This window comes from Sulfobacillus sp. TH-112 (genome assembly GCF_057473405.1).
In genome coordinates this window covers 1-48,474 of the sequence record NZ_JBYCKN010000179.1, presented here as the reverse complement: position 1 = coordinate 48,474, position 48,474 = coordinate 1, and the positions used below count along the sequence as shown (strand labels likewise).

The 48,474-nt window shown below is 54.1% G+C and carries 51 protein-coding genes; 14 read left to right on the top strand and 37 right to left on the bottom strand.

All coding sequences use genetic code 11. The annotated features are described in order from the left end of the window. Positions 1-20 precede the first annotated feature (20 nt). From spoIIAB to ACOJWD_RS12975, 15 genes are all read right to left on the bottom strand, one after another. Positions 21-518, bottom strand: a complete 498-nt coding sequence (spoIIAB, locus tag ACOJWD_RS13045; protein ID WP_486993672.1) for an anti-sigma F factor — start codon at positions 516-518, stop codon at positions 21-23. Further along, on the bottom strand, positions 484-822 hold the full coding sequence (locus ACOJWD_RS13040; RefSeq protein ID WP_486993670.1) for an STAS domain-containing protein: 339 nt from the start codon (positions 820-822) through the stop codon (positions 484-486). The genes spoIIAB and ACOJWD_RS13040 overlap by 35 nt, the downstream gene beginning before the upstream one ends. A 72-nt stretch (positions 823-894) precedes the next feature. Continuing rightward, complete coding sequence (locus ACOJWD_RS13035; protein WP_486993669.1) at positions 895-1,575, bottom strand: TraR/DksA C4-type zinc finger protein; 681 nt, start codon at positions 1,573-1,575, stop codon at positions 895-897. An 11-nt stretch (positions 1,576-1,586) separates the two neighbouring features. Further along, positions 1,587-2,747: a D-alanyl-D-alanine carboxypeptidase family protein gene (locus ACOJWD_RS13030; RefSeq protein WP_486993668.1), complete on the bottom strand. Its 1,161-nt coding sequence runs from the start codon at positions 2,745-2,747 to the stop codon at positions 1,587-1,589. A 55-nt stretch (positions 2,748-2,802) separates the two neighbouring features. Further along, positions 2,803-4,083 carry a thymidine phosphorylase gene (locus ACOJWD_RS13025; protein ID WP_486993667.1) on the bottom strand — a complete coding sequence of 427 codons (1,281 nt, stop codon included), beginning with the start codon at positions 4,081-4,083 and terminating at the stop codon, positions 2,803-2,805. Next, positions 4,080-5,252, bottom strand: coding sequence for a phosphopentomutase (locus tag ACOJWD_RS13020; protein WP_486993666.1), 1,173 nt, complete (start codon positions 5,250-5,252; stop codon positions 4,080-4,082). The genes ACOJWD_RS13025 and ACOJWD_RS13020 overlap by 4 nt, the downstream gene beginning before the upstream one ends. Before the next feature lie 32 nt (positions 5,253-5,284). Continuing rightward, complete coding sequence (gene xerD / locus ACOJWD_RS13015) at positions 5,285-6,160, bottom strand: site-specific tyrosine recombinase XerD (protein WP_486993665.1); 876 nt, start codon at positions 6,158-6,160, stop codon at positions 5,285-5,287. Between the two features lie 108 nt (positions 6,161-6,268). Then, positions 6,269-7,387: an alanine dehydrogenase gene (gene ald / locus ACOJWD_RS13010; protein ID WP_486993664.1), complete on the bottom strand. Its 1,119-nt coding sequence runs from the start codon at positions 7,385-7,387 to the stop codon at positions 6,269-6,271. 94 nt (positions 7,388-7,481) lie between these two features. Continuing rightward, positions 7,482-8,081: a pyroglutamyl-peptidase I gene (locus ACOJWD_RS13005; protein WP_486993663.1), complete on the bottom strand. Its 600-nt coding sequence runs from the start codon at positions 8,079-8,081 to the stop codon at positions 7,482-7,484. Further along, the gene (locus ACOJWD_RS13000; protein ID WP_486993662.1) at positions 8,078-9,253 is read right to left on the bottom strand and encodes an NAD(P)/FAD-dependent oxidoreductase; all 1,176 of its coding nucleotides are present in this window, start codon (positions 9,251-9,253) and stop codon (positions 8,078-8,080) included. Before ACOJWD_RS13000 ends, ACOJWD_RS13005 begins: the two co-directional genes overlap by 4 nt. A gap of 25 nt (positions 9,254-9,278) precedes the next feature. Further along, positions 9,279-10,151 (bottom strand): fumarylacetoacetate hydrolase family protein, encoded by an 873-nt coding sequence (locus tag ACOJWD_RS12995; RefSeq protein ID WP_486993661.1) that lies wholly within the window; start codon positions 10,149-10,151, stop codon positions 9,279-9,281. A gap of 23 nt (positions 10,152-10,174) precedes the next feature. Further along, on the bottom strand, positions 10,175-10,900 hold the full coding sequence (locus tag ACOJWD_RS12990) for an SDR family oxidoreductase (RefSeq protein WP_486993660.1): 726 nt from the start codon (positions 10,898-10,900) through the stop codon (positions 10,175-10,177). Positions 10,901-10,929: 29 nt separating this feature from the next. After that, the gene (locus tag ACOJWD_RS12985) at positions 10,930-13,434 is read right to left on the bottom strand and encodes an FAD-binding oxidoreductase (protein ID WP_486993659.1); all 2,505 of its coding nucleotides are present in this window, start codon (positions 13,432-13,434) and stop codon (positions 10,930-10,932) included. Between the two features lie 15 nt (positions 13,435-13,449). Next, positions 13,450-14,559, bottom strand: a complete 1,110-nt coding sequence (locus tag ACOJWD_RS12980; RefSeq protein ID WP_486993658.1) for a glycerate kinase — start codon at positions 14,557-14,559, stop codon at positions 13,450-13,452. Between the two features lie 3 nt (positions 14,560-14,562). After that, positions 14,563-14,841 carry a YciI family protein gene (locus ACOJWD_RS12975; RefSeq protein ID WP_486993657.1) on the bottom strand — a complete coding sequence of 93 codons (279 nt, stop codon included), beginning with the start codon at positions 14,839-14,841 and terminating at the stop codon, positions 14,563-14,565. A gap of 160 nt (positions 14,842-15,001) precedes the next feature. Between ACOJWD_RS12975 and ACOJWD_RS12970 the strand changes: the two genes are divergently transcribed. From ACOJWD_RS12970 to ACOJWD_RS12955, 4 genes are read left to right on the top strand one after another with little or no spacing between them, the layout of a single operon-like run. Further along, positions 15,002-15,853, top strand: coding sequence for an ATP-binding cassette domain-containing protein (locus ACOJWD_RS12970; protein ID WP_486993656.1), 852 nt, complete (start codon positions 15,002-15,004; stop codon positions 15,851-15,853). Then, a complete protein-coding gene (locus ACOJWD_RS12965) occupies positions 15,853-16,704 on the top strand; it encodes an ATP-binding cassette domain-containing protein (protein WP_486993655.1) in 852 nt (283 codons plus the stop codon). Before ACOJWD_RS12970 ends, ACOJWD_RS12965 begins: the two co-directional genes overlap by 1 nt. Then, a complete protein-coding gene (locus ACOJWD_RS12960) occupies positions 16,701-18,632 on the top strand; it encodes a hypothetical protein (RefSeq protein WP_486993654.1) in 1,932 nt (643 codons plus the stop codon). Before ACOJWD_RS12965 ends, ACOJWD_RS12960 begins: the two co-directional genes overlap by 4 nt. Before the next feature lies 1 nt (position 18,633). After that, on the top strand, positions 18,634-19,305 hold the full coding sequence (locus ACOJWD_RS12955; protein ID WP_486993653.1) for a hypothetical protein: 672 nt from the start codon (positions 18,634-18,636) through the stop codon (positions 19,303-19,305). 139 nt (positions 19,306-19,444) lie between these two features. Here the strand turns inward: ACOJWD_RS12955 and ACOJWD_RS12950 are convergent, their stop codons facing one another. Genes ACOJWD_RS12950 through ACOJWD_RS12940 form a run of 3 tightly spaced genes read right to left on the bottom strand, consistent with a single transcriptional unit; the run spans position 19,445 to position 20,689 of the window. After that, positions 19,445-19,834, bottom strand: coding sequence for a hypothetical protein (locus tag ACOJWD_RS12950; RefSeq protein WP_486993652.1), 390 nt, complete (start codon positions 19,832-19,834; stop codon positions 19,445-19,447). A 23-nt stretch (positions 19,835-19,857) separates the two neighbouring features. After that, positions 19,858-20,247, bottom strand: coding sequence for a MaoC/PaaZ C-terminal domain-containing protein (locus ACOJWD_RS12945; protein WP_486993651.1), 390 nt, complete (start codon positions 20,245-20,247; stop codon positions 19,858-19,860). Beyond that, on the bottom strand, positions 20,234-20,689 hold the full coding sequence (locus tag ACOJWD_RS12940) for an FAS1-like dehydratase domain-containing protein (RefSeq protein WP_486993650.1): 456 nt from the start codon (positions 20,687-20,689) through the stop codon (positions 20,234-20,236). Before ACOJWD_RS12940 ends, ACOJWD_RS12945 begins: the two co-directional genes overlap by 14 nt. Positions 20,690-20,878: 189 nt before the next feature. Here ACOJWD_RS12940 and ACOJWD_RS12935 point away from each other — a divergent pair, with 189 nt between their 5' ends. Next, positions 20,879-21,634, top strand: coding sequence for a class II aldolase/adducin family protein (locus ACOJWD_RS12935; RefSeq protein ID WP_486993649.1), 756 nt, complete (start codon positions 20,879-20,881; stop codon positions 21,632-21,634). Here ACOJWD_RS12935 and ACOJWD_RS12930 read toward each other — a convergent pair. From ACOJWD_RS12930 to ACOJWD_RS12890, 9 genes are all read right to left on the bottom strand, one after another. Beyond that, complete coding sequence (locus ACOJWD_RS12930; protein ID WP_486993648.1) at positions 21,631-22,365, bottom strand: sulfite exporter TauE/SafE family protein; 735 nt, start codon at positions 22,363-22,365, stop codon at positions 21,631-21,633. The genes ACOJWD_RS12935 and ACOJWD_RS12930 overlap by 4 nt on opposite strands. Before the next feature lie 25 nt (positions 22,366-22,390). Continuing rightward, the gene (locus ACOJWD_RS12925; protein ID WP_486993647.1) at positions 22,391-23,242 is read right to left on the bottom strand and encodes an SDR family oxidoreductase; all 852 of its coding nucleotides are present in this window, start codon (positions 23,240-23,242) and stop codon (positions 22,391-22,393) included. Further along, positions 23,239-24,069, bottom strand: coding sequence for an MBL fold metallo-hydrolase (locus ACOJWD_RS12920; RefSeq protein WP_486993646.1), 831 nt, complete (start codon positions 24,067-24,069; stop codon positions 23,239-23,241). Before ACOJWD_RS12920 ends, ACOJWD_RS12925 begins: the two co-directional genes overlap by 4 nt. A gap of 126 nt (positions 24,070-24,195) precedes the next feature. Further along, positions 24,196-24,939 carry an SDR family NAD(P)-dependent oxidoreductase gene (locus tag ACOJWD_RS12915; protein WP_486993645.1) on the bottom strand — a complete coding sequence of 248 codons (744 nt, stop codon included), beginning with the start codon at positions 24,937-24,939 and terminating at the stop codon, positions 24,196-24,198. 4 nt (positions 24,940-24,943) lie between these two features. Then, positions 24,944-25,342, bottom strand: coding sequence for a hypothetical protein (locus ACOJWD_RS12910; RefSeq protein ID WP_486993644.1), 399 nt, complete (start codon positions 25,340-25,342; stop codon positions 24,944-24,946). 30 nt (positions 25,343-25,372) lie between these two features. After that, positions 25,373-25,804: a hypothetical protein gene (locus ACOJWD_RS12905; protein ID WP_486993643.1), complete on the bottom strand. Its 432-nt coding sequence runs from the start codon at positions 25,802-25,804 to the stop codon at positions 25,373-25,375. Between the two features lie 50 nt (positions 25,805-25,854). Further along, on the bottom strand, positions 25,855-26,718 hold the full coding sequence (locus ACOJWD_RS12900) for a CoA transferase subunit A (RefSeq protein ID WP_486993642.1): 864 nt from the start codon (positions 26,716-26,718) through the stop codon (positions 25,855-25,857). A gap of 21 nt (positions 26,719-26,739) precedes the next feature. Then, a complete protein-coding gene (locus ACOJWD_RS12895) occupies positions 26,740-27,519 on the bottom strand; it encodes an SDR family oxidoreductase (protein WP_486993671.1) in 780 nt (259 codons plus the stop codon). A gap of 56 nt (positions 27,520-27,575) precedes the next feature. Then, a complete protein-coding gene (locus ACOJWD_RS12890) occupies positions 27,576-28,370 on the bottom strand; it encodes an enoyl-CoA hydratase/isomerase family protein (RefSeq protein ID WP_486993641.1) in 795 nt (264 codons plus the stop codon). Positions 28,371-28,592: 222 nt separating this feature from the next. On the opposite strand from ACOJWD_RS12890, the gene ACOJWD_RS12885 reads away from it, so the two are divergent. Beyond that, positions 28,593-29,423 (top strand): sulfurtransferase, encoded by an 831-nt coding sequence (locus ACOJWD_RS12885; RefSeq protein ID WP_486993640.1) that lies wholly within the window; start codon positions 28,593-28,595, stop codon positions 29,421-29,423. Positions 29,424-30,052: 629 nt separating this feature from the next. Here the strand turns inward: ACOJWD_RS12885 and ACOJWD_RS12880 are convergent. The 10 genes from ACOJWD_RS12880 to ACOJWD_RS12835 all read right to left on the bottom strand — a co-directional run bounded on the left by ACOJWD_RS12880 (position 30,053) and on the right by ACOJWD_RS12835 (position 39,975). Continuing rightward, positions 30,053-30,454, bottom strand: coding sequence for a hypothetical protein (locus tag ACOJWD_RS12880; protein WP_486993639.1), 402 nt, complete (start codon positions 30,452-30,454; stop codon positions 30,053-30,055). 411 nt (positions 30,455-30,865) lie between these two features. Beyond that, positions 30,866-31,519: a phosphatase PAP2 family protein gene (locus tag ACOJWD_RS12875; protein ID WP_486993638.1), complete on the bottom strand. Its 654-nt coding sequence runs from the start codon at positions 31,517-31,519 to the stop codon at positions 30,866-30,868. Between the two features lies 1 nt (position 31,520). Further along, complete coding sequence (locus ACOJWD_RS12870) at positions 31,521-31,952, bottom strand: PaaI family thioesterase (protein ID WP_486993637.1); 432 nt, start codon at positions 31,950-31,952, stop codon at positions 31,521-31,523. A gap of 69 nt (positions 31,953-32,021) precedes the next feature. After that, a complete protein-coding gene (locus ACOJWD_RS12865; RefSeq protein ID WP_486993636.1) occupies positions 32,022-33,443 on the bottom strand; it encodes an AMP-binding protein in 1,422 nt (473 codons plus the stop codon). Positions 33,444-33,557: 114 nt separating this feature from the next. After that, positions 33,558-34,337, bottom strand: a complete 780-nt coding sequence (locus tag ACOJWD_RS12860; protein WP_486993635.1) for a 3'(2'),5'-bisphosphate nucleotidase CysQ family protein — start codon at positions 34,335-34,337, stop codon at positions 33,558-33,560. 62 nt (positions 34,338-34,399) lie between these two features. Then, positions 34,400-35,824, bottom strand: a complete 1,425-nt coding sequence (lpdA, locus tag ACOJWD_RS12855; RefSeq protein WP_486993634.1) for a dihydrolipoyl dehydrogenase — start codon at positions 35,822-35,824, stop codon at positions 34,400-34,402. A gap of 1 nt (position 35,825) precedes the next feature. Further along, entirely contained in the window at positions 35,826-37,097 is a 1,272-nt protein-coding gene (locus ACOJWD_RS12850) for a dihydrolipoamide acetyltransferase family protein (protein WP_486993633.1), read from the bottom strand. Between the two features lie 17 nt (positions 37,098-37,114). Further along, the gene (locus tag ACOJWD_RS12845) at positions 37,115-38,089 is read right to left on the bottom strand and encodes an alpha-ketoacid dehydrogenase subunit beta (protein WP_486993632.1); all 975 of its coding nucleotides are present in this window, start codon (positions 38,087-38,089) and stop codon (positions 37,115-37,117) included. After that, positions 38,082-39,158, bottom strand: coding sequence for a pyruvate dehydrogenase (acetyl-transferring) E1 component subunit alpha (pdhA, locus tag ACOJWD_RS12840; protein WP_486993631.1), 1,077 nt, complete (start codon positions 39,156-39,158; stop codon positions 38,082-38,084). The genes ACOJWD_RS12845 and pdhA overlap by 8 nt, the downstream gene beginning before the upstream one ends. A gap of 34 nt (positions 39,159-39,192) precedes the next feature. Further along, the gene (locus tag ACOJWD_RS12835; protein ID WP_486993630.1) at positions 39,193-39,975 is read right to left on the bottom strand and encodes an SDR family oxidoreductase; all 783 of its coding nucleotides are present in this window, start codon (positions 39,973-39,975) and stop codon (positions 39,193-39,195) included. A gap of 193 nt (positions 39,976-40,168) precedes the next feature. On the opposite strand from ACOJWD_RS12835, the gene ACOJWD_RS12830 reads away from it, so the two are divergent. From ACOJWD_RS12830 to ACOJWD_RS12795, 8 genes are all read left to right on the top strand, one after another. Continuing rightward, entirely contained in the window at positions 40,169-40,342 is a 174-nt protein-coding gene (locus ACOJWD_RS12830) for a hypothetical protein (RefSeq protein WP_486993629.1), read from the top strand. A gap of 369 nt (positions 40,343-40,711) precedes the next feature. Further along, on the top strand, positions 40,712-41,116 hold the full coding sequence (locus ACOJWD_RS12825) for a hypothetical protein (protein ID WP_486993628.1): 405 nt from the start codon (positions 40,712-40,714) through the stop codon (positions 41,114-41,116). 244 nt (positions 41,117-41,360) lie between these two features. Next, positions 41,361-42,242 (top strand): carbohydrate ABC transporter permease, encoded by an 882-nt coding sequence (locus tag ACOJWD_RS12820; RefSeq protein ID WP_486993627.1) that lies wholly within the window; start codon positions 41,361-41,363, stop codon positions 42,240-42,242. Between the two features lie 57 nt (positions 42,243-42,299). Further along, positions 42,300-43,616, top strand: coding sequence for an ABC transporter substrate-binding protein (locus ACOJWD_RS12815; protein WP_486993626.1), 1,317 nt, complete (start codon positions 42,300-42,302; stop codon positions 43,614-43,616). Between the two features lie 21 nt (positions 43,617-43,637). After that, complete coding sequence (locus ACOJWD_RS12810; protein ID WP_486993625.1) at positions 43,638-44,510, top strand: carbohydrate ABC transporter permease; 873 nt, start codon at positions 43,638-43,640, stop codon at positions 44,508-44,510. A 33-nt stretch (positions 44,511-44,543) separates the two neighbouring features. Beyond that, a complete protein-coding gene (locus ACOJWD_RS12805) occupies positions 44,544-45,230 on the top strand; it encodes an HAD family hydrolase (RefSeq protein ID WP_486993624.1) in 687 nt (228 codons plus the stop codon). Positions 45,231-45,254: 24 nt separating this feature from the next. Beyond that, a complete protein-coding gene (locus ACOJWD_RS12800) occupies positions 45,255-46,511 on the top strand; it encodes an MBL fold metallo-hydrolase (RefSeq protein ID WP_486993623.1) in 1,257 nt (418 codons plus the stop codon). A 152-nt stretch (positions 46,512-46,663) separates the two neighbouring features. Beyond that, positions 46,664-48,430: a glycoside hydrolase family 15 protein gene (locus tag ACOJWD_RS12795; RefSeq protein ID WP_486993622.1), complete on the top strand. Its 1,767-nt coding sequence runs from the start codon at positions 46,664-46,666 to the stop codon at positions 48,428-48,430. Positions 48,431-48,474 lie beyond the last annotated feature (44 nt).

Below are 48,474 nucleotides of genomic sequence, written 5' to 3'. Positions count from 1 at the left end.
GATCGGCACCGTTCTCTTCATCACTGGGCATCGCGAGACAACTCTCCAGACAATGTCACCAGTCTTTGCATATGAATCCGCGTTCCGTGCCCAAGACGCGACTCCACATCTAATCCATGCATGAACGATTCCATAAACACAAAGCCCAGGCCCATGCGCTCCGGGTCTTGTGAAAACGCAGGTTCGCGAGCTCGGTCCACGTCCTCGATCCCGATACCCCAGTCTTCCACGTCAATCACGATGCCGATTTCACTTAATTCCATTCGCACTTCGATCCACCCGTCCGGTTGTCCGCGATAACCATGAATAATGGCATTGGAGACCGCTTCCGAGACCGCCACCTTGATTTCTTCAATGTCATGTATAGAAAATTTGGCTTGTCCAGCTAATCCGGCCGCAGTAATACGCGCCAGACCAACATTCTCTTCCAGGGATAAAAAGCGCAGCAAGATGCGATTCACACGCTTCCCCTCCTTCCCCTCGTTATTTTGTCGTGGCGGCTTCTCCCCGCACCGCATCAGTGACACTAATAATAGAATCAATACCGGCTAATTCTAACACCGCTCGCACCGAAGAGCGCACACCAACCAAACTGAGGGTGCGACCAGTCTCCTGCAGGCGGCGATACCGCCCCAAGATAACGCCCAAGCCTGAACTGTCCACGAATTCAACCTCCGAGAGGTCTAAGAGTAAATGTCGATCTGGATAGCGCATAATGAGCTGTTCCAGCGCTTCCCGGAGAGGAGTGCTGGTCTTGAGGTCCAAATCTCCCTTAATGCCGACCACAATGCGATCGGCCTTCAGAGCGTGTACAATGGTCAATGCTATCCCCCCATTCCCATAATCTTCCTCGCCCCTTTATCATACCGGGAATGTGGCAAAAAAAAAGGCGACTCATGGTCGCCAGTCATCGGGATATTCGTCAGATTCTGCATCTGTGCTCAGTGCTTCGCGAATGGCTTTAGCGCGCACGGCATCAAAGAGAACCTCCCCGTGTTCGTCGACAATGGACTCCACCTGTTCGACGTATCCAACGGGTTCCTCAAATCCGACAAAGGTTTCGTTATAGTCGACCGCTGGTGGTATATCTTGAGGTCCATCCGAATTCCCCCACTGAGCGACACTTTGCCACATATCCTCGCCATCGGGCTCTACCACATCGCGATGAATATCGCGGCGGTCTCCAAATGGCATCGGAATGACATCGCTTCCCGATGCCGGTCCTTGATACGGAAGGTCGATGTGTTCTTGGCACGAAAGACAATAAATGGCATTCGGCAAGGCGTTCATACGCGACACTCCAATGACTTCACCACACCGGTCGCACAGTCCATAGGTCCCCTCATCCAGCTTCTCCTCCGCTCTGGCGATTTCCTCTAAAGCACGATTCAACCCCACCGTGAGGCCGACGTCCAATTCCCGGTCAAAGGTATCGGTGCCTAAGTCAGCTGGATGATTATCATATGCCGAGAGCGCTTGTGACGATTCGGTCTCACTTTCAGTAAAGCGGGCACGAATTTCATCCCGCATCTTCATAAGCCAGGCTTTCCGTTCTACTAACTCACTTTCCAGCACGTCATTCCCTCCTAAGCGGTAATTTTCCAAAGGTAACGCCATACGCCTCCCATCCACGATGCCCTTGCCACTCCATGGGCCGCGACGATCGACACCTCACTCACCCTCCGGGGACCGTCCTTGACCACGAGGTCACCCACCACCTGTCCAGGTCTTACCGGGGCTTCGACTACCTTATTCAGCCGCAAGTGAGACTTCGGGGGCGAAGACTCTCGGGCCCAGGTGAGAACACTGGTTTTGGAATACACCGCGTCAACCTTTCGCGCCACGCCACGTTTTACGCTTACCGTGCCAGCTACTTGGCCCTTTTCCGCAATGGATATTGAGCGATAGTGAAGAAATCCCCAAGTTAGCAGCGCACTGGCATCGGCGAATCGCTGTTTAGACGACGGCGCGCCTAAAACCACCGCCAGCATCCGCGTGCCCTCTCGTTGCGCCGTCGCTACCATGCAAAATCCCGCTTGATTGGTATATCCGGTCTTTAACCCGTCCATTCCGGGAAATTGATGTAACATGCGATTATGGTTGATGAGCCACAGGGTGCCGCCTTTGCCGTTGCGAATACTCCGGTTTTCCCACATCGAGGTATAGTGCAATAGTAGCGGGACGCTAACAGCCTCTCTTCCCAAAATCGCTAAGTCATGGGCGGTACTATAATGGGTGGGTTGGTGAAGACCGTGAGGATTGGCAAAATGAGTGGAGTGCATGCCAAAGAGTTGCGCTTGGTGGTTCATCATTTTGACGAATGCCTCTGGCGACCCTGCGATGTATTCCCCTAAGGCATAGGCCGCATCGTTCGCCGAACCAATAGCAATGGCGATTAACAGTTGATTCACGGTCAGCCGCTCACCAGGCTCCAACCAGATTTGCGACCCGTTGACGCGATAGGCCTCATCCGAGACAGGCACCAGATCATTGAGAGACAATTTCTTTTGTTGAATCTCATGAGTAGCAATATAGAGCGTCATCAATTTGGTCACGCTCGCCATCGGCAACTTTGCATAGGCATTTTTTTCGTATAATACCTGCCCAGACCGACCATCGACCAGTTCTGCCGCCCGAGCCACCACTTTCGGCGGCGGAAATGACTCCGCCTGCACTGGTGTTAGAGCCGCCCAAGGCCACACGAGCGCCCCCAGGAAGAGGGCGCTCGATAACCAACCCACTCGCATACTAATTCCCCCAAGGATGATATTTTGAGGGTAGTATCAGCGAGGCGCGGCTCATTCATGCATCCACAATAATCGTATACCCGGACGGGGATTCGGGTGCTTCGTCACCAAGGGTAATCGCCTTTCTTAGCAGAACAGCGGCATCCTCGGCCTGGGATTGACTACGAGCATAGATCAGGCCAATCTCTTGGCCCGGGGACACTGGGGTTCCTATCGGGGCCATCCAGCGAATGCCCACTCCGAAATCAATGCGGTCCTCTTTGGTTTTTCTTCCCGCTCCTAAGCGCTGAGCCACCGTTCCGACCAGAGCGGTGTCAATACGAGCGATATACCCAGATCGATGCAGCGTCAGCGGATAATGAGGGGCGACCGGAAGCCCCGCCCCAACGGCCGCCACACTCCCGTTTTGGGCCGCAATCCACCGCATAAATTGTTCGTATCCCCGTCCCGAATCCAGCGCATCAATAACTCGTAGTCGTGCCTCATCGGCCGACTCCCGTACGGCCATGGCCACCATTTCCTGCGCTAAAATAATGACTTCATCACGTAACGATTGCGGCCCATCGCCCTTGAGACAAGCAATGGCTTCATTCACTTCCAGAGCGTTGCCGATGGATTCCCCCAAGGGTTGATCCATACTGGTAAGCACGGCATGAACCCGCATCTGGCGCATTTGGCCCATCCTCACCATGAGTCGTGCTAAGGCCTCTGCTCGATCCACCGTTTTCATGAGCGCCCCCGACCCAACCTTCACATCTAGTACCAAGTTCGGAGCCCCTCCCGCCATCTTCTTGGACATGATGGATGAGGCGATAAGCGGGATGCTGTCTACGGTTCCGGTCACATCTCGTAACGCGTACATAATACCGTCGGCAGGAGCCAATTGCGCACTTTGCGCGACTACCGCAACCCCAATCTGCTCGATTTGCCGTGCTAGCGCCGCGGGGCTCAGTTGAACCGTAAACCCAGGGATGCTCTCTAACTTATCAAGCGTTCCTCCAGTATGTCCGAGTCCCCGTCCGGACATCTTCACCATGCTAATGCCAAGCGAGGACACCAGAGGAGCTAATACCAAGGTGGTTTTGTCCCCCACCCCGCCCGTGGAATGCTTATCCACAACGCCGGCGTGGGGCACTTTCTCTGTCCCTATTTCGGCCATGGCTTCCGTTAACGCAAATAACGCCTCCTCTGACATGCCGTTGAGATAGACCGCCATTAACCAGGCTGCCACTTGGTAGTCGGGGATCGTTCCCTCCACAATGCCGGTGACGAAACGACGCATCAAATCTCGCGAACCCGGCAGACGGTCGCGCACCTGCTCAATCGCCTCGATCATTTTTCATCCTCCCTGAGTAGTTGGTTCCAGGGGTGTCCGGCGCCAATGGCTGTCACTTGAAAAAGACCTCCCAAGGTGGCAGCAATGTCTTGCAGCGTCAAGCGAGGCTCTCCCACTACCGGCCTTAGACGCTTTCCCCATGCCAACCATGGTACCCATTCGCGGGTGTGATCGCTCCCGCGATAGGTGGGATCGCACCCATGGTCCGCCGTGATCCACAACTGATCCTCGTCACCCAACGAATCCCATAACGAGGGCAGTGCATCATCGAGTTGTTTAAGCGCCTTCACATAACCTGGGGCGTCGCGTCGATGTCCATAATGCGAGTCAAATTCGACTAAATTGGTAAACACAAAACGGTCAAATCCGGGTGATTGCAGGACCTTCGCCATCTCTTGTAATCCGTCGAGATTACTCTTGGTCGGAATATGGCGATCGAACCCTTTACCGGAAAATATATCACCAATTTTTCCTATCGCCACCGTCTCAATACCGGCGGCCTGCAACTGATCAACCATGGTCGCCCGCGGAGGTACTACGGCATAGTCATGCCGATGCGTTGTCCGCACAAAGTGACCTGGCGCCCCGACAAACGGTCGGGCGATAATCCGGCCCACCAGCTGCGGACCCTGCATAATGGCTCGCGCCGCTTCGCACCAGGCATAGAGCTTTTCCAACGGTACAACCTCTTCGTGACAGGCGATTTGTAGGACGCTGTCTGCCGACGTATAGACAATCGGATACCCGGTTTGAAGATGCTTCGTCCCTAACTCGGCCATAATTTCGGTTCCCGACGCGGCTCGATTACCCAACAAGGGACACCCAAACGCTTCTTCGAGTTGATGGACTATCGCCTCGGGAAAACCATCGGGAAAAGTACGGAAGGGTTCAGTGACCAAAAGGCCCATCATTTCCCAATGGCCCGCCAGCGTATCTTTGCCTCGCGCTGTGGTTCGCACTTTGGCGGCTGCTCCGTTCATGGACCGCTCCCTAGTGCCACTCAACGACAGTAAACGACCCAATCCCATTTCCGCTAAATAGGGCAAATCTTCTCCTCCCACGGCACTCAGAGCATGACCAATGGTATTGGCTCCGAGATCGCCGTACTCTGCCGCGTCCGGAGCCTCACCAATCCCTCCTGAATCAATCACAATCAGACCGACTTGCATGGCCGTTCATCCTCTCTTCGAAGTTAGCTGTATTATGCCCGCGGATGAGCGTTGTCGTAAACAGGTCTCAGACGCGCCCGACTGACATGCGTATAGATTTGGGTTGTCGAAATGTCCTGATGTCCCAGTAACTCCTGAACCGCCCTTAAATCGGCCCCATTCTCTAATAAGTGTGTGGCGAAAGAATGACGAATGGTATGCGGCGAGAGATCACCGCCCAGTCCCGCCATCCGCCCATACTTTTTCAATATTTTCCAAAATCCTTGCCGGGTCAGCGGTGTACCGCGACGGCTCACAAAAAGAAAGTCTCCACTAGCGCGGTTAATAAGAAGCGGGCGGGTGGACTCGACATAGCGTTCAACCCACTCCAGAGCCATGCGTCCCATAGGCACATACCGTTCTTTAGAGCCCTTCCCAATCGAGCGCACTCGGGGTGGACGACTCCACCAATCATTCACGGTGAGATGGCAGAGTTCACTTACTCTCAATCCTGTCGCATACATGACCTCCAGCATGGTACGGTCTCGAATTCCAATCGGCGTGTTGATATCCGGGGTTTCTATGAGGTGAATCACCTGTTCTAAATTGAGCACCCCTGGCAAGCGTCGCTCCGGTCTTGGGGTGTCCAGAGTGGCGGTCGGATTGGACTCGATTAAGGATTCACGTTCAAGGTAACTATAATAGGTTTTGAGCGCTGATAGTCGGCGAGCTCGCGTCGCGGATGAAAGTCCGCGACTCTTGAGTTGATCAAGATACTGCACAATGCGATCGCGGGTGTCTCCCTCTGGGTGACTTTCAGCAAACTCTCTATAGTCTTTAAGATCGCGACCATAAGATATCAGAGTGTTTTTTGACAAACGGCGTTCAAACTCTAAATAATAAAGAAAATCTTGTACGGCTTCGTTCACACTCTCCCCCCCTTTGTCGCAGCTTTCGCCAACACGGCGGAAAACTCCTCTTTTAGTCAACAAGAGATCTCTCCGCAGAGGGAAGAGATCTCGAGGTGAAGAAACGGTCTAATTGAAGATGGTTTCGAGTGCCGTGTAGGTCATACCATGGGACTCAGCGACTGCCTCATACGTGACCCGCCCTTTATAGACATTCAATCCGCGTGCTAACGTGGCATCCCTGTGCATCGCCCCTTCGGCGCCCGCGTTAGCAAGAAGACGGGCATAGGGTAAGGTCACATTGGTAAGTGCCAGCGTCGATGTGCGAGCCACCGCTCCGGGCATATTGGCCACCGCGTAATGAATTACCCCGTGCTTTACGTAGGTGGGATGTGAATGAGTGGTGACCCGGTCAATGGTGGCAATCGATCCGCCCTGATCAATCGCGACGTCGACAATCACCGATGCCTGGGGCATCGTTTTCACCATGTCTTCACTGACCAAGTGCGGTGCCCGAGCTCCGGGAATGAGGACGGCACCCACGAGCAAATCGGCCGTGCTGACAGCCTCTTGAATGTTATATTCGTTAGACATGAGAGTGCGAATTTGGCCATGAAACATATCGTCAAGCTGCCGCAACCGATCGGCATTAATATCCACAATCGTCACATCTGCTCCGAGTCCTAAAGCAATCCGTGCGGCATTGGTTCCCACGATGCCGCCACCCACCACCACCACGCGACCCGGCAACACTCCTGGCACACCACCTAAGAGAATGCCTCGACCGCCGTATGCTTTTTCAAGGAACTGTGCCCCAATTTGCGTGGCCATTCGACCGGCCACTTCACTCATGGGCGTTAAAAGCGGTAACGAATGGTCCGGTTTTTGTACCGTTTCATAGGCTATTCCTGTAATACCCGACTCCACTAACGCTTCGGTTAATTCCCGTTCTGGAGCTAAATGCAAATATGTAAACAGCACTAGGTCTGAGCGAAAATAGCGGTACTCTTCGACGAGCGGCTCCTTCACCTTAATCACCATGTTGGCCGTATTCCACACCTCAGCCGCATCACTGGCAATGCTAGCTCCCGCTGCTTGATACTGCTGATCGCTAAATCCACTGCCGCTTCCAGCGTCCTGTTCCACAATGACTCGATGCCCATCTCGAGTGAGCGCCAACGCACCGGCTGGTGTTAATGCCACTCGATTTTCGTCTGTCTTGATTTCGCGTGGTAAACCTACAATCATGGTTGTCCCATCCTCTCAAAGTTAGCTACCCAACAAGGGAGCGTAATCCTACGATAACGTATTGGTCGAAAAAAGTCCTCAAGTTTTTGTCGCCTCACAGCCGTTTTTGTCGCACGGCCTCTACGATGCATTGAATACCCTGCACCATCCGTAACTCATCCATTGAGGCGTTCTTTTCTGGTCGTGGAACAAAAACGGTACTATACGGCACATGAATAAAGGTCGCGCGAGCAGAAGACGTTTGACACCACTGCAGAACCCGATAATACAAGTAATTACAGAGATAGGTCCCGGCCGAATAGGAAACATACCCTGGGATCTCATGTTCTCTCCAGAGGGCACAGATGGTTTCTACGTCTAGCAATGAGGAAAGGGCCGTGGGTCCCTCCGGCGTGATGGGCTGATTCCGCCATTGAGCACCAGACACATCTGGTATCCCGAAGTCCATTCGATTCAGCGCAATCATCTCCGCGGCCAGCGCTGTTCTCCCGCCGGCCAGTCCCAAACTGATGACTACCTCGGGCTGGTGGGCCTTCAGGAAGGGTGCTAATTGCTGGTCCACACTGTCTACTGAGACTGGAAAGACCTGAACTCGGAGCTCAGGGTCGGCCGCATGAAGAGCCTTGAGCACACTTTCGGTGGGATTATAGGTGTCGTGACCAAAGGGACCGAATCCGGTTATCGCAATCTTCATGATCCACTCTCACGATTGCTAATTGCGCCCCGCAGAACCTCGGGCGTCACGCTCTCATGCCGAGCAATCAGTTGTTCGGCAATTTTTATTCCGTCCCAGACGTTCCAGTTCAAGACCCCCACTACCTGTCCTTTATCCAAGTAATACACCACCCCTTCTTCGTACGTCCGCGTCCAGTCCTCGAAGATGTCAAATTCGGTGCGACAGGCCCCAATGGCTTCATACCCAAAATGGAACAGATCAGAATAATAAAAGGGCATGTGCGTATAGGTTCGGTTGGCCCCGGCCATGTTCATTCCCGCCAGTCGTCCTTGAGTGAGAGCATGATCCTCATGCGGCATCAGTCGCTTTTCACCCGACAAGCGCGCCACGTCACCGGCGGCCCAAATATAGGGATCGTCGGTTTGCAGTTTGTCGTCAACCACGATGCCGTCCCCCTGATTGCTCTCCCAAAGGGTGTCGTTCGGCGCGGTTCCGATTCCAACCACCGCTAAGTCGGCCTCCATCCGGCCTCGGTTCGTTTCCAGTAAGACCCCTTTTGCGGCGCTGAGACTGCTTTTAACAACAGTCTGACTCACTATCTGCACACCCTGCTGCTGATAGTGATGGATAACATGCTTGGCGAGACCCGACGGTAGGAATCCCGCAAACGGATGCTCCTCGGCTACGATCCAGGTGACGTTTTGGTGATGCGATGAGAGGGCGGCGGCCATTTCTGCACCCACAAATCCGCCTCCTACCACCAACACCTCATGCGGCTCCTGAACCTCGGACCAGAGTGCCAGATGTTGCTCTAGGTCTCCCGGATAGTAGAGGTGCTCTTGAGAGCCAGGAAGCCGCTTTACCCGGCCCCCGGTGGCAATGAGGAGATGTTGGTATCCAAAGTCGAAGCCATCTTGGGTGTGCACGGTGCGTAAAGTCCGATCGATGGCCGTAACCCGGGTATTCAACAGAAGACGCACTCCTGGTTGCCGATGCCACTGGTCCAGCCATACCTCTTCCAATCGTTGTGTCTGCCATAGACCTTTAGTTAAAGGAGGACGCTTATAGGGCGGATAGCTTTCTTTACTCACGACCAGAATGGCACCATCTTTGTCATACCTGCGAATGCCTCCAATAGCAGCATCAGCTGCCATCCCCCCACCAATCACCACGTACTGATATTCCGCCATCGCACTATCATCCTTTCAATAGGTCCTAAATCATGGTTGCTTGAACGTCGTACAATCCGTCTACGCGTGCCTCGACCGCATCCCCCGAACGGACCACTCGAGCGCCGGGAGTTCCCGTGCTTAGTATGGCGGTCGCACCCATAGTGCAATCCTGTGACACCCACTCCACTAACGATGCATAGGAGTACACCATGTCTTCGGTATTCCCACGAATGGCAAGCTCTCCATTAATCATTAGGTCGATGTTGCGATGACCGTCAAAGGCGGCCCCCTGCCAGGGCACCATCCAAGGGGACACGACAAAGAATCCATCGTATCCTTTTGCGCGCGTCAGAAAGCGTGGATTCTTCCGCAATACGTCCTCTGCCGTAAAGTCTAATACCGCCATCGCCCCCCATATGGCCTCCCGCCACTGGTGCGCCTTAATATCTTTGGCGCTGTGTGCAAATATGAGGGCCACTTCCGCTTCCACCGTTACCCGCTCAGAGGCAGTCGGCACCGGAATGCGATCCCCGCTGCAAACCAAGGCATTCGTCGGTTTCAAAAAGGTGGCCGGCGCCTCAGGCACACGCTCTCCGAGGTCATGGGCGTGATCCCGGAAGTTGAGGCCAATGCCGAGGATTCGGTCCGGGCGGGAAAGAGGCGCCATAAGAGTCCACTCTGACACCGGACGAGCACGACTCGCATCCCATCCCGCATCCAATACCCGTTGAGCCAGCCTCTCCGTCAGGCCAAAACTGATCAACGACTCAAGATCAGTGGGCCACTCTTCGCCACTCCACTCGTTGATTTCCTGCACCGATACCACGGCATCGCGACAGCGTAGAAGAGCCGTCGAACTTCCGCCATTCCTTGCCCCTGTACCCCAGGCTACAGGACATATCTCCTCGTGGCTCATGAACATTCTCCTTTCGGGGGACCTTATAGGCTACGTTTTTGTCCTCCATCGACCCAAAATGTCGCACCATTCAAATATGACCCCTGGGGCGATAGTACGAATGCCGCCATTCTACCGAACTCTTGAGGCGTACCATACCGCCCGAGGGGAATGTGGGCTTCACTGGCAGCTCGAACGTCTTGCACCGAACGCTTTGAGCGTTGGGCTTCACCGTCATCCAATTGCGCTACTCTCTCGGTGTCAATGCGTCCTGGCACCATCACATTGACGCGAATACGGCGAGGCGCTAATTCGTCCACAAGCGACTTCGCTAAAGCATAAATACTGGCACGGAAGACATTAGAGAGGAGTAAATGAGGAATCGGAACTTGGATGGACGATGAGGTGTTAAACAAGAGTGCCCCTCCATCATTGATTCGGGGCAACAGTCCACGAACGATTTCGACGGGACCCAGCAAGAGTTGCTCAAAGGCTTCATGCCAGTCCTCTAAGAGTAAATTTTGGAGATCGCCGGATTTCGGACCGCCGGTGTTAATAAACACCCCATCCCAAAAAATGTGAGCGCTTCTCTCAAGAAACTGGCGTCGAGAGGCTTCCTGTGCGGTGTTGAGGACAAAGTCTTCCCCGCCCCATCGACTAGTCGTGTAGACCCGTGCCCCCTCGCGACGGAGCTCATCGACGACGGCTCTGCCCAATCCACGGCTTCCACCCGTGACTAAGAAGTTTCGCCCCTTAACCATTAATTCCATAGTGTCTCCCCTTTTCCTAAGTACCCAGTCTAAACGCGGCGAAATCCATAAAAGCGTTCGTCGGGGTCAAAGACTCGGGTAACGCGATCATACAGTCGGCTCAATTCCGCCTGGTCAACGTCCCGAGAAATGGCATCCGCGTCCACCATTTCATACCATCCCTGCGCGGGACTGAAATAAACGGTATGTCCTAAGTGACGTTCGAGCCAAGCCGCTACATCATTGCCGGGATAGATCCAGCCCCTCTCATACGTTCCGTTCGCGATGGCGCCATAAACGTGATGCAAGCGGTCTTTTTCCTGCGCAAGCCAACCATCCACCCCTTCTCCCACCTCCATCGCCACCTGCACACGCTCCTCAATCCAATGTCGTCGCGCTCGGTCAGCCAAGCTGTCTCCAATCAAGAGCTCAACCTGTGGTGAGTGCGGGATACTCTTCAATAGTAGCCCCTCCGGGCGGTTCGGTTCCTGTAACAGCCGGTTGACAATCTCTAGCGCTCGTGCGATAGATAACGGTTCCGTTCGCGCGATACCCCATCGTTCTCGCAGAGGTCGCACCTTGAGCGTGAGTCGCGTGATGATTCCGATACTGCCGCAAGATCCTACCAGCAGCTTTGCCAGGTCGTAGCCCGCCACGTTTTTCATGGTTTTTCGTCCAAATCGCAGGGTTCGTCCTAGGCCGTCAACCCACTGAGCCGCTAGGACCACATCGCGCCATCCCCGGCCGGAACTGTCACGCCAGTACAGTGCATTACTGGCCAACAGTCCCCCCATGGTATCATCCATAAACGGCTCAACACCGGCTAGTTCGAGCCCTTCTTGAGCCAATAGACGAGATAAGCTGGCCGCAGACATCCCACTTTGTACCTCAACAGAGAGGTTTTCAATATCGAGGTCGACCAGTTTATTCATGGAACGCATATGCACGATGGTGCGCCGGCCTTGGCTTTGACTCCGTCTACCCTGGCCCTGAAGGTCCAGCCGTTCATCGGCCTCACGCGCCCACAGCACTGTTGACACCACCTCACCGAGGCTCTCCGGCGATAGGAATCGTTCCCGGCCGGCCGCATTGTGCTCGGCATGGTGTGGAATCCAGAGCGCTTTAAACGGATTTAAAAGATTTTCCGGATCCCATGCGCCTTTCAGGTCATTCATGACCTGTAACTCGTCGGGACTATACATGAGGGGAAGATGCTCAGCTTTATCGATACCAATGCCGTGTTCCCCAGTAATCGCTCCGCCCATTTCTACACAGGCCTCCAAGATGGCACGGTCGGCCGCTCTCAACCGTGCGACTTGGTCAGAGTCATTGGGATCGTAAGGAATCGTAGGATGGAGATTACCATCTCCCGCATGAGCGGCTGTAACGATGAGCACCTGATGCTGCTTTCCAATTGCCAGGACTCGGTCCATCATTTCTGCTAATTTGGGGCGCGGAACGGTGACATCTTGAACCCATAGGTGTGGTGCTAAGCGCGCCGAGGCACCATAATGCGCTCGCCGTCCTCGCCATAACGCTTCTGATTCCGCTGCCGTCTTAGCTTCTTGAACCCGCAGCGCCCCCCCATCGCGCATCACACGAGCAGTCAAATCCACTTGATGCCGCACCTCATCCGCCGTTCCATCAAACTCCACCAGCAATACGGCGCCCGCTTCAGTCGGATACCCTGCGTGCACGTAGTCTTCAACAATGCGAAGAGATTCCTTGTCCATCAGTTCCAATGTAGCGGGATTCAGACGCGCCGCAACGATGGCACTGACCGCGCGTAAGGCACTCTCCACGGTAGGAAAACTTATCAGCACGGTTTTAATCTCCTGGGGTAGGGGTTGAATCGCTAACGTGGCGCCTGTCACCAGCGCCAGCGTACCCTCAGACCCTATAATGAGGCTGGACAGGTCTAGGCCCCGGCTTGTGTCACCAACTCGCGGCAGACGCACCCGGGAACCGTCTGCCATCACCAGGTCTAACGCCAGTACATGATGTGTCGTCACCCCATATTTGACGCAGTGAGGCCCTCCTGAGTTTTCGGCGATGTTTCCCCCTAACGTTGAAATACGATGACTTGAGGGATCGGGAGCATAAAAAAACCCCACCCTCTGTAGGGCTCCCTGCAAGTCGGCATTAATTACGCCTGGTTGCACCGTGACCATCCGTTGGGTCACATTCACGTGCTCAATACGATTCATGCGCACAAAGGACACCACCACTCCCCCCACAAGCGGTGTAGTCCCGCCGCTAAGATTGCTCGACGCCCCCCGTCCAATGATGGGTGCATGGAAGGTATTAGCAATACGGACCACCGTTTGGACGTCTTCAACGGAACTAGGCAATACCACCACGTCAGGAAAGTGACGCTCGCCTGTGGCATCATAGCTATATGCTAAGAGCTGATCTTGATCAGTAATCACAGCCTGAGAGCCTAACTCCTCTTGAAGTGCTAATCCCAAGACCCGTCGTTGGTCATCTGTCATCCGCGGATAGTGCGACACTAATGCAGAGCGATCCATGGTTTTGGATAATCGATAGGTCGGCATACCTCAACTCCTCCACTAGACATTGGCATTCCAGAAATTTAGAATTTGTCCTAGCGTTTCCCCACTAGACGTTACCAGCGACCTCGCAGATCTCATGGCCGTTTCGACCGCCATGGGAGCACGCGTTATCGGTAACGCAAACGTCATTCCGAGTCGATAAAATTCCGTAAGATCGTCAGGCACTTCTGCTGCTACCACCACCGTGGGAGTGGAAGCGCCACGCGCCATACATAGTACGGTGGGAACCACCTTGCCTTCGAGCGACTGCGTGTCCAGTCGCCCTTCGCCGGTCAGCACTAAATCAGCCTCTTCGATGCCTGCTTTAAGCCCGATATGACGCGCAACAAATTGTGCTCCGGAAACCAATTCGCCTCCCATAAGGTGCAGAGCAAATCCGATCCCACCTGCCGCTCCAGCACCCCGCACCTTTTTGGACGTTGGAGCAATTTTCGACGCCCAATGGGATAGGGCATGGTCTCCCCAAACACACTCTTCTCGAGTAAGCCCCTTTTGGGGACCAAATTGATACATTGCCCCACGCGGTCCGGTAAGAGGAGCCATGACATCCACCAGACCGATCACTTTCTTGGCCAGTTTCGGTACCTGCGCTGTAGTAATCTGAAGCCAGTTCTTGACGTCATCGTCCAGTCGTTCCCGGTTTGTCCCGCGAAACTCTGCACCCAAAGCCGCTAGGAACCCGATCCCTCCGTCTGAACAGCCGCTTCCGCCTAGGCCTAACCAGACCTCATCCACTTCAGGATCACTGAGACAGGCCTGAAGCAACTGCCCTGTTCCCCAACTGGTAGTTCTCAGTGCGCTCCCTAGTCGGGATTCGGGGGGACAAAACGGGGAACTCTGGGCCGCCTCGGTGATAGCGACCCGTCCACGTTTCCAGTAGCATGCGGGCCGGGCACGACCATACGCATCCACGACTTCAATCTCTCGTACCTCGGCTCCCGTTCCAGCCAGTAGCTCAGCGGTCCCTTCACCGCCATCCGCCATCAGGCAGCGATCGAACTGCAACGCGCCGCGATAGCGGCGGCAGATGCCTTCTTGCAGAGCATCGGCCACTTCAGTTTGCGACAATGAGCCCTTAAAGGCGTCTGGAGCGAGTACAATACGCATGGCCTAGCTCATATCAGCCAATGGCAAGTCGAGAGGAGCCCATTCGATCAGGCGAAGGCTTCGCGCACCAGAGCGTACCACCGGGTCGCTTTCAGCCAATTGCCGCGCTTCCTCTGCGGTCTCGACCTCATAAATCACCAGTCCGCCATGGCCATCTGTAAATGGTCCCGCCATCCGCACTTTATGGGCCCGATACAGATCACTGATGTACTGCAGGTGTGCCGGGCGGATCTCTCGATTGAGGGTGGCATCTTCAATTGTTAATAAGGCGATATAGGTCATAACAATTCCTCATCTCAACTTAGTCATGGTAATAACGGTGTGATCTAGTGCGTCTATTAACTGAATTTCGCGTTCCAGTCAGAAATTCCTGCCAGGCATCTCTCGACCATACGTACTACAATCGAGTAAAATTTTATGCAGCGAACCCTCAGGAGGATTTATGCTATCGCTACGCCATGTGACCGTACAGTATCCATCCACTTTCCGTCCTGCGCTCCAGAACATTAGCATCACTGCGAGTCAGTCCTTTAGCATTCTCGGACCAAGTGGGTCAGGTAAAAGTTCTCTTCTCAAAGCGATGATGGGGCTAGTGCCATTTGAAGGAGATATCCTATGGGACAACACGCACTTAGGCGGAGATCCCATGACCGCTCGCCGGGGTATTTCCTATATGCCGCAAGAAAACTCTTTGCCCCAAGATCTTACCGTCGGCGAATTCCTCACAGAGCTTCTGGAGATGAATGGCACAACAGTGCGTATGGAGCGCAGCTCCAGCCTTCACGCTATTTTATCATTGGTGCACTTGGATCACTCGGTGCATCAGCGCCTGCGGTGGCTGTCTGGTGGGATGAAGAGGCGTGCTGTGTTAGCCGCGGCTCTCACCCGGAGGACGCCGTGGCTGTTCTTGGACGAGCCGACTCAGGGACTGGATCCAGACGAACAAGCGTACGTGCGGGCGTTAATCGGCGACTTGGCGCGCGAACGATTAGTGGTCCTCTCCACCCAAGAAGCGGACGATGCCAGTGCAATCCCTGAGCGAGTGGTGGTCTTATCCGCAGGCCACCTCGTAATTGACACCAGTCTGGAACAAATTCAAGCGGCCGCCCGTGGCCATGTCAGACGCGTCTTTACTACGGTTGATGACCTTATCGACACTCCGTTCTGGATACCCGATCCGACTCACCAAGCCATTAAATGTCTTACCCGTGAGACCATTGAGCCGGACCACCCCGAATATGTTCAACCGAGCGCCTATGAAGGCTATTTGTGGCTTCTCAGGGAGACTGAGTGATGAGTAAGGAAATTTTGCAGGTAAGCCATTTAGGGCATCGCACGGGGGCCCGCTGGCTGACCCACGATACACACTTTACACTCAAAGAAGGATTCACTGCCCTCATCGGGCCGAATGGTGCCGGTAAAAGTTCTCTCTTACGCACCATGACGGGGATCTTGTCTCAAGACACCGGCACGCTGACTTGGGTCGATCGGCCAAAGGGGGATCCCCCGGGGCGTCTGGCCTATATTCCCCAGTTCCCGGGCGTGTATCACAATTTAACCGTCCGTGAGCAACTGCAACGCATCAGAATGTGGAGCCAGTATCGGAATCATCAAGATACGGCCGACATTGACGCCATGATGCAGCTCTGGAACCTGACGGACGTAGCGGACACGGTCGGACTACGGTTGCAGGGCTCGCAAGGACGCCGATTAGCCCTCGCCTCCGCCTGGTTACAACATGTAGACGCGGTTCTCTTGGACGAGCCGACCGCCGACCTTGACCCCCTCGAACGCCTCCGTTTTTGGCAGCAACTCTTTATCACACGCCGATACTCGGATGGTCCTCGGGCCTATCTAGTCACCACTCACCGCTTAGACGAGGTCGAGCAGTACTGTGAAAATCTCCTCTTTCTTTCCGACGGTGAGGTGCTGTACCAAGGTGCAGTGAAGGAGTTCGTTCGGCGAGCTGAGACGCATACGTTTTATGCTCCCCATGCCGGTTTGACTCATGTGCACTATACCGGGCAGCGCGATCCCTTGGGCTATTATGTGATCGCAGCGGCCACTGCGACCTATCCTCGGCGAATGCCGGAGTTACTCGACGCCTATCTTGTTACGGTCAGACAATGGGGGAGAAAACCGTGAAGAACGTCACTTGGGTCATTGCGCGTCACACCTGGCGGATGGCTTGGCGGGAGTCCTTGACCCGCTTGGAAGCATTCCTGCTAGCGATTTTGGTCACCTTGGCGGCAATCGCGGCCATTGGTTCTCCGAGTGCTGGCGATGGTGCCATAGAAATGTATGCGGTCGCCTATGCGGTGATCCCATTCGCACTGGTGCTAGTGATTGGACAACTGGGAAGACATCCCCAACTCGAGGCGGCGTGGTGGTCGCGACCCATAAGCCAGGCACAAGTGACCATCGGTCGGGCTTGGGGATATTTCATGGTCGGCGCGGCCCTCGTGGGTCTACTAACCACCTGGGGCTACCTATGTATGACGCTTATTGCGGGACTGTCACTCGGTTCTGGGGCAGTTTGGACGGCATTGTGGGCGGTCTTTACGCTCCCCTCGCTGCTCTTTGTGATTGGCGTCGGTCTCGCGTTGCAAAATACCGTCGGGCCTTCGCGCTATTTTGCTCCTGCGATCTTAGGGTCGTTAGCTACCGCATTTGCAGAATACAAGGTTGGCATGTTTTACGACTTTTTCCCCCACTTGCCATTTTTTAATCCTTTTCCGGGTCTCTTAGCCTTAGGATTAGCGCTTGCACCGAGTCTTTTGCAAAGACCTGAGATTAGTGGCTGGCTCTGGTTCAATCGGCTCATCTGGGCGCTGATCGGCGTGGGTCTCGTGATGTACGCCGCGCAGAAAAAAGGCGGGTTCTATGTTCTCAGTCGGACCAGGTACTACCGCTCCCTAGGAATCTTTCTGTTGATTCTGGCATTCATCGGGGGCGGTGCGCTCGCCTCCAAAGCGTCTCAGATCGCACCGATACCCACAAACGATGGGAGGCCCTCTGCCCTCAGCCCCGCTTGCACTGAAGGCCCCATTGACATGACCGTCAATGCCCAAAGCGGAGATATGGTGCTCCATTTTACATGCCAAGTGCGCCCCGGATCCAAGCTGATTCGCCTAAGCATGAACGCCGGCCTTAGAGCGACGGCCAGAGAGAAGGGAAGAGGCTCCCTGGTCATGTCCGCATCTCGTATGGATGGGTCCACGGCACAGCGCGATTGGACTGTAGCGGTACATCCTGGGGTGGTTCGGTTCCGCATCCAAGGGGTCATGCTCCCGCATCCCACTACCCTACCCTATCCACCATTTGTCGTAGGCCACGTCTATGCCAGTTTTTTTGCTGGTGGCGGCCGAGTCTATTTGGCCGGACTCGGTCGGGGATTCCCGTCGCTTATATCGCCGCGGGCGATAGTTCACTTATCCCTCAAGAAGCTAAACCCCTCTTGGCCCCTTATCACCAATGCCGATTGGAAGGATCCACAGCATGTGTATCAGGGCCGCGGGAGGACCTTGATACTAGACACGGGACCGCTCTCCCTAGAAAATACCTCCCAGGTGCAATTTTGGTATAGGGCCGGTGAACCTCGGGCCGACCTCACACCGTTTATGCCATTTATCCACGCGGCCCACCGTGTGGCGAAGGTGTTGTCACTCGTGCATCAAATTCAGTTTCTTCCCTCTCCGGTCACGACCACCACCGAGTGGCATGGCTCCCTCATTGTGTATAGCGACATTCATCCTTATACACGCTCAGGACCTCCGATACGAGGCTTCTCACCCCTTCCGGTGTTAGACATCGCACAATCTATATGGACGGGCTCTTCGTCGTCCACGGACGCGGTGAGAGGAGCACTTCTCACCAGCTTAGTGGCAAGCGCTCTACCCCAGAGAAAAATCCTCCTTCAAGCCATTTCACGACAAGACGTGAACGGTCTTCACCTGCGACCCAGTCTGTCACGAAACATCCTGCACGAATGGCGAATCCTTCAATTGAAACCCTATCCAGAGCAAACCGCTTATCTCACACAAGAGTTTCGACACATTCAAGGGAGGTCATAATATGAAGTCCTGGGTACGACGAGCTTTTTATGAGCTAAAAATTCTTCCCTGGGGGAGTTATCTTTTGGTTCTGGTGGCCTTCTTGTTGCTGGTTCTGACCCATGGAGTCTTAGAGGAGGCGGTGAAGTGGCGTAAACATTATATTGAAAACATGGAATCGTTTTTCCCCTTGGCCATCGCACTTATCACGGCGCCACTCATTGTGATTGACGCTGACCAGGGCATGATTGAGCAAATTGTCGACCTTCCCTACATTCGTATGTTGCATCTCCGACTCACCGCGGTCTGGACAGCTTACTGGTCTATTAGCTTGGTGGGAGTGGAAATATTAAATCTCATCTGGGGACCGGTACATCTTTGGGAAGGCCTCTTGGCAGCGGTAGGACCCGCACTTTTTTTGACAGGACTCGGATTATGGGGAACACTGTATTCGGGGCGTGTGGCTGTGGGCTACCTGCTCGCATTGGGACTCCCGACCGCAGACCTGATTTTGAGAATTATCGGCGTATTTACAGCCCTTCCATGGTTTCAACTGCTAGATACGTTTGCCTATCGATGGAACATAGCTGCCATGCCATGGTGGATCGTAAAGATTGTTATGGCCGTCATAGGCCTCATGATGATTGAACTTTCCATCCGCAAGAGTCGGCGCCACCTAGCGCATTGGTTGTGATTGCCATCAATAGCAGATGATCCGCCCGTCGGGTGGTGACGTAGAATCTCAGGCCGCTCTCGTGATGCTACGTCCACCCGAAGAGGTCCCGCCATCATTTTTGTGCCAACACGGCTTGTCGTCTGCAGTCCCCATGACGTTATCCACCTGACTGGTCGACCATCCACCGCCCGGTATCAGCATTCATCACCATAATCCAGACTCTAAACGGCTCTCGCTTTCCTTTCCTACGCACGATCTCCCCGTCGCGGAAGGTTAACAGCCATGCCAAAACGGGATGCGACGTGCCCCACAATACCAGTTCGATGTGTGGCGCACGAGGATCTTGAACCTCGATGCCGTGATGCATACCGGCGCTTCGAAAGCGCGCCTCCACGGCGGAAAACGCCGTTTCTACCGACGACGCTTGTACCGGTCTATAGCGTAGCGATGGGCGATGGTCATGACCCGTCACTTCATGCACCACGACCGCCGCCACAACCACCACTGAAGCGAGAATGGCCCACCCTAACCGCTGACGGTCCCTCATCGTGAACGTCTCTCTTCTGTCAATTAGACCTCCTCCAAACGTACCACCATTCGCCCTGTGACCGCTGGCTTCGCTCCACTTACACCAAGAGACACCTCGATGTCCAGTCTGGGGAGGTGTACCTCGCGAATACGGCCCTGAATTTCTAAGCTCTCCCCCGGCTGTACCATTTGCCGAAAGCGCACTTGACATCGTTCTAGAAAGGCCGTCGCGGGCAGAGCATCCATAATATATTGTGCGACCAGCCCCATATTGAGCATTCCGTGCACGATTACGCCCGGAAGCCCCAGGGCCTTCGCAAAGCTGTCATCGTAATGGATCGGGTTATAGTCATCCGATGCGCCCGCATAACGCACCAACTGCTCGCGAGACACCTGCAATCGAAAAGGTCCCAACTGATCACCGGTCTGCATGGGCTACCTCCTCTGTCACCACGACCACTGCCGTGGATCGAAAGATCACGTGCAGATCCTGATTCGTGGCCTCCGCCGCCACTGAAATAATGGTCATACGACCCATTTTGGCTTGCCGACTTTTGACGTCTTGTGCCCAGCCGACCACCGTTAGGCTATCGCCTACGCAGATGCAACTTTCCCATTCAAAGGCTTGCTCTCCATGCAGAACCCCTGCCTCGGGAAGCGTCACTCCCGGAATGTGCCACGGCAAGAGGGTCACAGCATAGGTGGGTGGAGCCACTAAATCGCGATGGCCATGAGCTATGGCATATGCGCGATCGTGATGAATCCGATTGGTGGCCCCGAGCGCTCTGACAAACCGAGCGACGGCCCCTAGTTCAATGGTTTTTTGGATGGGCTCACTGCGGTGTCCAATGAGCTCCGCATCTATCTTCAGCATCGAGTGCTATTCCTCTCATTCATAGGTGTTTTCCACTGTATTCGCCCTAAAGAGCTCGAAATCCTTCATCAGATTGCTCTGCAGCTCTTGAGGGTGGTGAGAATCACGGCCGGCTATGCGTATAATTTTCACTGAGAAAATACTGCATTGCCTGTTGCAATGGGCAATTTACCTGTAAGGAGGTCCTCTATGTCAACGCATGCTCAAGATAGCTCCAACGCCAACCTTGCAAAAGAGCGGTGGCATCGTAAAACACGTTTAGCGGCGACATTTCGCATCTTTGCTCGATTTGGTTATGACGAAGGGGTGGCCGGTCACGTCACCGCGCGCGACCCTATCGAGACAGATACCTTTTGGGTGAACCCCTTCGGCCGCCACTTTGGCACCATCCGCGCATCAGACCTGATTAGGGTCAATCATCATGGCGTCGTCGTAGAAGGACAGGGCCTTTTAAACCAGGCGGCTTTTGCTATTCATTCGGCCGTCCATCGAGCTCGACCTGACGCACTGGCCGCAGCTCATACCCATTCCATGTACGGGAAGACCTGGTCCACGTTGGGTCGCCGATTGGATCCGATTTCGCAAGATAGCTGCGCCTTTTATGAAGACCATGGACTGTTGGACCACTATAGCGGAGTCGTGTTAGATGCCGAAGAGGGTCAACGCATCACCCAGGCATTAGGGCACACCAAAGGTCTTATCCTCCGCAATCATGGTCTTCTTACAGTCGGTCACACGGTCGAAGAGACCGCTTGGTGGTTCATCGCCATGGACCGCTCCTGTCACTCGCAGTTATTGGCTGAATCGGCTGGCACACCGATCATGATTGAGCCGCATTATGCCCAACTGACCCACGATCAAGTGGGGACGCCCCTCGCGGGGTGGTTTTCGTTTCAACCGCTATGGGAATACATCATCCATAAGGAACCTGATCTCATTGACTAAACGCCGACCACTAGCAGCGAGGCGGAGACGACGATAATGGCAATAATGAACCAGCGAAACACGGTGGGCGAAAATCGACGGTTCAGCTTCTGCCCCCAATAGCTCCCTAAAAGAATTGCCGGCACGGATGGAAGCGCCAATATCCATCCGTGCCAAGTGAGTAGGCCAAGATGGGTGAACAATATTAATTTGAGTCCAGTCATACTCACCATGATGGCATTTAACGTACCTACAAAGACGGTCGGCGAAAGCTCTTGACCCATGAGAGCCATGGAGACCACAGTCCCGCCGATGTTGGTGAGTGAACTGGCGATTCCGGCGAGAAGTGTCACCGGAACCGCGGACCACAGCGGGAAAGCGCGTCCAGCTCGTCTGACCACCAACCGATACACTTCTTGTGTCGCAAAAATGAGGGCAATGCCGGCCATCACCCATCGAATCACCAACGGCGACTCGCCTTGGAGCATGAATGCCCCAATCAGAATTCCCAACAACACCCCCGGTATCATCCATAGATACGCTCGCCCGGAAATCTGATGTCGATAGCGCAGAAAATTCACCAATGAGCTGGCAAAGAACATCGGAGTACTTAAGGCCACCACAGTACGCGCTGGGAACCATAGAGCTAAAACCGGCATCACCAATAAGCCGCCACCGATACCGACGGCCGCACTACTGAGTGAAGCCACAAATCCGCCTACCACTAAGGCGACAATCCATGCGCCGTGCATTGTGTCTGAACCCTCTTCTGTCGAGCTATTTTTTGGACGTTAGCTGGCGCAATAAATCCCATTCATCAGGAGATACCCTCTCTAGACCGTTAAACATCCCCGCACCTTTTAGCCACTCGCCTCCATCAATGGTGACCACCTCGCCATTAATGTACTCTGCTGCATCAGAAATGAGATAGGCTGCTAGGGTGGTCAACTCTTCCGGTTTGCCCACGCGACGACTGGGCACCCGATTAATGGCCTCCTCAGCCAACCCTTCGGTCGGCATGAGGCGGGACCAGGCCCCTTCGGTAGGAAACGGGCCTGGTGCGATCGCTACTTGCCGAATGTGATGAGATGCCCACTCCACCGCCAAGGACCGCGTTAACGCCAACACCCCGGCCTTGGCTACTGCCGATGGCACCACATAGCCCGAGCCTGTCCATGCATAAGTGGTCACAATATTCAGCACCGTTCCCGGGCGCCCAGCCTCAATCCAGCGTTTCCCCGCCGCGAGGGTACAATAAAAGGTACCATGGAGCACAATGTTGATCACCGCATCTACTGCCCGAGGGGAAAGCCGTTCCGTGGGGCTAATAAAGTTTCCGGCCGCATTATTGACCAAAACATCCAGATAGCCATAATGCGCGATGACAGCATCCATGACCTGGTCTACGGCCGTGGCATCGCGAATGTCGAGAACGTGCGTATAGGTCGCAATGCCCTCGTGATGAAACTCTTGGGCGGTCTTTTCCAATACTTCCTGCCGTCGCCCGACGATCGCAAGTTTAGCACCGAGGCGTCCAAAAGCTAACGCCATTTCCTTTCCTAAGCCGGTTCCTCCCCCGGTCACCAAAATCACTCGATCCCTTAATAAATCTTCCCTGAATATGCTCATTGCCCATCACCCTCCACCACGATAAACCGATTTTTCTCCTCTGTGATAATCCCTTGCTCTACGAGTAGTTGCAGGTGACCACGCATCATCCACTGTCCAATCACCATCTTGTCGGGCGAGAGAGTATCTTTATAGATCGTTTCTGCCAGTTCCTCTACCGTAAGAGCACGCCTGGCCAAGAGCGTTACGATCTCGTCGCTTCGCTCCAACCGATGGCGAAGATAATGGTCCAGATATGCGTTCGGACTTTTGATGATATCGCCGTGACCCGGGCCGATGAGGTCGGCGGCATAACTTTTCAGCTTACCGATCGTCTCTAAATAGGTGCCAAGATGACCGTCAGGCGGTGCAACGACGACCGTACTGTTTCCTAGAACATTATCCCCTGCGAGAAGGGTCTTATTTGAGGGGATCCAAAAATTACATTGCCCAGGGGTATGACCGGGTGCCATCACCACCTGCACTTCGATGCGGCCTACGAGAACCGATGACGCGTCATAGCACAGCCAATCATCCTGTGATGTATTGAGGAGCGCCCGATCCCGCGGATGAAGGTACAAAGGACAGTGAAAGAAATTCTTCGCCCACACACCCCCACCGGTGTGATCAGAATGATAATGAGTTGCATAGACTGCCTCGACCACGGGCCTTCCTAATGTTCGCCAATCCTGTTCTAACACCGATAACCCGGGCTCCGTACCATCTCCGGTATCCACTAAAAGGGCCTGTCCCTCGGAAACAATCCAATAGCACTGCGTTCCTTGATACGGCGGCAGTGTCTGCGAGGGCACGAACGACTGATAGATATCCGCAGCAATCCTTTGCATGCTCATCCTCCGCAACGTTTGGTGGTTTCCCTCATGGTACTGGATTTGTGGTCTCAACGCACGCTGGGAGATGATAAATGGCCGGCAGAGGGACTGCCGGCCATTTATCATCGCGGACATTTATACTCACACCATGGTGAGACCGCCAGACACCGATAACACTTGACCGGTGATGTGCGACGCGCTTTCACCGGCTAAAAACAAGACACTGGCGGCAATCTCATCCGGCTCGGCAATACGCTTCATGGGAATACGCCGAATCATTTTTTCTATCAGTTTTTCCGCGTCACCATCTTCAGTATTAGTTTCGAGGATGCGTGTCCGCGTCGGCCCCGGCGCCACGGCATTCACCCGAATATTATCGCGAGCGACCTCTTGGGCAATCGACTTGGTAAACGCAATGACACCGCCCTTCGCACCCGCGTATACGGCTTCTCCACCCATACCGACCCGTCCCGCATCCGAGACCACGTTCACAATGCTCCCGCACTTCTTAAGTTGCATGTCAGGCAGGACCAGTTGCGTCAGATACACGACACCCCAAAAATTCGTATCAACTACCCTGTGCCAATAGTCTTCGCGTTCATCAATGAACCGCGATGTTAGGGTGTAGCCGGCATTATTAATTAACACGTCCACCGGGCCGATCTTATTTACCAGACGGGCATAACCCTGGCGTACTTGATCGCTGCGACCTATGTCTAGGGAATCGCTATAGGCGAGATGCGTAAGATTCGCCTCGTCCAGACTTTCTCGATTAAAAGCCCAAATCGCAACGTTGGCCTCTTGTTCTAGAGCCTGAGCAGCAATGGCACGGCCTATCCCGCGGGCACCACCCGTGACCAGTACAGTCTTCCCACGAAGTGTCACGATGTCATCGCCCTAACTTTCCCATACGAGGATAGGTCGCATGCAAGGTTTGCCGTTCGCGTTCATAAATATTGACAAACTTCTCGGCCGCCATGGAACCCGACATTAGTTCTAGTTTACGCACTTCCAACGGATCCGCGTCCCGAATGATGCGAATGTCCTCTTCCGACGGCGCAGCGGTAGTGAGAATTTCATCAGGATATCCTAAGGAAAATCCGGTCTTCTCTTGGACCTCCTCAAGCGTCACGCCGGGATGAAGGCTTTTAATGCGCATCCGCCCGTCCGGCTCAGTGAAGTCGAATACCCCTAAATCCGTGACCAAGAGAGTCGGAGCTCCGTGCTGTTCGAGACCGTAACGACTCACCCCGTTGCCGGCACCACTACGAAAGTCGACATTCTCCACCACCGAGCGCGCTGAATGACTTAAGATAGACTAGTAGGTCTCTGATAAATGCGAGGTGTCTTCGGGAATCCCGCGCGATCCGACCAAAGCCACCTTCGGGGCATGCCAATCGCCGATACAGGTAATATTGGTGTTTCCCCATTGATCTATTTGAGACGGGTTGATCCAGATGCGAAAATGATCGGTAAAAATCGCATCAAAAATATCCTCCATCGTCAATGGAATGCCTTGCTGCACGTCAGTCAAAAACTGTCCCAACGTGAGTGTGGGCATCGGCGTGACATCCATCCCCGATTCAGGCGTGGACAGCACCGCTAAATCGGGGGCATAACGACGTTTAGCTAAGTGGGCCGATAGTGCGCCAAATGCCGTGACCGAACTCACTAGCACCTCTCCGGTGAACTGACGCGCCATGGTGGTAATAATCATCTCGTCAATACTATAATCTGCCACTAATGGCATAACTCTTCCCTCCCTAGACGAATGCCGCGACCTGATTCATTCGGTCCGCCTTAGACTTTTAGACGTGATACGAGTCCTTCGGCGCCCCCGTGATTGTCTAAATACTGGCGATGACTCACCTCGACAAATTCTTTCTCGTAATCGTTCCATCCTTCTTCTGATTGTGCGGCCTTGAGATAATCCTGGAGATGGCGAAGATCGGTGCGATAATCTGGTGCACACCCCGTCGGATGAGCTCCCCAAGGCACTTCCACCACCCCTTTTGAATAGACCCGCAGGATTTGCACATCACGGCCAAATCGTTGTAACTCCTCAGACGAGAGAATGCGTTCACAAGACATGTAGGTCTCTTTGGCCGCCTTGGCGCACAATACATCAACATGCCCGTCGCCCAAAATCACACCATTCCCTTGGATGTCAGCATAATTGACATGGATAAGCGCGACGTCAGGATATAGCGCGGGAATGGCCACTAATGGCTGATCGGTAAAGGGATCCTGAATTTCTTTGAAAGCCGGGTTCACCCGAATCACATCGGTGCCCAAGGTGGCGTGGGTGGGCATAAACGGGACCCGTTTGATACGCGCATCCAATCCGGCCATCACGGTGTACTCCGTCCATTCTTGAAAACGAATGGATTGGGTTTGTCTGGCTCGTCGAAAGTGCGGAGCCAAGCCTAGCACTTCAAATCCTACAAACGCATAGATGACTTCCGACACCGTACCAGTACCTATAAGCAAGTCGACATCGGGTCCTCCCACATCCACAATAAGCTTCAGATCCCGTCTATCGCTACGCGCTAGCGCTCTGACCAGCGCCATCGGTTTGCGTGAGATGGACGATCCTCCAATGGCGATCGTGCCCCCATTGGGCACACGGCTAATCACATCCTCGACGGTCATCCGTTTATCCATTCGACTTCCCTCATTTCTTGATTATGATGTAAGTCCCTTCCCTAGCCACTCACCGCCGTCAATCACCAAGATCTCTCCATTGACGAAGTCAGCAAAAGGCGATAGTAGGTAACTCGCCGCGTGGCCCATTTCCTCGACCTGCCCGAATCGTCCGACCGGAATTTTCCCTCGCAGACGCTTCTCTTCGCTGGGATCCGCCCATAACGGGCGCGCCCCTTCGGTATCGGTTGGACCAGGACAGATAGCGTTCACCCGAATCCCATAGTGTGCCCACTCCACCGCCAGCGTACGGGTGATCGCAACGACCCCAGCCTTCGCGGCAACAGAGTGAACTGTCCCCGGACCACCAGTCCACGCATAACTTGCCACAATGGAGAGAATGCGACCACCGCGACCCCCCTCGATCATTTTCAATCCCGCTGCCCGCGTGCAATAGAAGGTGCCGTTTAGCACAGTATTCACCACCGCATTCCATCCATTCACAGATAGTTTCTCGCTATCCACAATAAAGTTTCCAGCCGCGGAATTGACCAACATGTCGAGTCTTCCGGTGCGTTCCACCGCAAAGTCCATCAGTGCATCGACTTGTCCAGCATCACGAATATCTACCGGGAATACTAAACCGGTTGCCCCTTCGCGGCTTATGGTCTCAAGGCCAGCTTCTAACTTTTCCGTTTTGCGCCCCGCCAAAATGACAGTCGCCCCGAGTCGAGCGAGTTCCTGCGCAATTCCAAGTCCAATCCCACTGCCACCGCCAGTAATGACCGCCGTTTGGCCCTCCAGCGTTCCTTGTGGTAACATCGTCGCCAATGAAATTCCTCCTTGATTCCTCGCCATTCAATCCTATGTTTTGCAGATCAATGGCCCTCAAATTGTGGTGAACGCTTATGTAAGAATGCATCAACTGCTTCCTGGTGATCACTGGTGCGAGCCAATGTGGCTTGTACGTCACGCTCCAACCGGACGGCTTCCAGTAATGAACAATGCGACGTCGCGTCAAACAATTTTCGAATTTCTGTGTAGGCTCTGGTCGGGCCTTGGGCAAGCTTCGTGACGAGCTCCTGCAGTCGCTCTTCTAGCTCTTCCGGACCATTTGCGACATCAGTCGCAAGACCATACTCCACCATGTTCCGGGCGCGAATCGGTTCACCCAATAAGCAGACCGAGATGGCCCGAGCATATCCAATAGCTCGGGACAGGAGAAAGGTGGTTCCCGTGTCCGGTGCCAACGCCACATTCACAAATCCCGGTACCAGTTGCGCACGCTCAGAAATTATTCGAAAGTCCGTGGCCAGCGCTAATGCCATGCCTCCACCGACGGCCGCACCTTGCAATACGCTCACCGTGGGTTTTTGCAGGTTACGCAACGCTAGCACGAGCGGTATGTACTCTTCTTCGACCAAGGTTCCCAGTTCAGGTCCATGCTCATCATAATACTGTTGCATCTCTTTGAGATCTTGTCCCACAGAAAACGCCCGACCCTGGCCACGCAACACCACAACGCGAACTGAATCACTCTGATTCGCAATTTCCAATGCGTCTAACAACTCGGCGCGCATCGTCGCCGTCAGTGCATTCAAGGACTCAGCACGATTAAATTCAATCGTACCTACACTATCATGCAGTGTGTAGCGTATCTCTTTATATGTCATGGTGGACCTCCTTGCACGGTTACTCAGCCCGCCGAACGAGCTCAGTGCTACACATCATATTCGCTAACCAAGACGGGATTCCCTTCTCTAATACGCCTAGCCTGAAGGAGAAAGTCCACCTAGGGGTGACGAACCGCCTATCTTTTTCATCCTAACAAATTCCTCAAATGGTTGAAACTCTTTCGGGGAATCCTTACACTCAAGAATAAAGGGGAATACACTGTGACACATCACGCGGCTCCGACCTTTGTTGACTGTCAATTTCTGATGGAACACTTAAACGATCCACACATGGTTATCTTGGATTGTCGCTGGAAGCTGACCGATCCTCAATATGGACAAACCGTCTATGACCGCAGTCATATCCCAACGGCATTCTTTATGGACATGAACCGCGATTTGTCTGGCACACATCAACAGTTTGGGGGTCGCCATCCCCTTCCGACGGCCCAGCAGTTCGAAGAGACCATGGCTAAAACTGGGGTATCTCCTGACGTTCATGTGGTTTGTTACGACGACGATGGTTCTGGCGCCGCACGCTGTTGGTGGTTGTTGCGCTTTTACGGACATGACAACGTTTCCGTATTGCAGGGTGGATACCCAGAGTGGATTGAAGAAGGGCATCCGGTGACCACCGATTTGCCTGATCCCCGGCAGGGTCAATTTACCGCACGCCCACAACTGAACCTCTTGGTAGACTTCCAAGCGGTGTATGCAGCGCTTCACCGCTATCCACTAGTAGACGCCCGAGCAAAAGAGCGCTATCAAGGAGATGTTGAACCGGTGGACCGCATTCCCGGGCACATTCCCGGCGCTGTCAATGTTCCCTTCGATAGCCTGTTAGACCGGCCAGCACACTACCGCGATCCCGAATCCCTGCGAACGGTGTTTAATCAAGCCATTCCTGTAGATCATGTGCCCGTCATTTACTGTGGCTCCGGAGTAAGTGCCTGTATCAATATTCTGGCTCTCTCAAGTGTAGGTCGTGATGCGGTGTTGTATGCCGGTAGTTGGAGCGATTGGATCGAACACGATAAGGCTCCGATTGCCTAACTCCATGACCGTGCAACATGATACGCAGGGGACTGGTGTGAATACTCTAAGTGTTTTTGCCATAGGCCTATTATCGGATGATGTAAAGAGGCTCTGATGACCGTTGCCCTCGGACGATCCCGGCCCAGTATTCTTGGGATGACGTGGCGATACTTCGCTAGGACTCGAGGGCCATCCGAGGCGGTCTTCTCGCCAATTAAGTATGCTACGACCGCACGGCCGCGTGCGAGCTGTGACAGGCTAGTACTTGGCGTTATCAAAACTCCGCAGCTTTCAAAGGTCCCTGAGTCATTCTCTCCGGAATGCAGCATATCGATGGGACAGGGTTCATGTATTTCGCAGAAGTTTTCTCCATGCCTCCTCTTAACCGTAAGTTACGAGAGTGGATATACAAAGAGATGTCGGTCGGCCATCCCAAGGCTTCAGCATCTCCCACGATCGCGGTCGATCCCAAAATAGCCATTTGCCTGCTATCCCGAGCTTGCGGTGAGGAACCCCGCCCGCAGCATTGTCAGGCGAGACATGGGAAGCGCCCCATGCTTTTCCGCCTCGGGCGCATAGCTTGCGACTGCCTTCTGAAACTCTTGTTCCTGGAAGGCCCCGAGATTCAAGTTATAGGTGCTCGACGACTAGCTCTCTTGGACAGGCCGATATTTCTCCATATATTCGCGTATCAACATCCACCGGCCCTCCTCCAAAGCGTATACTTGAGTCACTAGTGCGTGCATGAGCACATCGCTATCCAAAGAAAAGTCGATGCGCGACGACACCACACACTCACTCTCCCCCCGTAATCCCCATTCCCAATCCGTGTACGCCCACTGAGGAACTTTTTTCATTTCTTGTCTATAGTACTGATCTGCCGAGGCATTACCCTCACGAATCTCTTGCGCGTTGTAAACCTCGTGGGTTCCCACATTGCCTAAACAAAACACTCCCAAGTAGCGGTCTGAAATACCAGCATTGACTGTCTGTACATCGCCGCGGTTCATGGCCTCCCGGTGCTGCTGTATGGCTTCTTGCGCCGTCATTAACAGACATCCTCTTCTTTGGAAAATGTGACACATAATATGCATCCTGGAATACTTCGGTAGTGTTGATACCTAACCATTAGGTTCTAACCATATTATAACAGAATTTTATGATACATCAGTGCGCCGCGAGTTTAATTAAGATGCTCGTCATGACTTGTGATCCATGGCACCCCAAGGGCTGCCGGTTGAAGAATCCTCCGGGCCGTTCCCAAAATTCGTTGATAGGCCTAGATAGCGGGGCTCTAGGTACGCCAATCGGCCAACCCCTCCGTCTGGTCTGGCCTTAACGCTCGGCTTGTGTCGTGGGAGGAACTGATAACACGGACGTGACTCGAAGCCATGCCAACACCAGTTAGCTCCAACACCTACCCATATGGGGTTGTATCCTGAGATAAATGGCGCCGTGATCTATCCAGCACTTGGACTAGACATGCGAGCCGCAATTCCAACTAAAGTAGCCCGAGCCAGAAAAAACCCTCCCAGCACGTCGCTCGCCCAATGGCCTCCGGTCGCCACTACCAACACGCCGGCGACTCCGGCAATCATCCAGGTCCATGCCTGCTGGCTGCCGCGAGAGAATAAGCATCCGCCAGCATAGGTGGTGCGAAACACATGACCGCTCGGAAACGACCCGCGAAACAGGGCGTGTTGTGCCCCAGTGGCCACGACCCGAACACCCAGCGCTTCATGAATCCAGTGCAGTGCGAGAGCGGGAGTGAGGTTGGTGGCTGTTTCTAATAATGCATAGAAACGTGGCTCGGGTATGGCTTTGGGAAATGGGGTAGCAATAAAATGCTTGGATAGCACTTCAATGGCCAACCCCACCACAAATCCAGCTATTACCCGCCATCCACTATCTTTTTTAAATAGGGCCACCGCCAATACGACCAATCCAGTGCATGGCAAGCCACCGACAACCCAAATGAGATTGGTAGCAGCAATCCGTCTGCCGAGCACCGATAGAGCTGATGAGATTTCACGGTCAGCCGGCATCACCACTCCACTGGCTACCACCGCCGCCGTAATCAGCCAGACCACAATCCAAGGCAAACTTTGTTTCAATCTATGAGTCATGGCGACGAAACAGGTGAAAGATTCCTGTTGCCATCATCGATACCTGGCCCTCACGATCGTAAATCTCTCCGCTGACATAGGCTGTCCCCCGACCTCTATGAGTGACCCGACCGCGCGCTATCACCACATCGTCCGCGATGAGAGGTCGTAAGTATTGAATATTCAGCGTCATGGTCACCTGTCCTTCAACGTCTTTGGTCCAGGTCGAACGCACTGCCGCGCCTAGCACGCCATCAAACATGTAGGCGGCAATTCCTCCGTTTACCGCGGCGGTGCCTCCCCCTCCACGGTGGTGTGGCTGGACGTGTAGGTGCACCACCGCGCATCCGTTCTCGACCTCAACTACAGTCAAGCCCGCCCATTCAAAAAACTGCTGTTCGTAGGTATTCTCAAAGATGTAAACGCCATCTTTCATCGCCATGTTGTCCCTCTCCTTTGCTCGACACCCCTAAAGGTACCAGGGCACAAAGGCCGAGGCAACGTTTTTACCCTAGCCACCGAGGCGGATGGTCTCGTTTTGCAATGCTTCCAGTACCTCAGGATTTTTGATGTAATCAAGGCGAATTCTCACGTCCTGATTGACGATGGCTTGGATGGCATCAACCGCCAAGGCTCCTTCACTAGTCTGTAACCATTCGTGGGAATGCACCACCACAATGTCCTCCACGGGCGCGCTGTCCGAGGGCCAGTGGTCTCGGATCCAATGATCCAGGTCTTCTGAGGGATCGTCGGTGACCACGAAAAGGATCAGGGTGTGGGTTTGGGTCGACTCAATAGCTATCGAGGGCAAGCTGTGTAGACGCAAAAACTCCACCGCTTGATCCCCTACTGCAGTATGCGTGAATTCATCTTCGAGACGCACGCTCCACTCCTTCTCATGAAGGTCTGCGCCCGGACCAGGTTCAGGTGCGATGCTCGCGTCCCAGGGAGCCAATGTGCCGAAGCGATGATGAATTACGGCGCCGCGTTCCCGAGATGTAGTCCACACCGCCTGTGTAGGGGTTGGGCAGAGCCAGCGAACAGCCGTCGCTTCCTCTTCCGAAAGCACTGTTGCGCCGGGAAACCCTGTCACCACGACGGCGGCACAAGAGGGCTCCGCAACGCGGTCGCTCCAAATCACAGGCACTCCCTGCGACATCAAAAGACAGGTAAGCACCAAGCGATGATACAGCCCCCCTTGGTCGCCAACCAACATCACCTCATCGTCGCTACGCACTCCTAACCAGCGGGTTAACTCCGGCGCGAGCGATGCCAAAATGCCTAATCCCGAATATCCATAGGGAGAAGGATGATCCCCGTAGGTCAGAAGTGACACGCGGCTCGCCTCGACCGGGATGGCGTCGATCCCCCCTTGGCAGGACGCTAATACGTGCTCATAGTCATCTTCCCCAAACTCCGTGGCCCCCAACAGCAAATGATTTCCTTGGTATGCGCCACGGCGTCGCAATCGTCGAATCTGGGCTGTCGCCTCGGCGTCAGTGGTAAACACTAAAGCCACCTCACATTGCCCGAGGTGGTCCGCCAGCAACGGATCCGAGGGGGTGGGTAGACACAATACCGCCACTGCCCCGACGCGCTGACAGGCCAGCAATGTGACATAGCTCTCCAGTTCCGATCGGCCGTAGATCGCAATACGGGTACCTGCCCTGAATCCCTTGATGTCCATCCAGCGAGCCAATCGAGCCGATGTATCCCATAGCGTTTCATAGGTTAACTGGCGCCGGTCAGAGCCTCTGTGGTCCACAAGGGCGGTGCACCGAGATCGACTCTTGAGGTGCCGATCCACGACGTTCACGGAGACATTGCTATATCCGCCCACAAACCATTTTTGGGGGGATTCCCTCAGCATCATCCAGGGTATCGTCCACTCCAGCGTCAATGCATCCTTTTCAAATTGCATCCCGTTATCCATCGGCAAGGCATCTCCTTCATCGCAGCACTTTATGAGAGCTTATGCTGGAGAGGGCCTTGGCTTGACTCTTATCGGAAAAAAAGCCCCATATCACCAGGGGGGCAAACAACAGCCTTAAGCATAGCGACTTTTCGCGACAAAGTAAGGATTTCGATGAGCACCCGGGAGATACCGAAGGGGCTGTCCCTCCATCGTCACTAAGGACCCGTGAGCGGATTCGACGATCGCTTGACCAGCAGCTGTATCCCAGCCCATGGTCGGTCTCAACCGTACGTAGAGGTCCGCCCGTCCTTCAGCAATCCAACAAAATTTAAGGGCAGAGCCGCCATACATAATCTCCGATACCTCGACCTGATGCTCCCGCAACCACTCTTGAGCTAACCCCTCGTGACTACGACTTAAAGCCACTACCATTTTGTCATGTTGGGGCCGGATTTGGGGATGCAATGGATTGCAACCGGTGCCCGCATCCACAAACACCCCACGGTCCATTCCTATATAGGTCTTACCGACGATTGGCACGTCAATCAGCCCCAATATCGGCCTCCCACCGGGTTCGATGAGGCCAACATTGATGGTAAATTCTCCTGATTGACGGATAAACTCCTTGGTACCATCCAGCGGATCCACCAGCCAAAAGTATTGCTCCGCGCGCACCTCGCCTACATCACCGCGAGACTCTTCGGAGATTACCGGAATATCCGGCGTCAGTGCCCGCATCTCGCCAGTCAAAATGTCGTGCGAGCATCGATCGGCTTCGGTCACGGGACTACGGTCATCCTTTTCTTGAGTGCCGAAGTCACCGCTCTGATACACCTCTAAAATGGCCTTGCGCGCCGCGATGAGGGCGGGCATTAATGCCTGGCTGAGATCCCACTGTTCTTGCCCCGTCATAATCTGCTTGTCCCCTCTTTGACCTATCTCTCTCCCTGCAGTGTCTTATCCTCGACGGACTATTATAGGTGCCTTCGTGGCGCTACATGAATAGGACGACCGAGAGCGACTTCGGCCGCTTCGACCAGCGTTTCCGAGATAGTCGGATGCGCATGAATGGTCAGCGCCACATCTTCTAAGGTAGCGCCCATTTCCAATGCCAAGGTACCTTCGGCAATCAGCGTCGACGCTTCTGCCCCTGCTATCCCCACTCCCAAAAGGGTGCCGGACTCTGCATCGGCTACCACCATCGCTTCGCCTGACGGCTGACTGAGGGAGAGCGCGCGACCATTGGCCGAAAACGGGAATCGGCCGACTAGCGGTGTATAACCTTGGGCACGGGCTTCCTCTTCGGTTAGCCCCACTGTGGCAATCTCCGGGTCGCTGAACACAACTGCGGGAACTGCGACGGCGTCTACGATACTTGGTAACCCACTTAGCTGCTCCGCCGCTACTTTCCCCTCATAACTCGCCTTATGGGCCAACATCGGCCCGGCGACCACATCGCCTATGGCAGCCACGCGTGGGTTGTTCGTACTGAGCGAGGCCGTCACTGGAATCCGGCCCTGTGCATCGGGCACAATGCCCGCCGCTTTTAAGTCGAGGGTATCGGTATTGGGGATGCGGCCTACTGTCACGAGAATAGTATCCGCTGCGAGCGTTTCGGTACCGCCATTTTGACGTATCGTCAGCGCCGCCGTCCCAGAAGATACTTCACAGTTTTCTAGAGAAGAGGATGTTTTAATCGTCACTCCCAACTGCTTAAGACGCCGTTCCACCAGACGTACTAACCCCCGGTCAATGCCCGGAAGAATCCCTGGCGTCATTTCCACGATGGTGACCTCGCTCCCTAATTTACGATACGCGGTCCCGAGTTCAATACCAATGTATCCTCCCCCAACGACAATCAAGTGCTGCGGAATACGGTCCAAGGCCAAGAGTTCTGTCGATCCTAGAATCACCTGGCCATCGATGGCCAGGTCGGGGAGAGTGCGCGGTCGCGATCCTGTGGCAATAATCGCCTGTTGAAATTCTATCTTCTTGCTTTCGTACTCCGACACCACCCTAATGTGGGTCTCATCGACAAATCGTGCCTCTCCTTCCACCACGGTGACCCGATTTGCCTCTAATAACTGTCGCACTCCACCAGTAAGCTTTTGTACCACGCCATTCTTAAACGATTGCAGGTTCCCCATGTCGGCCTGTACCTGCGCTGCCATAATACCTCGAGGGGACGCAGTTTTTATCCGTTCGAGCTCATCCGCCACGGAAATAACAGCCTTAGATGGGATGCATCCCACATTTAGACACACACCGCCGATAGCATCTCGCTCAATCAAGGTGACGGCACGCCCAAGTTGAGCGGCCCTAATGGCCGCCACATACCCTCCTGGGCCCCCTCCAATGATGACTAAATCTGCACTTTCCGTAAACTCACCGACCACCATCTCAGTTCATCTCCATGAAGAGTTCCAAAGGTTTATGCAAATAGCGCAGCACTTGATTGGTAAATCGTCCTGCGGTCCCGCCATCGACCACGCGATGATCAAAGGTCAGACAGGCACTCAGCACCGGGCGCACCACAATGTCGTCGCTTTCAGGTAATACCACCGGCCTCTTTTGGATCCGTCCGGTACCGAATATGGCCACTTCAGGGTAGTTAATCACCGGAGTGGCATAAATCCCTCCAAATGACCCATAGTTAGTAATGGTAAAGGTCGAACCGGTGACTTCCGCCGGCGACAAGCGACGATTGTGCGCCTTGGTGGTCAAATCGTGGATCTCATGCGCTAACTGCACCAAACTTTTTTGGTCCGCGTTTTTGATGACCGGCACCACCAGACCCTCCGGATCATCGACGGCAATTCCGATGTGATAGTATGCCTTTAATACAATCTCCTGCGTCTCTTCATCAAGGCTCGAGTTTAAATACGGAAACTTCACCAGTGCAGCCACCACAGCTTTAATCACAAAAGGCAAATAGGTTAATTTGACGGTATTATCGGGCAATCCCTTTTTCATGGCTTCACGCATCGCGACGAGTTCCGAAACCTCAATTTCGTCCATAGTGCTGACGTGAGGAGCCGTATACTTAGAGCGCACCATATGTTCAGCAATACTTCTTCTCATCCCACGCAGAGGTATTCGAGTTTCTTTGCGATCTAACGGGGGAACGAGGACGTTTTCAGCCACCACCGGAGCATCCCCCTGCGCGGTACCGCTCTCAGCCGAACGGGCCCGGGCAGCTCGGAGGTCCTCGGGGAGCACCCGACCATTTTCACCGCTCCCTTGAACCGCCTGAATATCAATTCCCAACTCACGAGCTAATTTCCGCACCGACGGAGTGGCTAAAGCCCGCCGTGGCGGGGCAGTGGACGGACTGGCAGTATCATCGGGAATCACTTTAGGGTTCTTGTTGGGATTGTCTTTGGGGGGCGCTTTTGGCAGTTCCGTACTCGTGGTCGCCGTGGTCGAAGAGGCCCCGACCTCAAAAATAATGACCACCGTACCCACGCGCACCAAGTCGCCTTCCTGCGCTCGAATTTCTTTAACCCGTCCGGCGACAGGTGACGGAATATCGACGACCGCCTTGTCCGTTTGCAGTTCGCAGATAACCGCATCCTGCACCACCTCATCGCTCACTTTCACGTGCCACTTCATAATTTCGGCTTCATGAATTCCCTCACCGACATCAGGGAGCTTCCATTCATACACCGCCATTTTTTTCACTCCTCGGCTTAATAACTCATCACGGCATCAATGGCCGCCATGACCCGATCACGATCGGGTAACCACACGTCTTCAATAGAGGGTACAGGGAAAGGGGTATCATAGCCGGTTATTCGCAGCACCGGTGCTTCCAAGGACAAGAAGGCTTCCTCTTGAACAATGGCGGCCACTTCAGCCCCAAGTCCACCGCTACGCACCGCTTCATGGACCACTACGGCATGCCCGGTCTTTTGAACACTGGAGCGCAACGTTTCATGATCAATCGGACTTAAGGTACGTAGGTCAATGACTTCCACAGAGATGCGATCGGAAAGAGCATCGGCGGCGGCTTCTGCCACCGGTACCATCGGACCCCATGCGATCACAGTCACCTGGCGTCCTTCGCGAGCCACCCTAGCCTTACCCAAGGGCACCTCATAGGCCTCTTCCGGGACCTCCTCGCGAAATGCACGATAGAGTCTCATGGGTTCAATAAAAAGCACTGGGTCAGGGTCATGGATACTCGCCAGCAGCAACCCCTTGGCGTCATACGGGGTACTCGGAGTGACCACTTTAATTCCGGGAGTGTGACAAAAGAGCGCCTCTAGACTATCCGAGTGAATCTCGGGTGTTCTGACGCCTCCACCATAGGGAGCGCGGATCACCAGAGGAGCGTTAAATCGGCTCTGCGAACGAAATCGCATCCGGGCAGCCTGCGACGCAATTTGATCCACGGTTTCATAGATAAAGCCCAGAAACTGAATTTCCGCAATCGGCCTCATCCCCCCTACCGCAAGCCCTACGGAGGCACCAACAATCGCCGATTCCGCTAGCGGGGTATCCACGACGCGCTCTCCCCCGAACTGCTCGATCAGTCCTTCGGTGGCCCGAAATACTCCACCATTTTTTCCCACATCCTCGCCTAGCACCATCACTCGAGGATCTTGCTCCATGGCAATCTTTAGGGCTTGGTTAATCGCCTGAATCAAGGTGATTTTAGCCATAGTATGTCCCCCCTTGCTGGATCCGATGGACAAATCCTTTCTTCTGCTCTAGGAGCGGGGCGGTCAGTTCATGATAGACAAAATCAAACACCGACTCGGGTTGAGCCTTCGTATAGTTTTCTGCATCCTGCACTGCCCGTTCCACCTGGTCCTTCGCCTCATCATCTATACGAATAGCCTCATCTTCGGTAACCAAGCCTGCCTGTAACAGGTACCGTTTTAATCGCCTAACAGGCTCCCCGTGACTGAGACGCCGATCATCCTCCTCGGGTCGATAGCGCGTCGGGTCGTCAGCCGTAGTATGGGCCCCAAGCCGATAGGTCACCGCCTCGATCAGCACCGGACCCGATCCCGCGCGCACGCGATCCACCACCGAACGAAGGGTTTGATAGACCGCGATCACATCGTTGCCATCTAGTCGAATGCCTTCAATGTCGTATGCCAATGCCCGCTGCGCAATGGTAGCGGTGTTCATTTGTCGCGACACCGGAACACTGATGGCCCATTGATTATTTTGGCACACAAAGACCGTGGGCGTTTTCATGACAGACGCTAAATTGAGCGCCTCATGAAAGTCTCCTTGAGACGTGGCACCATCGCCAAAAAAGGTTACGGCCACGCGCTTTTCGTTTTTCAGTTTCGCGGCCCAAGCAAGTCCTACGGCATGCAAAATCTGGGCGGCAATTACGACCTGGACTGGCAGCGCCTGCACTCCCTCCGGGATGCGACCCGAATCCGGATGCCCCATACTATTCAGAAGCGGATACGACATCGGCACACCGGCACTGATGAGAGCAGCCCAGTCGCGGTAACTGCCACAAATCCAATCCTCTGAATTTAACGCGCTAACCACACCCAGTTGAGTGGCCTCTTGCCCACTATAGGGCGGATATGTACCAATACGACCTTGTCTTTGGAGATTCCATGCTCGCTGATCGAGTGTCCGCAATGCGACCAGTTGCTGATAAAATTGCAGAATTTGCTCATCGCTCACGTCGGTGCGATCTCCCACCAATTGGCCGTCTTCGTCGATGACCCGTTGGATGGGAAACTCCTTTATGGGGTCCACAATATCCCTCCTTGTAATTCTATATACTTCTATGTTAACTCAATACCTCTTGGAATGGGCCCGAGCTGAGCGTTAATCCGCCATCTGCGACAATTACTTGTCCCGTAATAAAGCGCGCTAAATGGCTTGCCAAAAAAACCGCAACGTCGGCAATGTCCTCCGCGCTACCCACACGACCTAAGGGCGTCGCACGCTCACACGCGCGATCGAATTGCTCCAGTTTATCTCCCATGTAAAATCGCTCGGACTCCGTGCTAATCACCCCTGGCGCTATGGCATTGACGGTAATATTTTGGGGTCCCAGTTCGGTCGCCAAGTAGCGGGTCAAGGTTTCCACCGCCGCCTTAGCACTCGCGATATTGCCGTAGCGAGGCAAGGTAAATTGCACACCATGCCCAGACACCGTAATGATTCTGCCAAATTCGCCCGTCATCAGGGGAACGGCGTGTTGAACCGATAAAAGAAAATTATCCACGATCAGACGATAGGTGCGGTCCAAATGGTGAGGCTGAATCTCCATTAGGGGTTTGAATGCAGACGCCGCGGCATTGGCCATAAAAACGTCGAGTCCCCCCCAGGCATCCTGGATAGTCCCAAAAAGACGCGCTACCTCTTCAGGCTGCTCAAGTTCGGCTTGAATGAGCAGGGCTTCACGACCAAGCTTCTTTATCTCCGCATATACCTGTTGAGCTTCGTCCTGCTGTCGTCGATAATGGACGACCACGTCAGCACCCTCGCGAGCGAATGCCAAGGCTGTGGCCCGGCCAATGCCCCGCGAACTCCCCGTGACTAGCGCCCGTTTATTCTTAAGTAACACTCCATTCCCTCCCTGACTTGACGCTTCTTCGATCACCCTACCCAAATTGCGTGATCTTGGCAAGAATATCGTGCCACAATCATTTTCCGCGAAATCTTAATGAAAAATTAATGTTTGTGATAGTATTCACATTCCCAATCTTTCTGGTATAATAACAACCAAGTACAAGAATTCCGAAAATGAGGTGTTCAATATGCGTCACGCATTAGCGTATGAGTCAGTAGGATATTGCCAAATCTGTGATGAACCCCTAACGTCTCGCGATGTGCTGGAGACCAGCCAGGCGCGATTGTGCCCAGAGTGCTACGAAGTCAGTAGCCGGGTCGCGTTCCGCCAAGCCGAAGCCACGGGGCTAGAAGCCCGCTAAGCCCAATGGGGTTCTAGCGCTTGGAGAGTGGTCTTTGTATTCCCTATACAGCCAGTAATCGTAGTATCGCCTCTTCCTTAGAGCTACTTTTGCCTCGCAAAAGAGCCCTCGGAGGGGTTTTTTATGTTGGATTCAAATAGCTTTTTTGTGTTATGCGGATTGCGCGTCCTTGACTCCTCTGGACGCTGTCTTCCCCTATCCGGTGCACCACACGCACGGCTTGCGAAAAACGACACCGCTGGACTGACGGCCCAAAACGCCACCGTCTAAGCTGCCTACAAGTGGGCTTGTTATAATAGCTAGTAAGTGGGCGTCCGCATCCGAGTGAACCTCGAAGGCCGCCTGATATGTTGAGGAGGAATACACGGGATGTGGACACAATATTGGGTCGTGACGACATCATCTGAGGAACGAGCGCGTGACGACGTACAAGTCGCTCTTCACCGGTGGACTCCAGACGGAGTACCTGCCGCCACCATCATCACGGCACGCCTCTATCGCGGTCCTGATGACTTCTCAATTTCTGACACCATTAGCCAGGCCCTCGCAGAAATTCAGCAAACTGTTGCCACCAGTCATCGCAGCGAACTCTCTCGCCGACTTCAAGCCATCTCTCACCGCCCTATCGGAATTCCACCGCAAGCAGGCTGGGTGGTTTTGGACGGCCATACGCCGCGCAGTCCTCGGCCATTGGATTTGCGAAGCACAGGCAATCTTCGCTGGGTGGTCACGGTACAATGGGAAGACGATCCTCCTTCCTCGTCTGGAGCGTAACGATTTCTTAACCTAAACGACATCGCCGCATAACAATCTTCGCGTAAAATGCGTCCTGTGGTCGAAAGTTTGTCGAATATAGCAGGATTTTGAGCTGACCACGGTGAATAGTTGTGTGTAATGCCTGGTCACTTCGCATGGTATGGTTCATGTCGGTGGCTTAACGAATCACAAACATAGCTACTTAAGGAGTTCGTCCGATGACCATGGTGACACCATACTCGAACGAGGGAAGTTGCATGCCATGATTTCACGACTCACGCGAACCCGTATGGCCTATCTGTACATGAGCCCGGCAGCCTTGATCTTTTTATCATTCACGATATTGCCGGCGATTTTCGTGCTCTACATCAGTTTCTTTAACTGGAATTTTTTAAACGCTAAGCTGTCCTATTTTGTCGGACTAGCTAACTACAAGGGATTAGTAACCTCGTCAGCATTTTGGCACAGCCTTTTGGTGTCGCTCTACTTCGTGATCGGAACCGTTCCGGTCGGATTGGCCATTGCTCTCGCAATCGCGTTGGTCCTCATGCGCAACTTTGCCGGTCGGGGATTTGTGCGTCTCTCGGTATTTTCTCCCTATGTGACCCCTATTGTGGCCACCTCGATTGTCTGGATTTGGATTTTCAATCCTCAGTTCGGACTGCTGAATGGAATTTTACACGGCCTCCACCTGCCTGAATTGGGATGGCTTGAGAGTCCGCATACCGCGTTAATTGGCGTGATTCTTTATACGCTGTGGCATAGCTTGGGATTCGACGTGATTATTTTCATGGCGGGTCTCTCCACCATTCCCAGCGAATTACGTGAAGCGGCTCGCATTGATGGCGCTGGACGATGGCGTGAGTTTTGGACGGTCACATGGCCTCTCCTATCCCCTACCACTCTATTCGTGTTAATCATCACGACGGTCGGTTCCATGCAAGCGTTCACGCAGTTTTTCACCATGACTGAAGGCGGACCGCTTTCGTCTACTACCACTGTCAGTTACCTTCTTTATCAGTCGGCTTTCGTCTTTTACCACACCGGACCTGCGGCTGCGCTGGCCGTGATCCTATTTATCATCATTGGAGGTCTAACGGTTCTACAGATGAGTGCCTCGCGCAGACGAACCTTTTATCAGTAACCCTCATAGCCCATAAGACTTAATGACTCTCACAAATTAGCCTGAGGAGGATTTTACGTGATTTCGAAAAAAGCATCCGTCATTCTGATGTCAACGTCCTTAGTGGGTGTGATCGCTGCGGGATGCGGTAGTTCGACAGCAACTGCTGCATCAAGCTCCACCAAATCGGGACCTGTCACCATCTCCTTCATGGAAGCGATGTCGTCTGGTACGCTGTCCACCACCATGAACAGCTTGGTCACTCAATTCGAAAAAACCCACAAAAACATTAAAGTGACCCTCATTCCGGAGTCGAGCTATAGTGTGCTTGAGACCAAAATCGAGGCCTCCGTTTCTGCTGATCAGGCACCCACTATTGCTCAAGCCTATGAAGATTGGGCGGCGAGCTATGCGCAAGCGGGCACCATCGTACCGCTGTCGTCCTATGTGAACGGCCCGAACGGATTGACGGCTTCTCAAAAGTCCAATATCTGGTCAGGCATTTGGAAGGATCAGTTCTTGACCAATGGCAAAATGTATATGTTCCCCTTCAACAAGAGCGACTTTGTTCTCTACTACAACGCCACGATGCTGAAAAAAGACCACCTCCCGGTGCCCACCACGTGGGCACAATTTGCCAGCGATGCCAAAGCGGTGACAAACTCTAGCGCCAACACGTGGGGAGCGAGCACCGATCCCGGATCAACCTCTGGTCCTGAAAATGGAACCTACGTATATGTGTCCTTGATTCGCGCATTTGGTGGTCACTTAATGGTGAACAATAAACCGGACTTTGACTCCAAAGCGGCCCAACAAGCCCTGAGCTATCTGGTGAATTTGTATAAGGCGGGCGCCATTAAATTTGGCACCGACTATCCCGGCCAAACCGCACTGGGTTCAGGACACAGCTTATTTGACCTCTCCACCATAGCAAGCTATTACTACAACCAAGAGGCCATCGGCGGCAAATTCAAGATGGGTGTGGCAGCTTTCCCGAGTGGCCCAGCCGGGGAAGGCAATGTGCTGCAAGGAACCAACATCGTGATGTTTCAAAGTGCCACCACCGCCCAGAAAAATGCGGCGTGGACTTTCATGAAGTGGTTGGCTAGCCCCACCGAAACCGCTTATTGGGCCACGCATACTGGATATCTTCCAGTCACCAAGTCTGCGGTGAGCCTTATGGGAAGTTATTACGCCGCTAATCCCTACCAAAAGATTGCCGCTGAGTCGCTCAGTGCAGCCCGAGAAGTTCCCCCGGTCGCCGGAATGACGCAGGCCACCGGTGACCTAGCGACAGCCATTCAGGAGGCGACCGTCGGTCACGAATCGGTCAGTCAAGCCCTCAGTCAGGCCCAAACGGCGGCCGAGCAGGCCTTATCAAGCGCCAATTCATAGTACCGGGAAGGATGCGGAAATATGTTGTCTAAGCCGACTTCTCCCGCTCCCCAGACCACCAGAGCGCCTCTTTTGAGGCGCCGATGGCCTTGGTGGCAGTGGCTCATCGGGATCGTTCTTGTGGTGTTGTTTCTCTTCCCGTTTTATTGGGTTATTGTGACGTCTCTCAATAGTCCCAATCAGGTGCTGCAATTCCCGCCGGTGTTTATCCCGCACTGGCAATGGCAAAACTATGTTCTGGCGTGGTCACAGGCACCATGGTTACGCTATTTTGCTAATACGGTCTTTATCGCAGGCCTGACAACACTCATTGTGCTGGTTACCTCACTGCTGGCTGGATTTGCGTTTGGTATGCTTGAATTTCCCGGCAAAGCATTGTTATTTGCCAGCTTTCTCGCCATTATGATGATTCCGCAGACGGTACTTTTGATTCCCGATTATATTTTGTTGCGAGACATCCACTGGCTCAACACCTATTGGGCTCAAATCGTTCCCTGGGGAGCGTCGGTGTTTGGTATTTTCCTTTTGCGACAATTCTTTTTAGCTTTTCCGCCAGAGCTCATGGAAGCTGCAGCTCTTGATGGCGCATCACGATTACGCTTTTTATGGCGCATCGCCATGCCCATGGCGAAACCGGCACTGATTACCATCGGCCTCTACGTGTTTCTCGGCTCGTGGAATAGTTTCTTATGGCCGTACATTATGACCAGCAGTCCTTCGGTGCAACCCATCGAAGTTGGCCTGGCTACCTTTCTTGGCACCAATGGTACGGATTGGACGGGACTTTCTGCGGCCGTGGTATTTACAACGATTCCGGTCATGATACTATTTCTTGTTGCCCAAAAGCAGTTTCTAGCTGGGGCCTACGCCAGTAGCGGAGGTGTCAAGGGCTAGTGTATCGGACTCTATCGAAAGGACTCGACATCCATGAACGCACTCATTTTATTTGATTTTGACGGTACTCTCTATTGTGGAGACGCCCCGTTTCGCTTTTATGCTGACGTGATCGCGCGCGAGATGGCACCTCAGGATCACGATCACTATTTACACCTGGTAGAGCAACATTTAAATGGCGTCCCTGGGGTGGTCGCCGGGGACAATTGGGAAGCGGTGGTGCAGTTGTCCTCGCCCTTCCTCCCAGAAGATCGCTATGCTGATCTCTGGAATCATGCCTTTCTAGAGACCCGTCAGTACATGCTTCAGGACACCTGCCCATTAGAAGTCTCTTCAGATCTGCGGCGCTTCCTTCAGGAGATGCAGGGCCGAGTCACCCTTGCCTGTGCCTCCAACAGCCCAGCCGAGGCGGCCTTCCCGCTTTTGGAGCGATTAGGTCTTTTGTCATTTTTCGACCACGTGACGCCCAGCGCCGGTAAGCCGGCGGGACTAATTTCCGCGGCCGAATCCCTCTGGGGAGGTCCCGCCGATCCTCAACTTACCGCCAGTGTCGGGGACAATTATCGCAATGACATAGCGCCTGCCCTCGCGGACGGATGGTTTACTGCACACATTAGTCCTCACGGATACTTTCCTGGTCCGTCCACTGTGCATGGCCACGTCATTGAAGAGGTGTTGCCGAGTCTATACGAATGGGTGGCACGCCTTATACATTCATAATGCACCGGAGAGGAGAAGTTGACGATGGCGGACATTAGTTTTTGGGGTGGAGTAGGTGTCATTGGCTCCAGCAAGATTGTCATTGAACAAGGGGGATGGCGCGTGTTGCTGGACATGGGACTGGACTTTAGCCCGGGGTCCGGGCTTTTCCGAGGCCCGGTGCATCCCCGAGACGGTCACGTGCTCAGAGACCGACTACGCATCGGTGGAGCCCCCGCTATTGCCCATCTGTTTCGTTCCGATGCGCTCGCATCCACGGGATTAGCTGGGGGCACGGACGGAAAAACCGCCCTCTTTATTACCCACGCGCATATTGATCATATTGGTCTCACCGGATGGGTCGATCCGGCCATCCCCATTTATGCCTCTCCCGATACGAAACGTATCATGGATGCTCTTGCCGTCGCGGGAGAATCGGTTGAAGGCGGGATACCAACCTTACTCCCCATGGAAGATCACCAAGCGGTGTCGTTTGGTCCCTTCCGCATTACTCGGTATCCCGTCGACCACGATGTGATTGGCGCGTCGGGTTACGCTGTAGAGACTGAAGATGGCATAGTGGCCTTTACTGGCGATATTCGACTACATGGACGACACCCCGAGAAAAGCCTGCAGTTTGCCTCGAAAGTGCGTGGAGCGCGTGCCCTCGTGATTGAAGGCACCACCTTATCCTTTGGCTTTCGCAGTTTCCAGCCCAGTGAGTGGGATGTCGACACCAAATGGCAGGAGATTCTGTCAGCCACACCGGGATTAGTCCTTTTATCCATGTATCCTCGCAACATCGAACGGGTGGCCGCATTTCTCGATATTGCCACCAAAAATGGCCGCCAGTTGCTGTGGCCGAATAGCACCGCGACGTTCTTAGAGCACATGGGACTACCCGGCATTGAACGATTGGACTCGGTCCCTCTTGATGACATCGAGCGTCATGCCGATCGCTATGTTATTCAATTAGCGGTGGACAATCTGCCCTTGCTACTTGACCTACCGGTTGGTCCGGGTTCAGTCTATGTCCATGCCAACGGGGAACCGCTGGGACCCTTTGACCCAAGCTGGGACATCCTTCAAGACTGGCTCAAGCATACCCATACGCCATTTTGGTCTATCGGTACGGGTGGACACGCCAGCCCGGATGACTTGAACCTCTTAGTGGAAACTATCGCCCCGGAGATATTGTTTCCCTTACACAGTCAAGAACCCGATCGTCTGATCCCCCCACCGGGAACGGTTCGGTGGCTTCCGCAGCGCGGAGGGCGGCGGTATTCACTGGCTGGACGATAGCCGACACGGAATCACTTTTTTCTGTTCAAACACACTAGCGAGCACGCCGGTGTGTTTTCCTGTGAACCCCGGTGTAAGCTTTGACAGACGCAAGACAAGTGACTACTCTTGTAAAAGATTCCGATACAACGCTATGCAGAAGGCGAGAAACCATGAAACCATTTTACGCAATTCTCGGTAACGGTATGACGGCACTCCTAGCAGGGCCCACAGGCGCCATTGACTGGCTTCCTGTTCCCCGCTTTGACGGCCCAACGATTTTTGGAAGACTACTTGATAAGCATAGCGGTGGGTATCTCAGCTTAGAACCGGATCGCTTTGACGATGTTCAGCAGCGCTATCTTCCTGACGGACTGTGTCTAGAAACCCAGTTCACCACCGATACGGGCGAGGCGACCGTCAGGACCTGGATGAGTATGGGCCGCACGGCAGTCTGGTTGCGGTGTCGTACCACCATTCCCATGCGACTCACCTGCCGCCCAGCGTTTGGATACGGCGCGGTACGTCCTGCTTATTATCCGACCGCAGCGGGAATGCGCTATCAAAACCCACATGGACCGGAATTAGCGCAACTTATTATTCATGGTCCACACCACGCTACCGACCGGATCGATCAGTGGATTATCGATCCTGGTGAAACCACCGTGGTCATTCGCATTGGCGCTGAACAACCTGCAGATATGCGCTGGCTCAATCGTCCGATATCAGGCGATCCTGACCAACAATGGGCACTTGCAGCCAGCTATTGGACAGCGGCTCGCCAAGCCTATGACGGACCCCACCAAGAGCTGTTTCAACGCAGCTTAGAAATCATGCGTGCCCTCACCTATCGCCCCACCGGCGCACCGATCGCAGCGGCCACCACGTCGCTTCCGGAAATTCCGGGGGAATCGCGCCAGTGGGATTATCGCTATGTGTGGGTGCGTGATAGTGCCTATGCTGCCGAGGCCCTGCTGCTATCTGGAGATACCACCGGCGCCCGACGGATTGCGGAATTCTTATTAAGCATCGTGTCACCGACAGAGCGGGTATTTCCGGCCCCATTTGTCCGCGTCGATGGCACCCTTCCTGACGGTGAGAGAGACCTTTTATGGCTGTCTGGGCATGCCGAATCTCGGCCAGCTCGAGCAGGCAACGGCGCCATACACCAACTACAGTTAGATTTGGCTGGAAGCGTTTTATGGCTGGTTTTCCAATTGCACAAGGCGCAACCAGACCATGGTTGGCTGCGTCACCACTGGTGGGCACTGGAAGCGCTAGGGGAATGGATGCGCCACACCTGGACTCAGCAAGATGCGTCACTGTGGGAGTATCGCACGATTCGCGGCCATCATACCCACTCACGATTAATGAATTGGGTCGGACTGCAGTCGGTCCATCATTTGGCCCAAACCCTGGGATACACCCAAAGAGCCGACCGCTGGAAACGTGTCGCCGATCGCATTGGCGACTCCATTCGTGAGGATGCCCAGCACCATGGTCTCTTCGTGCCGAGACCCGGCATCACGGCAACAGATGCGGCGCTATTAGTGCTTCCGCTGTATGACTTCGTCCCTGTCACCGATCCGCTGTTCGCCGCCACCATGAGATCCATTCGGGAATCCTTGCTCGATCATGATTTTGTTTATCGATATCGCCAAGATGACTTGGGTCAAGCGCGCCATCCCTTTATTTTAGCCGGCTTTTGGTATGCGAGAATTTTGTTGCGACAGGGCGATGTGGCAGGGGCGGACCGCGTCATTAATCAGCATGTCCAACTCGCCACGCCCCTCGGTTTGTATGGCGAGCACGTGGACTCCGAAAGCGGTGAGGTGCGAGGAAACTTTCCGCAACTGTTTTCGCATACGGGTCTCGTCATGACGCTTGCAGAACGCTCGCGTGTGCTCTGCGGAGCCCCACTTTTGACGTTGCGCCCATAGGGAAGGGGGACCAGACCGCATTGCGATCTGGTCCCCTGCTCTCT

Bases quoted from the DNA above. Each gene is read 5' to 3' on its own strand.
- ACOJWD_RS12985 (WP_486993659.1), bottom strand. From the start codon at position 13,434: ATGCCGACCTATCGATTATCCAAAACCATGGATCGCTCTGCATTAGTG.
- ACOJWD_RS12930 (WP_486993648.1), bottom strand. From the start codon at position 22,365: ATGCACGGCGCATGGATTGTCGCCTTAGTGGTAGGCGGATTTGTGGCT.
- spoIIAB (WP_486993672.1), bottom strand. From the start codon at position 518: ATGCGGTGCGGGGAGAAGCCGCCACGACAAAATAACGAGGGGAAGGAG.
- ACOJWD_RS13030 (WP_486993668.1), bottom strand. From the start codon at position 2,747: ATGCGAGTGGGTTGGTTATCGAGCGCCCTCTTCCTGGGGGCGCTCGTG.
- ACOJWD_RS12925 (WP_486993647.1), bottom strand. From the start codon at position 23,242: ATGAGCATATTCAGGGAAGATTTATTAAGGGATCGAGTGATTTTGGTG.
- ACOJWD_RS12825 (WP_486993628.1), top strand. From the start codon at position 40,712: ATGTGGACACAATATTGGGTCGTGACGACATCATCTGAGGAACGAGCG.
- ACOJWD_RS12805 (WP_486993624.1), top strand. From the start codon at position 44,544: ATGAACGCACTCATTTTATTTGATTTTGACGGTACTCTCTATTGTGGA.
- ACOJWD_RS12990 (WP_486993660.1), bottom strand. From the start codon at position 10,900: ATGGAATTAATGGTTAAGGGGCGAAACTTCTTAGTCACGGGTGGAAGC.
- ACOJWD_RS12945 (WP_486993651.1), bottom strand. From the start codon at position 20,247: ATGCAGACCGGTGATCAGTTGGGACCTTTTCGATTGCAGGTGTCTCGC.
- ACOJWD_RS13005 (WP_486993663.1), bottom strand. From the start codon at position 8,081: ATGAAGATTGCGATAACCGGATTCGGTCCCTTTGGTCACGACACCTAT.
- ACOJWD_RS12935 (WP_486993649.1), top strand. From the start codon at position 20,879: ATGTCAACGCATGCTCAAGATAGCTCCAACGCCAACCTTGCAAAAGAG.
- ald (WP_486993664.1), bottom strand. From the start codon at position 7,387: ATGATTGTAGGTTTACCACGCGAAATCAAGACAGACGAAAATCGAGTG.
- ACOJWD_RS12975 (WP_486993657.1), bottom strand. From the start codon at position 14,841: ATGACCTATATCGCCTTATTAACAATTGAAGATGCCACCCTCAATCGA.
- ACOJWD_RS12955 (WP_486993653.1), top strand. From the start codon at position 18,634: ATGAAGTCCTGGGTACGACGAGCTTTTTATGAGCTAAAAATTCTTCCC.
- ACOJWD_RS12880 (WP_486993639.1), bottom strand. From the start codon at position 30,454: ATGACGGCGCAAGAAGCCATACAGCAGCACCGGGAGGCCATGAACCGC.
- ACOJWD_RS12900 (WP_486993642.1), bottom strand. From the start codon at position 26,718: ATGGATAAACGGATGACCGTCGAGGATGTGATTAGCCGTGTGCCCAAT.
- ACOJWD_RS13000 (WP_486993662.1), bottom strand. From the start codon at position 9,253: ATGGCGGAATATCAGTACGTGGTGATTGGTGGGGGGATGGCAGCTGAT.
- ACOJWD_RS12800 (WP_486993623.1), top strand. From the start codon at position 45,255: ATGGCGGACATTAGTTTTTGGGGTGGAGTAGGTGTCATTGGCTCCAGC.
- ACOJWD_RS12965 (WP_486993655.1), top strand. From the start codon at position 15,853: ATGAGTAAGGAAATTTTGCAGGTAAGCCATTTAGGGCATCGCACGGGG.
- ACOJWD_RS12890 (WP_486993641.1), bottom strand. From the start codon at position 28,370: ATGACATATAAAGAGATACGCTACACACTGCATGATAGTGTAGGTACG.
- ACOJWD_RS12860 (WP_486993635.1), bottom strand. From the start codon at position 34,337: ATGACGGGGCAAGAACAGTGGGATCTCAGCCAGGCATTAATGCCCGCC.
- ACOJWD_RS12995 (WP_486993661.1), bottom strand. From the start codon at position 10,151: ATGAGCCACGAGGAGATATGTCCTGTAGCCTGGGGTACAGGGGCAAGG.
- ACOJWD_RS12830 (WP_486993629.1), top strand. From the start codon at position 40,169: ATGCGTCACGCATTAGCGTATGAGTCAGTAGGATATTGCCAAATCTGT.
- ACOJWD_RS12905 (WP_486993643.1), bottom strand. From the start codon at position 25,804: ATGCCATTAGTGGCAGATTATAGTATTGACGAGATGATTATTACCACC.
- ACOJWD_RS12940 (WP_486993650.1), bottom strand. From the start codon at position 20,689: ATGCTGAAGATAGATGCGGAGCTCATTGGACACCGCAGTGAGCCCATC.
- ACOJWD_RS12845 (WP_486993632.1), bottom strand. From the start codon at position 38,089: ATGGCTAAAATCACCTTGATTCAGGCGATTAACCAAGCCCTAAAGATT.
- ACOJWD_RS12850 (WP_486993633.1), bottom strand. From the start codon at position 37,097: ATGGCGGTGTATGAATGGAAGCTCCCTGATGTCGGTGAGGGAATTCAT.
- ACOJWD_RS12810 (WP_486993625.1), top strand. From the start codon at position 43,638: ATGTTGTCTAAGCCGACTTCTCCCGCTCCCCAGACCACCAGAGCGCCT.
- ACOJWD_RS12895 (WP_486993671.1), bottom strand. From the start codon at position 27,519: ATGTTACCACAAGGAACGCTGGAGGGCCAAACGGCGGTCATTACTGGC.
- ACOJWD_RS13025 (WP_486993667.1), bottom strand. From the start codon at position 4,083: ATGATCGAGGCGATTGAGCAGGTGCGCGACCGTCTGCCGGGTTCGCGA.
- ACOJWD_RS12980 (WP_486993658.1), bottom strand. From the start codon at position 14,559: ATGCGTATTGTACTCGCTCCAGACGCCTTTAAGGGCTCATTGTCGCAA.
- ACOJWD_RS12920 (WP_486993646.1), bottom strand. From the start codon at position 24,069: ATGCAAAGGATTGCTGCGGATATCTATCAGTCGTTCGTGCCCTCGCAG.
- ACOJWD_RS12970 (WP_486993656.1), top strand. From the start codon at position 15,002: ATGCTATCGCTACGCCATGTGACCGTACAGTATCCATCCACTTTCCGT.
- ACOJWD_RS12795 (WP_486993622.1), top strand. From the start codon at position 46,664: ATGAAACCATTTTACGCAATTCTCGGTAACGGTATGACGGCACTCCTA.
- lpdA (WP_486993634.1), bottom strand. From the start codon at position 35,824: ATGGTGGTCGGTGAGTTTACGGAAAGTGCAGATTTAGTCATCATTGGA.
- ACOJWD_RS12820 (WP_486993627.1), top strand. From the start codon at position 41,361: ATGATTTCACGACTCACGCGAACCCGTATGGCCTATCTGTACATGAGC.
- ACOJWD_RS13020 (WP_486993666.1), bottom strand. From the start codon at position 5,252: ATGCAAGTCGGTCTGATTGTGATTGATTCAGGAGGGATTGGTGAGGCT.
- ACOJWD_RS12950 (WP_486993652.1), bottom strand. From the start codon at position 19,834: ATGAGGGACCGTCAGCGGTTAGGGTGGGCCATTCTCGCTTCAGTGGTG.
- ACOJWD_RS12865 (WP_486993636.1), bottom strand. From the start codon at position 33,443: ATGGATAACGGGATGCAATTTGAAAAGGATGCATTGACGCTGGAGTGG.
- ACOJWD_RS12870 (WP_486993637.1), bottom strand. From the start codon at position 31,952: ATGGCGATGAAAGATGGCGTTTACATCTTTGAGAATACCTACGAACAG.